Annotated in this window: 50 protein-coding genes, 1 tRNA gene and 1 riboswitch (1 of these 52 running past the window's edge); of the genes, 39 read left to right on the top strand and 12 right to left on the bottom strand. The window is 65.1% G+C overall.

Annotation, left to right across the window (positions count from 1 at the left end; genetic code table 11):
• The 20 genes from cheA to metF form a co-directional block, all read left to right on the top strand.
• A protein-coding gene (gene cheA, locus DIE08_RS30715; protein ID WP_124905358.1) for a chemotaxis protein CheA crosses the window boundary here: on the top strand, positions 1-2,099 show its 3' portion. 130 nt of this gene lie to the left of the window's left edge; the window shows 2,099 of its 2,229 coding nt (coding positions 131-2,229); its start codon lies off the left edge, out of view; it ends in the stop codon at positions 2,097-2,099.
• A gap of 48 nt (positions 2,100-2,147) precedes the next feature.
• Positions 2,148-2,663 (top strand): chemotaxis protein CheW, encoded by a 516-nt coding sequence (cheW, locus tag DIE08_RS30710; RefSeq protein ID WP_059601930.1) that lies wholly within the window; start codon positions 2,148-2,150, stop codon positions 2,661-2,663.
• Between the two features lie 37 nt (positions 2,664-2,700).
• Positions 2,701-4,647, top strand: a complete 1,947-nt coding sequence (locus DIE08_RS30705) for a methyl-accepting chemotaxis protein (RefSeq protein ID WP_124905356.1) — start codon at positions 2,701-2,703, stop codon at positions 4,645-4,647.
• A 3-nt stretch (positions 4,648-4,650) separates the two neighbouring features.
• Positions 4,651-5,637 carry a CheR family methyltransferase gene (locus DIE08_RS30700; protein ID WP_059601926.1) on the top strand — a complete coding sequence of 329 codons (987 nt, stop codon included), beginning with the start codon at positions 4,651-4,653 and terminating at the stop codon, positions 5,635-5,637.
• Positions 5,634-6,380 (top strand): chemoreceptor glutamine deamidase CheD, encoded by a 747-nt coding sequence (gene cheD / locus DIE08_RS30695; protein WP_059601924.1) that lies wholly within the window; start codon positions 5,634-5,636, stop codon positions 6,378-6,380. Before DIE08_RS30700 ends, cheD begins: the two co-directional genes overlap by 4 nt.
• Entirely contained in the window at positions 6,377-7,468 is a 1,092-nt protein-coding gene (locus DIE08_RS30690) for a chemotaxis response regulator protein-glutamate methylesterase (protein ID WP_124905354.1), read from the top strand. The genes cheD and DIE08_RS30690 overlap by 4 nt, the downstream gene beginning before the upstream one ends.
• Before the next feature lie 67 nt (positions 7,469-7,535).
• Positions 7,536-7,931, top strand: a complete 396-nt coding sequence (gene cheY, locus DIE08_RS30685; protein WP_006754880.1) for a chemotaxis response regulator CheY — start codon at positions 7,536-7,538, stop codon at positions 7,929-7,931.
• Position 7,932: 1 nt separating this feature from the next.
• The gene (gene cheZ, locus DIE08_RS30680) at positions 7,933-8,664 is read left to right on the top strand and encodes a protein phosphatase CheZ (RefSeq protein WP_059601920.1); all 732 of its coding nucleotides are present in this window, start codon (positions 7,933-7,935) and stop codon (positions 8,662-8,664) included.
• 275 nt (positions 8,665-8,939) lie between these two features.
• On the top strand, positions 8,940-9,443 hold the full coding sequence (locus DIE08_RS30675) for a DUF2844 domain-containing protein (RefSeq protein ID WP_124905352.1): 504 nt from the start codon (positions 8,940-8,942) through the stop codon (positions 9,441-9,443).
• A 16-nt stretch (positions 9,444-9,459) separates the two neighbouring features.
• Positions 9,460-10,713 carry a DUF3443 domain-containing protein gene (locus DIE08_RS30670; protein ID WP_124905350.1) on the top strand — a complete coding sequence of 418 codons (1,254 nt, stop codon included), beginning with the start codon at positions 9,460-9,462 and terminating at the stop codon, positions 10,711-10,713.
• 164 nt (positions 10,714-10,877) lie between these two features.
• Positions 10,878-11,375 carry a VOC family protein gene (locus DIE08_RS30665; protein WP_124628638.1) on the top strand — a complete coding sequence of 166 codons (498 nt, stop codon included), beginning with the start codon at positions 10,878-10,880 and terminating at the stop codon, positions 11,373-11,375.
• 44 nt (positions 11,376-11,419) lie between these two features.
• A complete protein-coding gene (locus DIE08_RS36405; RefSeq protein ID WP_260436593.1) occupies positions 11,420-12,118 on the top strand; it encodes a DUF805 domain-containing protein in 699 nt (232 codons plus the stop codon).
• 251 nt (positions 12,119-12,369) lie between these two features.
• Entirely contained in the window at positions 12,370-13,569 is a 1,200-nt protein-coding gene (gene flhB / locus DIE08_RS30655; protein ID WP_124905348.1) for a flagellar biosynthesis protein FlhB, read from the top strand.
• A complete protein-coding gene (flhA, locus tag DIE08_RS30650) occupies positions 13,566-15,668 on the top strand; it encodes a flagellar biosynthesis protein FlhA (protein ID WP_124905346.1) in 2,103 nt (700 codons plus the stop codon). Before flhB ends, flhA begins: the two co-directional genes overlap by 4 nt.
• Positions 15,665-17,407, top strand: coding sequence for a flagellar biosynthesis protein FlhF (gene flhF / locus DIE08_RS30645; RefSeq protein ID WP_124905344.1), 1,743 nt, complete (start codon positions 15,665-15,667; stop codon positions 17,405-17,407). The genes flhA and flhF overlap by 4 nt, the downstream gene beginning before the upstream one ends.
• On the top strand, positions 17,400-18,209 hold the full coding sequence (locus DIE08_RS30640; RefSeq protein WP_124905342.1) for an AAA family ATPase: 810 nt from the start codon (positions 17,400-17,402) through the stop codon (positions 18,207-18,209). The genes flhF and DIE08_RS30640 overlap by 8 nt, the downstream gene beginning before the upstream one ends.
• Before the next feature lie 24 nt (positions 18,210-18,233).
• Positions 18,234-18,968, top strand: coding sequence for an RNA polymerase sigma factor FliA (locus DIE08_RS30635; RefSeq protein ID WP_059452641.1), 735 nt, complete (start codon positions 18,234-18,236; stop codon positions 18,966-18,968).
• 84 nt (positions 18,969-19,052) lie between these two features.
• Positions 19,053-19,169, top strand: a riboswitch (S-adenosyl-L-homocysteine riboswitch).
• A gap of 34 nt (positions 19,170-19,203) precedes the next feature.
• Positions 19,204-20,622, top strand: coding sequence for an adenosylhomocysteinase (gene ahcY, locus DIE08_RS30630; RefSeq protein WP_059533465.1), 1,419 nt, complete (start codon positions 19,204-19,206; stop codon positions 20,620-20,622).
• Positions 20,623-20,728: 106 nt separating this feature from the next.
• The gene (locus DIE08_RS30625; protein ID WP_006477367.1) at positions 20,729-21,082 is read left to right on the top strand and encodes a phage holin family protein; all 354 of its coding nucleotides are present in this window, start codon (positions 20,729-20,731) and stop codon (positions 21,080-21,082) included.
• A 24-nt stretch (positions 21,083-21,106) separates the two neighbouring features.
• On the top strand, positions 21,107-21,937 hold the full coding sequence (metF, locus tag DIE08_RS30620) for a methylenetetrahydrofolate reductase [NAD(P)H] (RefSeq protein ID WP_059601901.1): 831 nt from the start codon (positions 21,107-21,109) through the stop codon (positions 21,935-21,937).
• 87 nt (positions 21,938-22,024) lie between these two features.
• Here metF and DIE08_RS30615 read toward each other — a convergent pair whose 3' ends face one another.
• Both DIE08_RS30615 and DIE08_RS30610 read right to left on the bottom strand, forming a co-directional pair.
• A complete protein-coding gene (locus DIE08_RS30615) occupies positions 22,025-23,503 on the bottom strand; it encodes an amidase (protein ID WP_124905340.1) in 1,479 nt (492 codons plus the stop codon).
• Positions 23,504-23,584: 81 nt separating this feature from the next.
• A complete protein-coding gene (locus DIE08_RS30610; RefSeq protein ID WP_124905338.1) occupies positions 23,585-24,277 on the bottom strand; it encodes a dienelactone hydrolase family protein in 693 nt (230 codons plus the stop codon).
• A 270-nt stretch (positions 24,278-24,547) separates the two neighbouring features.
• Here DIE08_RS30610 and DIE08_RS30605 point away from each other — a divergent pair, with 270 nt between their 5' ends.
• Complete coding sequence (locus tag DIE08_RS30605; protein WP_124905336.1) at positions 24,548-25,627, top strand: nitronate monooxygenase family protein; 1,080 nt, start codon at positions 24,548-24,550, stop codon at positions 25,625-25,627.
• A 419-nt stretch (positions 25,628-26,046) separates the two neighbouring features.
• A complete protein-coding gene (locus DIE08_RS30600) occupies positions 26,047-27,189 on the top strand; it encodes a branched-chain amino acid ABC transporter substrate-binding protein (protein WP_124628621.1) in 1,143 nt (380 codons plus the stop codon).
• A 101-nt stretch (positions 27,190-27,290) separates the two neighbouring features.
• Here the strand turns inward: DIE08_RS30600 and DIE08_RS30595 are convergent, their stop codons facing one another.
• Positions 27,291-28,505, bottom strand: a complete 1,215-nt coding sequence (locus DIE08_RS30595; RefSeq protein WP_124905334.1) for an MFS transporter — start codon at positions 28,503-28,505, stop codon at positions 27,291-27,293.
• A 276-nt stretch (positions 28,506-28,781) separates the two neighbouring features.
• Between DIE08_RS30595 and DIE08_RS30590 the strand changes: the two genes are divergently transcribed.
• From DIE08_RS30590 to DIE08_RS30580, 3 genes are all read left to right on the top strand, one after another.
• On the top strand, positions 28,782-29,441 hold the full coding sequence (locus tag DIE08_RS30590; RefSeq protein WP_124905332.1) for a HugZ family protein: 660 nt from the start codon (positions 28,782-28,784) through the stop codon (positions 29,439-29,441).
• A 354-nt stretch (positions 29,442-29,795) separates the two neighbouring features.
• Positions 29,796-30,089, top strand: a complete 294-nt coding sequence (locus DIE08_RS30585) for an H-NS family nucleoid-associated regulatory protein (RefSeq protein WP_006491875.1) — start codon at positions 29,796-29,798, stop codon at positions 30,087-30,089.
• 236 nt (positions 30,090-30,325) lie between these two features.
• On the top strand, positions 30,326-31,483 hold the full coding sequence (locus DIE08_RS30580; RefSeq protein WP_059601887.1) for a cation diffusion facilitator family transporter: 1,158 nt from the start codon (positions 30,326-30,328) through the stop codon (positions 31,481-31,483).
• 28 nt (positions 31,484-31,511) lie between these two features.
• On the opposite strand, the gene DIE08_RS30575 is transcribed toward DIE08_RS30580, so the two are convergent.
• The 3 genes from DIE08_RS30575 to DIE08_RS30565 form a co-directional block, all read right to left on the bottom strand.
• Entirely contained in the window at positions 31,512-31,982 is a 471-nt protein-coding gene (locus tag DIE08_RS30575) for an Lrp/AsnC family transcriptional regulator (protein ID WP_006477376.1), read from the bottom strand.
• A gap of 79 nt (positions 31,983-32,061) precedes the next feature.
• Positions 32,062-32,721 (bottom strand): hypothetical protein, encoded by a 660-nt coding sequence (locus tag DIE08_RS30570; protein ID WP_059601885.1) that lies wholly within the window; start codon positions 32,719-32,721, stop codon positions 32,062-32,064.
• On the bottom strand, positions 32,718-33,362 hold the full coding sequence (locus DIE08_RS30565) for an MBL fold metallo-hydrolase (protein ID WP_124905330.1): 645 nt from the start codon (positions 33,360-33,362) through the stop codon (positions 32,718-32,720). The genes DIE08_RS30570 and DIE08_RS30565 overlap by 4 nt, the downstream gene beginning before the upstream one ends.
• Positions 33,363-34,024: 662 nt before the next feature.
• On the opposite strand from DIE08_RS30565, the gene DIE08_RS30560 reads away from it, so the two are divergent.
• Positions 34,025-34,636, top strand: a complete 612-nt coding sequence (locus tag DIE08_RS30560) for a septal ring lytic transglycosylase RlpA family protein (RefSeq protein ID WP_124628615.1) — start codon at positions 34,025-34,027, stop codon at positions 34,634-34,636.
• Between the two features lie 95 nt (positions 34,637-34,731).
• On the opposite strand, the gene rsmI is transcribed toward DIE08_RS30560, so the two are convergent.
• Positions 34,732-35,610 (bottom strand): 16S rRNA (cytidine(1402)-2'-O)-methyltransferase, encoded by an 879-nt coding sequence (gene rsmI / locus DIE08_RS30555; protein WP_124905328.1) that lies wholly within the window; start codon positions 35,608-35,610, stop codon positions 34,732-34,734.
• A 46-nt stretch (positions 35,611-35,656) separates the two neighbouring features.
• On the opposite strand from rsmI, the gene DIE08_RS30550 reads away from it, so the two are divergent.
• The 9 genes from DIE08_RS30550 (at position 35,657) to DIE08_RS30510 (ending at position 42,981) form a co-directional block, all read left to right on the top strand.
• Positions 35,657-36,085 (top strand): YraN family protein, encoded by a 429-nt coding sequence (locus tag DIE08_RS30550; RefSeq protein ID WP_174910515.1) that lies wholly within the window; start codon positions 35,657-35,659, stop codon positions 36,083-36,085.
• A gap of 128 nt (positions 36,086-36,213) precedes the next feature.
• The gene (locus DIE08_RS30545; RefSeq protein ID WP_124905324.1) at positions 36,214-36,798 is read left to right on the top strand and encodes an SIS domain-containing protein; all 585 of its coding nucleotides are present in this window, start codon (positions 36,214-36,216) and stop codon (positions 36,796-36,798) included.
• Positions 36,799-36,815: 17 nt separating this feature from the next.
• A complete protein-coding gene (locus tag DIE08_RS30540) occupies positions 36,816-37,613 on the top strand; it encodes a BON domain-containing protein (protein WP_124905322.1) in 798 nt (265 codons plus the stop codon).
• Positions 37,610-37,969 carry a c-type cytochrome gene (locus DIE08_RS30535; RefSeq protein ID WP_124905320.1) on the top strand — a complete coding sequence of 120 codons (360 nt, stop codon included), beginning with the start codon at positions 37,610-37,612 and terminating at the stop codon, positions 37,967-37,969. Before DIE08_RS30540 ends, DIE08_RS30535 begins: the two co-directional genes overlap by 4 nt.
• Before the next feature lie 65 nt (positions 37,970-38,034).
• Positions 38,035-38,110 (top strand) — tRNA-Ala (locus DIE08_RS30530).
• Positions 38,111-38,274: 164 nt separating this feature from the next.
• Positions 38,275-39,516 carry a phage integrase central domain-containing protein gene (locus tag DIE08_RS30525; RefSeq protein WP_124905318.1) on the top strand — a complete coding sequence of 414 codons (1,242 nt, stop codon included), beginning with the start codon at positions 38,275-38,277 and terminating at the stop codon, positions 39,514-39,516.
• Between the two features lie 140 nt (positions 39,517-39,656).
• Complete coding sequence (locus tag DIE08_RS30520; protein WP_124905316.1) at positions 39,657-40,991, top strand: phage integrase central domain-containing protein; 1,335 nt, start codon at positions 39,657-39,659, stop codon at positions 40,989-40,991.
• Positions 40,992-41,130: 139 nt separating this feature from the next.
• The gene (locus DIE08_RS30515; RefSeq protein ID WP_124905314.1) at positions 41,131-41,373 is read left to right on the top strand and encodes an AlpA family transcriptional regulator; all 243 of its coding nucleotides are present in this window, start codon (positions 41,131-41,133) and stop codon (positions 41,371-41,373) included.
• Positions 41,374-42,267: 894 nt separating this feature from the next.
• The gene (locus tag DIE08_RS30510) at positions 42,268-42,981 is read left to right on the top strand and encodes a hypothetical protein (RefSeq protein WP_124905312.1); all 714 of its coding nucleotides are present in this window, start codon (positions 42,268-42,270) and stop codon (positions 42,979-42,981) included.
• A 246-nt stretch (positions 42,982-43,227) separates the two neighbouring features.
• On the opposite strand, the gene DIE08_RS30505 is transcribed toward DIE08_RS30510, so the two are convergent.
• The 4 genes from DIE08_RS30505 to DIE08_RS30490 are packed head-to-tail and all read right to left on the bottom strand — an operon-like array spanning position 43,228 to position 50,537.
• Positions 43,228-46,341, bottom strand: a complete 3,114-nt coding sequence (locus DIE08_RS30505; protein WP_124905310.1) for a type I restriction endonuclease subunit R — start codon at positions 46,339-46,341, stop codon at positions 43,228-43,230.
• A gap of 55 nt (positions 46,342-46,396) precedes the next feature.
• On the bottom strand, positions 46,397-47,329 hold the full coding sequence (locus tag DIE08_RS30500) for a DUF5655 domain-containing protein (RefSeq protein WP_124905308.1): 933 nt from the start codon (positions 47,327-47,329) through the stop codon (positions 46,397-46,399).
• On the bottom strand, positions 47,326-48,699 hold the full coding sequence (locus tag DIE08_RS30495; protein ID WP_124905306.1) for a restriction endonuclease subunit S: 1,374 nt from the start codon (positions 48,697-48,699) through the stop codon (positions 47,326-47,328). The genes DIE08_RS30500 and DIE08_RS30495 overlap by 4 nt, the downstream gene beginning before the upstream one ends.
• Positions 48,696-50,537, bottom strand: coding sequence for a class I SAM-dependent DNA methyltransferase (locus DIE08_RS30490; RefSeq protein WP_124905304.1), 1,842 nt, complete (start codon positions 50,535-50,537; stop codon positions 48,696-48,698). The genes DIE08_RS30495 and DIE08_RS30490 overlap by 4 nt, the downstream gene beginning before the upstream one ends.
• 1,508 nt (positions 50,538-52,045) lie before the next feature.
• Between DIE08_RS30490 and DIE08_RS30485 the strand changes: the two genes are divergently transcribed.
• From DIE08_RS30485 to DIE08_RS30475, 3 genes are all read left to right on the top strand, one after another.
• Positions 52,046-52,675: a hypothetical protein gene (locus tag DIE08_RS30485; RefSeq protein WP_124905302.1), complete on the top strand. Its 630-nt coding sequence runs from the start codon at positions 52,046-52,048 to the stop codon at positions 52,673-52,675.
• A 444-nt stretch (positions 52,676-53,119) separates the two neighbouring features.
• Entirely contained in the window at positions 53,120-54,280 is a 1,161-nt protein-coding gene (locus DIE08_RS30480) for a hypothetical protein (RefSeq protein WP_124905300.1), read from the top strand.
• A 390-nt stretch (positions 54,281-54,670) separates the two neighbouring features.
• On the top strand, positions 54,671-55,339 hold the full coding sequence (locus DIE08_RS30475) for an MT-A70 family methyltransferase (protein ID WP_409360419.1): 669 nt from the start codon (positions 54,671-54,673) through the stop codon (positions 55,337-55,339).
• Between the two features lie 213 nt (positions 55,340-55,552).
• Here DIE08_RS30475 and DIE08_RS30470 read toward each other — a convergent pair whose 3' ends face one another.
• Positions 55,553-56,122: a recombinase family protein gene (locus DIE08_RS30470; RefSeq protein ID WP_124905298.1), complete on the bottom strand. Its 570-nt coding sequence runs from the start codon at positions 56,120-56,122 to the stop codon at positions 55,553-55,555.
• A gap of 1,358 nt (positions 56,123-57,480) precedes the next feature.
• Here DIE08_RS30470 and DIE08_RS30465 point away from each other — a divergent pair.
• On the top strand, positions 57,481-57,671 hold a 191-nt coding region (locus DIE08_RS30465; protein WP_148096083.1), incomplete at its 3' end, for a transposase.

Raw genomic sequence — 57,671 nt, 5'->3', positions numbered from 1 at the left:
TCCGCGCCGCGCATTCGATCAAGGGCGGCGCGGCGACCTTCGGCTTTTCCGCGCTGACCGAGACGACCCACATCCTCGAGTCGCTGCTCGACCGCGCGCGCAACCATGAGCTGACGCTGACCAAGGAAATGGTCGACGCGTTCCTCGAGACCAAGGACGTGCTGTCCGACCAGCTGGTCGACTATCGCGCGAGCGCGGAACCGGACGCGGCGGCTGCCGCGACGATCTGCGCGAAGCTCGAACGCCTGAAGGCCGAGAGCGGCGCGGATGCGGCCGCGGCCGTCGTGCCGGCCGCAGCGGCCGAAGCGCCCGCACCGGCGCCGGCGCCTTCCACCGACGACCGTGTGCCCGATCACGTGGTCGAACAGGCCGTCGCGGCCGCGCATCCGGCGGACGACGCCGTCGCGGGCGGCCCGCACCTGAAGATCACGCTCGTCGGCGTCGACGCGAAGGACCAGGCGCTGCTCACCGAGGAGCTCGGCAATCTCGGCCGGATCGTCGGCCGCGAGGAAGCGGGCGCGGACCTGACGCTGTGGCTCGAATCGGACGTGCCGTCCGACGACATCGTCGCCGTGTGCTGTTTCGTGATCGACGACAGCCAGATCCGCATCGCGCGCGGCACCGCGCCGGCCGCACCGGCGCCTGCCGTCGCGCCGGCCGCGCCCGAACCGGCCGCGGCGCCGGAGCCGGCCGCACGCGTCGAGGTATTCGCGCAAGCCGCCGGTGCCGCACCGGCCGCCGCCGCACCGCAAGCGCCGGCGCAGCCGAGCGCCGCCGCGCAACCGGCGCCGCAACCCGCGCCGCAACCGCAGGCCGAACCCGCCGCGCCGGCTGCCCACGCTGCCGCGCACCACGACGACAAGCGTGCGCGCCCGGCCGCCGCCGCATCGGGCGCCGAAGGCAGCTCGATCCGCGTCGGCGTCGAGAAGGTCGATCAGCTGATCAACCTGGTCGGCGAACTCGTGATCACGCAGGCGATGCTCGCGGAAACGGCGAGCGCGTTCGATCCGGCGCTGCACGACCGTCTCTTCAACGGGATGGCGCAACTGGAACGCAACGCGCGCGACCTGCAGGAAGCGGTGATGTCGATCCGCATGATGCCGATGGACTACGTGTTCAGCCGCTTCCCGCGCCTCGTGCGCGACCTGGCCGGCAAGCTCGGCAAGCAGGTCGAGCTCGTCACGTTCGGCCAGGCGACCGAGCTCGACAAGAGCCTGATCGAGCGGATCATCGACCCGCTCACGCACCTCGTGCGCAACAGCCTCGACCACGGGATCGAGACCGTCGACAAACGCGTCGCCGCGGGCAAGGACGCGGTCGGCCAGCTCGTGCTGTCGGCCGCGCATCACGGCGGCAACATCGTGATCGAGGTCAGCGACGACGGCGGCGGCCTGAACCGCGAGCGGATTCTCGCGAAGGCCGCGAAGCAGGGGATGCAGGTATCCGACAACATCAGCGACGACGAAGTCTGGCAACTGATCTTCGCGCCGGGCTTCTCGACCGCCGAGACGGTGACCGACGTGTCGGGCCGCGGCGTCGGGATGGACGTCGTGAAGCGCAACATCCAGTCGATGGGCGGCCACGTCGAGATCTCGTCGCAGGCCGGCCGCGGCACGACCACGCGGATCGTGCTGCCGCTCACGCTTGCGATCCTCGACGGGATGTCGGTGAAGGTCGGCACGGAGATCTTCATCCTGCCGCTGAACTTCGTGATGGAGTCGCTGCAGCCGTCGAACGACGACATCTACACGGTCGGCAACGGCGAGCGCGTGGTGCGCGTGCGCGGCGAATACCTGCCGCTCGTCGCGCTTCACGAGGTGTTCTCGGTCGAGGACGCGCGTACCGATCCGACCCAGGGGATCGTCACGATCATGGAAACCGAGGGGCGCCGCTTCGCGATGCTGATCGACGAGCTGGTCGGCCAGCAGCAGGTGGTCGTGAAGAACCTCGAAACGAACTACCGCAAGGTGCACGGCATCTCGGCGGCGACCATCCTCGGCGACGGCAGCGTCGCGTTGATCGTCGACGTCGCGGCGCTGAACCGTGAAACCCGTGCGACGCACGGCGCCCGAGCCGGCGCCGAGCTCGCAATCTTCTGACTCTCGCCATTCAACTGATTGGGGGCAAACGTGTCTGCTGAAGTCCAAATGATCAATACGGCCGCGGCGAACGCGGCGACCAGCCGCCGCGACGCGGAGCAGGGCGATGCGACGGGCCAGGAGTTCCTCGTCTTCACGCTCGGCGACGAGGAATACGGGATCGACATCCTGAAGGTGCAGGAAATCCGCGGCTACGACAGCGTCACGCGCATCGCGAACGCGCCCGAGTTCATCAAGGGCGTGATCAACCTGCGCGGGATCATCGTGCCGATCGTCGACATGCGGATCAAGTTCCATCTCGGCCGCGTGGAGTACGACCACCAGACCGTCGTGATCATCCTGAACGTGTCGAACCGCGTGGTCGGGATGGTGGTCGACGGCGTGTCGGACGTGCTGACGCTGCAGACCGACCAGATCATGCCGGCGCCGGAATTCGGCGCGACGCTGACGACCGAGTACCTGACGGGCCTCGGCACGGTCGACGGCCGGATGCTGATCCTGATGGACATCGAGAAGCTGATGTCGAGCCGTGAAATGGCGCTGATCGAGACGCTCGGCGGGTAAGCGCGCCGCGCGCGCAGGAATTTCGGGAGAATCTGCAATGTTGCATAACTGGTCGATCCGCACGACGCTGACGGCGGTCGGACTCATCCTCGTGTGCCTGGCCGCCGCGGTTGGCGGGCTCGGCCTTTACGCGCTCGATCACGCGAGCCGTTCGCTCGACGAGATCGCGCACGTCGACCTGCCGGCGATCCACACGCTGGACGACACGGCCGCGCACCTGCTGCGCTCGCGCATTGCGCTCGATCGCTTCCGTACGCTGACCGAAGCCGGCAATGCGGCCGAGGCGGCGAAGGTGCTCGACCGCGCGCAGGAGCTGTACGCGAAGTCGAACCAGAACTGGCAGGCGTTCCAGTCGACGCCGAAGCTCGGTGTCGAGCAGGCGCTCGTCGACGAGCTCACCGCCCGCTACACGACGATCGTGAAGGAAGGCGTCGAGCCCGAATTTGCCGCGGCGCGCGCGGGCGACATGGCGGCGTATCACGCGATTGCCGACGCGAAGATCAGCCCGATGTTCGTCGCGTTCGACCAGACGGCGGCGGCCGTGATCGCATCGCTGCAGAAGCGCGCGGAAGAACGCCAGGCCGCGACGCAGTCGCAGATCTCGCTGATGGTCGGCCTGATCGCGGCCGGCATCGCGATCGCGTTCGTCGTCGTGATCGCGATCCGCTTCGCGCTGCGCGGGCTGATCGTGAAGCCGCTCGAGGACGCGATCGCGCACTTCGAGCGCATCGCAGGCGGCGACCTCACGCAGCCGGTGAACGTGTTCAGCACGAACGAGATCGGCCGCCTGTTCGGCGGCATCAAGCGGATGCAGGACGCCGTGACGACGATGGTGCAGGCCGTGCATCGCGGCACCGAGTCGATCGACGTCGGCGCGCGCGAAATCTCGACCGGCAACACCGATCTGTCGCAGCGCACCGAGGAGCAGGCCGCGTCGCTGCAGGAAACCGCATCGAGCATGGAGCAGCTGACCGGCACCGTGCGGCAGAACGCGGAGAACGCACGGCAGGCGAGCCAGCTCGCGGTGAACGCGTCCGACATCGCGACGCAGGGCGGCGAGGTGGTCGGCCAGGTCGTGTCGACGATGCAGGACATCGCGGCGAGCTCGGGCAAGGTCGTCGACATCATCGGCACGATCGAAGGCATCGCGTTCCAGACCAACATCCTCGCGCTGAACGCGGCGGTCGAAGCCGCGCGCGCGGGCGAGCAGGGCCGCGGCTTCGCGGTGGTCGCGGGCGAAGTGCGCTCGCTGGCGCAGCGCAGCGCGAGCGCCGCGAAGGAAATCAAGCAGCTGATCGGCGACTCGGCCGAGAAGGTCGACAGCGGGTCGGCGCTCGTCGCGCGGGCCGGCTCGACGATGGACGAGATCGTGCAGGCCGTGCGCCGCGTGACCGACATCATGGGCGAGATCAGCGCCGCGTCGGAAGAGCAGTCGACCGGCATCGAGCAGGTCAACCGCGCGGTCGGCCAGATGGATTCGGTCACCCAGCAGAACGCGGCGCTCGTCGAGCAGGCAGCTGCCGCGGCCGCATCGCTCGAGGAGCAGACGCGCCAGATGAAGGCGATCGTGTCGGCGTGGCGCGTCGCGGGCGGCATCGCGCTCGCGCCGGCCCGCAATACGGCACGCCCGGCCGCGCACGCACCAGCGCCGGCGTTGCCGTCGGCGCACCGTCACGAAGCGTCGCCGGCCGCACTGCCGGCACCGCAGGCTGCCGTGCAGCCGGCCCGTCGCGCCGCACCGGCGCCGCATGCCGCGGCACCGGCCGCGAGCCACGAAACGAAGCGCACGCCGGACGCCGCTGCCGCACGCGCATCGAAGGAAGCGCCGGCCGCGGGCGGCTATGGCCCGCGTCTCGCGAAGGCGGCCGCCGCACCGGCGCAGAAGCCTGCCGAGAAGCCCGCGCTGGTGCGCCCCGCGCTGAACGGCGAGAAGCCGGCGATGGCGGCAGCCGGCACGTCCGACGACGACTGGGAGACTTTCTAAGCCATGCCGTCCGCGCGCGCACCGTTTCGACCCGATGCACCGGATGCCTCGCCCCGCGCGGGCGAGCCGGGGCGCGACTTCGCGTTCACTGGCGCGGATTTCGCACGCATCCGCGCGCTGATCCATCAACGCGCGGGCATTTCGCTGTCCGAGCACAAGCGCGACATGGCGTACAGCCGGCTCGCACGCCGGCTGCGCGCACGCGGCCTCGACACGTTCCGCGACTACCTCGACCTGCTGGAGCAGGAGGACGATCCGCTCGAGTGGGAAGCGTTCACCAACGCGCTGACGACGAACCTGACCGCGTTCTTCCGCGAGTCGCACCATTTCCCGATCCTGGCCGACTTCGTGAAGGGTCGCGCGGCGCCCGTGTCGGTGTGGTGCTCGGCGGCGTCGACCGGCGAGGAGCCTTACTCGATCGCGATCACGCTGATCGAGGCGCTCGGCGAATCGGCCGCGCGCGGCGCATCGATCCTCGCGACCGATCTCGACACGCAGGTGCTCGCGAAGGCCGAGGCCGGCATCTATACGTACGACCAGGTCAAGCACCTGAGCCCGGAGCGGCTCAAGCGCTTCTTCCTGAAAGGCACGGGCGCGCAGGCCGGCCGCGTGAAGGTGCGCCCGGAACTGCGCGCGATGATCCGCTTCGAGCAGCTGAACCTGACCGATGCCGACTACGGGATCGCGAAGCCGTTCGACGCGATCTTCTGCCGCAACGTGATGATCTATTTCGACAAGCCGACGCAGGGGCAGGTGCTGTCGCGCTTCGAGCCGCTCGTGAAGCCGGGCGGCCTGCTGTTCGCCGGGCATTCGGAGAATTTCACGTACGTCTCGCAGGCCTTCCGGTTGCGCGGGCAGACCGTGTACGAACTGACGCGCGATGCCGCGCCGGGCCTGCGCCCGCGCGGCGCCGCGCCGGCCGCGGCGGTGCCGCCGCGCGCCCATGTGCGTGCCGCGGTCGCCGCGCCCGCTTACGGAGAACGCGGATGAGCGCCCTGCCGATCGCGACCAATCGCTACTTCGACAACCACTTCGAACGCCCGGGCGTGAAGCTGCTTCCGAACGAGTTCTACACGACGTCCGAGGACATGGTGCTGATGACCGTGCTCGGCTCGTGCGTCGCCGCGTGCCTGCACGACCCGTTGGCGGGCATCGGCGGGATGAATCACTTCATGCTGCCCGACGACGGCGCCGATGCCGGCGCGGCCGCGTCGGAGTCGATGCGCTACGGCGCGTACGCGATGGAAGTGCTGATCAACGAACTGATCAAGGCCGGCGGGCGCCGCGAGCGCTTCGAGGCGAAGGTGTTCGGCGGCGCGGCCGTGCTGGCCGGCATGACGACCATCAACATCGGCGACCGCAACGCCGATTTCGTGCGCCGCTATCTGGCGCTCGAACGCATCCGCATCACCGCGGAGGACTTGCAGGGCGTGCACCCGCGCAAGGTCGCGTTCATGCCGCGCACCGGCCGCGCGATGGTGAAGAAGCTGCGGTTGCAGGTGCCGGGCGTGACCGAGCGCGAAGCCGCGCTGGCGCGCGAGGCCGACCGCGTGCGCGCCGATCGGCAGCGCGCGCACGTCGAGCTGTTCGCGGCGAAGCGGCCGGCCGCGCCGCCGCCGGCACGCCCGCGCATCGAGCTGTTCGGCGCACGCGGCGGCACGGGCGCGCAGACGACGAACACGAAGGCCGGCAGCCCGTATGCGGCCAACCTTTCGAGAAAGCAGGAGGCATGACCGCAGTGCAGAAGATCAAAGTGTTGTGCGTCGACGACTCGGCGCTGATCCGCAGCCTGATGACGGAGATCATCAACAGCCAGCCCGACATGGAAGTGTGCGCGACCGCGCCCGATCCGCTCGTCGCGCGCGAGCTCATCAAGCAGCACAACCCGGACGTCCTGACGCTGGACGTCGAAATGCCGCGCATGGACGGGCTCGACTTCCTCGAGAAGCTGATGCGCCTGCGGCCGATGCCGGTCGTGATGGTGTCGTCGCTGACCGAGCGCGGCTCCGAGATCACGCTGCGCGCGCTCGAACTCGGCGCGGTGGATTTCGTCACGAAGCCGCGCGTCGGGATTCGCGACGGCATGCTCGACTACGCGGAAAAGCTCGCGGACAAGATCCGCGCGGCATCGCGCGCGCGCGTGCGCCAGGCGCCGCAGCCGCAGGCCGCCGCGCGCGCGGCGAGCGGCCAGCCGGCCGCGCCGATGGTCAACAACCCGCTCGTCAGTACCGAGAAGCTGATCATCATCGGCGCGTCCACGGGCGGCACCGAGGCGATCCGCGAGGTGCTGACGCCGCTGCCGCCGGATGCGCCGGCGGTGCTGATCGCGCAGCACATGCCGCCCGGCTTCACGAAGTCCTTCGCGCAGCGGCTGAACGGCCTGTGCCGGATCGCGGTGAAGGAAGCCGAACACGGCGAGCGCGTGCTGCCGGGCCATGCGTACATCGCGCCGGGCCACGCGCACCTGCTGCTCGCGCGCAGCGGCGCGAACTACATCGCGCAGTTGTCCGACGAGCAGCCGGTGAACCGGCACCGCCCGTCGGTCGACGTGCTGTTCCGCTCGGCGGCGCAGCACGCGGGCAAGAACGCGATCGGCGTGATCCTCACGGGGATGGGCCGCGACGGCGCGGCCGGCCTGCTGGACATGAAGCGCGCGGGCGCCCACACGTTCGCGCAGGACGAGGCGAGCTGCATCGTGTTCGGGATGCCGCGCGAGGCGATCGCGCTCGGCGGCGCGGACGAGGTGGCGCCGCTTTCCGAGATGAGCCGGCGCGTGATGGCGCGGCTGGCGACGATGGGCGACCGCGTACAGCGGGTCTGAATGAAATGTCACGGGGCAGCTGCGATGCGGCGGGCCCCGACGGTAACGAATCTGCAAAGGAACGACGATGGACAAGAGCATGAAAATCCTGGTGGTGGACGATTTCCCGACGATGCGCAGGATCGTCCGCAACCTGCTCAAGGAACTGGGCTACACGAACGTCGACGAAGCCGAGGACGGCGCTGCCGGCCTCGCGCGGCTGCGCGGGGGCGGCTTCGACTTCGTGATCTCCGACTGGAACATGCCGAACCTCGACGGCCTCGCGATGCTGAAGGAAATCCGCGCGGACGCGACGCTCACGCACCTGCCGGTGCTGATGGTCACGGCGGAGTCGAAGAAGGAGAACATCATCGCGGCCGCGCAGGCGGGCGCGAGCGGCTACGTCGTGAAGCCGTTCACGGCCGCGACGCTCGACGAGAAGCTGAACAAGATCATCGACAAGATGGCCAAGGCCGGGAGCTGACGTGAACGAGCCGATCCATGCGGCGCTTGCCGGCGCGGCAATCAACGCCGACGGCCACGCCGAAGGCGCCGATTACGCGAGCGACCGGATCCTCGCGCGCATCGGCCACGTCACGCGCACGCTGCGCGATTCGATGCGCGAGCTCGGGCTCGACAAGCATGTCGAGCGCGCGGCGGAAGCCGTGCCCGATGCGCGCGACCGGCTGCGCTACGTCGCGACGATGACCGAGCAGGCGGCCGAGCGCGTGCTGAACGCGATCGAGGTCGCCAAGCCGATGCAGGAGCGCATCCAGAATGAGGCCGAGGCGCTCGATGCGCGCTGGGCGCAGTGGTATGCGGCACCGATCGAGCACGCGGAAGTGCGCGAGCTGATGGACGACACGCGCACGTTCCTGCGCGCGCTGCCGGAGGCGGCGTCGGCGACCAGCGCGCAGTTGCTCGAGATCATGCTCGCGCAGGATTTCCAGGACCTGACCGGGCAGGTGATCAAGAAGATCATGGACATGGTCTACCTGATCGAGCAGCAGCTGCTCACCGTGCTCGTCGAGAACATCGCACCCGAGCGGCGCGAGCAGTTCGCGGCGACCGCGGCCGCGCTCGCGGCCGAGCAGATCAGCGCGACCGGCAGCCCCGAGTCGCTGCTGAACGGGCCGCAGATCGCGCCGGAAGGCAAGTCCGACGTCGTGCAGGATCAGGCGCAGGTCGACGACCTGCTTGCGAGCCTCGGCTTCTGAACCTGCCCATCGCATCGGCGCCGCGCCCGATCGCGGAGCGGCCCGGTGCGCGTGGCTTTCGCGATGCTGGTCACACGAGCCCACACGTGCGGGTCGTGCCGCACGTCATGTTGCGTTGCGTCATGCCACGTTGATTTGACACTACGACACGCTCCGCAGGCATACTACGCGTCAGCAGCAATGAAGCGTCATTCTTAAGACTTTCATTTGTTGACTGGCGGCGCCGGATCCGATGGCGGCGCGCCGGCAACGAAGCCAGTCCCTTGGGGGGGAACGTGAAGCTGAAATGCTTGGGCTGGGCCGCCGCGCACGCGACGGCCGCAATGGGTGTGCTGTGGGCCGTCCACGCACAGGCCGAACTGGGCGGCGCGCCGATGTCGCCTCCGGCGGACGATCACGCCGCCACGGTGCGCGCGCTGCAGCGCGCGATGCGCTCCGCCGACGGCGCGCAGGCGAACGCGGCCGCCTACACCGTCCGAGAGATCACGCTCGGATCGGGCACCGTCATCCACGAATACACGACCGCGGCCGGCACCGTGTTCGGCCTCGCCTGGCGCGGGCCGAGCATGCCGGATCTCGAGTCGCTGCTCGGCAGCTATTTCCCGCAGTACACCGCCGGCGTCCAGGTCGCGCATGCGGCGCGCGGCTGGCGCGCGCCCGTGTCCGTCGATACGAGCGGCCTCGTGATCCGCACGGGCGGCCACATGGGCGCCTTCGCAGGCCAGGCGTGGCTGCCGGCGGCGCTGCCGGCCGGCCTGTCCGGCACCGACATCCAGTGACAGCGGGAGAGCGATCTTGCGAATTCCTCGTACCTTCAAGCGCTGGCTCGGCCTGCTGAGCGTCGCGGCCGTGACGGCCATGCTCGTGACCGCCTGCGGCGGCGGCGGTGACAACAACGGCGGGAGCGGCGGCAACAGCGGCGGCTCCAGCGTATCCGACGGCAATACGGCGAACACGGCCGTGATCACCGTCGGCACCGGCGTCGCGCATGTGATCAACATTCCGACCGTCAACGTGAAGATCTGCGTGCCGGGCACGACGAACTGCCAGGTGGTCAACAACGTGCTCGTCGATACGGCATCGTACGGGCTGCGGCTGGTCAGCAGCGCGCTGTCGTCGGGTGTGTTGAACAACCTGCCGCAGACGACGAGCGGCGGCGCACCTGTGGCCGAGTGCGGCAAGTTCGTGTCGAGCTTCACATGGGGCTCGGTGCGCACCGTCGACCTGTCGATCGGCACCGAGCAGGCAGGCTCCCTGCCGGTGCAGATCATCGGCGATCTCGGCACCAGCAACGTGCCGAGTTCATGCTCGAACAACGGTGCCCGAACGTCGGCCAACACGGCCAGCGATCTCGGTGCAAACGGCATCCTCGGCATCGGGCCGGCGCCGGTCGACTGCGGCACGAGCTGCGCGACGTCGACGTCGGCGACGTCCAACAACTACTACGCGTGCCCGAACGGCAATTCGAGCTGCACGGTGGCGCTGGTGCCGGTTGCGCAGCAGGTGGCCAACCCGGTCCATCGCTTCGCGACCGACAACAACGGCGTGATCGTGCAGATGCCGACCATCTCGAGCAGCGGGCAGGGCAGCGCGACGGGCCTGCTGACGTTCGGGATCAATACGCAGAGCAACAACGGGCTCGGGGCGTCGACGGTGCTGACGTCGACGACGACGGGCGACGTCGATGCGACGTTCCTCGGCGGCAGCGTGACCGCGTTCTTCGATACGGGTTCGAACGCGTACTTCTTCAACGATTCGTCGCAGAAGGCCTGCTCGACCAATACGCAGTTCTATTGCCCGTCGTCGACGACCACCTACACGGCGACGCTGACCGGCAAGAACGGGACATCGGGCGGCGTGTCGATGCCCGTCGCGAACGCCGATGCGCTGTTCGCGAATTCGTCGACGTTCGCGTTCAACGACATCGCCGGCCCGTTCGGCCCAGCCGGGTGGCTCGATCTCGGCATGCCGCACTTCTACGGCAAGACGATCTACTTCGGGATGGATCGGACCGGCACCGGCGGCGCGCAGCCTTACGTCGCATTCTGACCGCGCACGAACGGCGGCAGCAAAAGGGGGCGAGCGATCGCCCCCTTTTTTTTTGCCTTCGCCGGCGGCGACGCACTACGCTTCGGGCCGCCGCGCCGTGCCCGCACAGCGCCTACGATATAAGACCGGCACCGGTGCCGGCACGACATCGAGGAGACAGCGCCATGAGCCAGCGTATTCAACGCATCACGCCGTTTCTGTGGTTCGACCACGACGCCGAGGCGGCAGCGAATTTCTACGTGTCGGTATTCGACGACGCGCGCATCCTGCACGTCGCCCGCTACGGCAAGTCGGGTGCGCAGGCGTCGGGCCAGGCGGAGGGCGCGGTGATGACGGTGTCGTTCGAACTGGACGGGCAGGCGTTTCTCGCGCTGAACGGCGGCCCGGCGTTTCCGCTCACGCCGGCCGTGTCGTTCGTCGTCAACTGCCGCGACCAGCAGGAGATCGACCGGTACTGGACGGCGCTGGCCGAAGGCGGCGACGAGCGCGCGCAGCAGTGCGGCTGGCTGCGCGACCGCTTCGGCGTGTCGTGGCAAGTGGTGCCCGTGCAGATGCCCGAACTGATGGCGGGCGATCCGGCACGTGCCGAGCGCGTGATGGCGCAGGTGATGAAGATGAAGAAGCTCGATCTCCACGTGCTGGAGCAGGCGGCGGCAGGCTAGCGCGAACGCCGGCCAGCACGCGCCGTTTTCGACGTGCGCACGCGATGCCCGGCGATATTCCCGGCCGGCCGGTAAATGCGCGACGAACGACCGATTCGATTATCGATCGCGGTGCGTTTCATGCTGGTGTAATCAAGCCGTGGATTATCTGGTCGTTGTTTCCATCCGGACGTCGCGATTATAAAAATGACGTGACATGCCCGCGGGCGATACGGCATGCCGCCGCTGAAGCCGCGCCAGTTCTGCCGGAGCCCGCGTGCGAGCCGGTCGGCACGCGAAAAGAGATGCAAGGCTCGGAAATTCAAACTTATAATGCCCGCGATGTTTCCGGGGTCGCCGATATAAAACATGAGGGCAATAAAATGAATTTCACCGAGGCTGTTCGTTCCGCATTCAATCAATATGCGAAATTCGAGGGCCGCGCGCGCCGTGCCGAATACTGGTATTTCGCGTTGCTGACCAGCGTCGTGTCGATCATCTGCCAGGTGATCACCATGTCGGGGCGCGACGCGAGCGCGCTCTCGCTGCTGCTGATGATCGTCGCGGCCGTCGTGTCGCTCGCGCTGGTGCTGCCGAGCCTCGCGGTCACCGTCCGCCGCCTGCACGATACGGGTCGCTCCGGCTGGTTCCTGCTGATCGCGCTCATTCCGATCGTCGGCGGGATCCTGCTGCTCGTGTGGATGTGTTCGCGTGGCACCAACGGCCCGAACCGTTTCGGCTCGGATCCGATTCCGGTGATCTGAGCGCCGCCCGCCTCGACGCGCGACGCCGTCGCGTCGGGGCGGGCCGACGATCGCTCCACGGCCGCCTCGATCTCCCGATTCCCCGCTTTACCCCGTCATCCGCGTCACGCGACCGCCCGCCGCACCGGCTCGCCCGATTCTCCGAAATACCCCCCTTTCCCGGCTTTGCTCGACCGATCGGCGTTTGACGTGCGCATGAATAATCGGTGTCACTGGAAAGCGGCATTTCGCCGTACCCGACTGGAGGCACCGTGGCAGACGAGAGCGATCTCGACAGAACCGAAGCCGCCACTCCGAGACGCCGCGAGAAGGCGCGCGAGGAGGGGCAGGTCGCGCGTTCGCGCGAACTGGCTTCGTTCGCGCTGCTCGCGGCCGGGTTCTACGGCGCGTGGCTGCTCGCGGGTCCGTCGGGCGCTCATCTCCAGACGATGCTGCGCGGTGCGTTCGCGTTCGATCGCGCGACCGCGTTCGATACGCACCGGATGCTGTCGGCGGCCGGCAGCGCAAGCGTCGAAGGTCTCGCCGCGCTGCTGCCGATCCTCGCGCTCACCGGCCTCGCCGCGCTGCTCGCGCCGATGGCGCTCGGCGGCTGGCTGATTTCGCAGAAGACCTTCGAACTCAAGTTCGACCGCCTGAACCCGATCGCCGGCCTCGGCCGGATGTTCTCGATCCAGGGGCCGATCCAGCTCGGGATGTCGCTCGCGAAGACGCTCGTCGTCGGCGGGATCGGCGGGATCGCGATCTGGCGCAGCAAGGACGAACTGCTCGGCCTCGCGACCCAGCCGCTCGGCTCGGCGCTCGCGGACGCGCTGCATCTGGTCGCCGTGTGTTGCGGCACGACGGTCGCCGGGATGCTGGTGGTCGCCGCGCTCGATGTGCCTTACCAACTCTGGCAGTACAACAAGAAGTTGCGCATGACGAAGGAAGAAGTGAAGCGCGAGCATCGCGAGAACGAAGGCGATCCGCACGTGAAGGGCCGCATCCGCCAGCAGCAGCGCGCGATCGCGCGGCGCCGGATGATGGCCGCCGTGCCGAAGGCCGACGTGGTCGTCACGAACCCGACGCACTTCGCCGTCGCGCTGCAGTACACGGACGGCGAGATGCGCGCGCCGAAGGTCGTCGCGAAGGGCGTGAACCTCGTCGCCGCGCGCATCCGCGAACTCGCGGCCGAGCACAACGTGCCGCTGCTCGAAGCGCCGCCGCTCGCGCGTGCGCTGTATCACAACGTCGAACTCGAACGCGAGATTCCCGGCTCGCTGTACTCGGCCGTCGCCGAAGTGCTCGCGTGGGTCTACCAGCTGCGGCGCTTCCGTTCGGAAGGCGGCGCCTCCCCGGCCGCGCCGGTCGATCTCGACGTGCCGGCCGACCTCGACAAGGGGTCGTCGGTAGCGGCCGACGACGAGCGTGAGGAAGCCGAAGACACGCTCGGCAAGCAAGGAAACGCAGCATGAGCACCCCGACCACCGGCTTCTTCGCCAAACGCCAGAATCCGTTCGCGGGCACCAACCTGCGCGCGCTCGCGGGCCCGATCCTCATCTGCATGATCCTGGGGATGATGATCCTGCCGCTGCCGCCGCTGCTGCTGGATCTGCTGTTCACGTTCAACATCGCGCTGTCGGTGATGGTGCTGCTCGTCAGCATGTACACGATGAAGCCGCTCGACTTCGCGGCGTTCCCGAGCGTGCTGCTGTTTTCGACCCTGCTGCGCCTGTCGCTGAACGTCGCGTCGACGCGCGTCGTGCTGCTCGAGGGCCACACCGGCCCGGACGCGGCCGGCCAGGTGATCGAGGCGTTCGGCCACTTCCTCGTCGGCGGCAACTTCGCGGTCGGCATCATCGTGTTCGTGATCCTGATGATCATCAACTTCATGGTGATCACCAAGGGCGCGGGGCGGATCGCCGAAGTGTCCGCGCGCTTCACGCTCGACGCGATGCCGGGCAAGCAGATGGCGATCGACGCCGACCTGAACGCGGGCCTCATCAACGAAGAGCAGGCGCGCAAGCGGCGCCTCGCCGTGTCGCAGGAAGCCGAGTTCTACGGGTCGATGGACGGCGCGTCGAAGTTCGTGCGCGGCGACGCGATCGCGGGCCTGATCATCATGGCGATCAACGTGATCGGCGGGCTGATCGTCGGGATGGTCCAGCACGACATGTCGTTCGCCGCGGCCGGCACCAACTACACGCTGCTGACGATCGGCGACGGCCTCGTCGCGCAGATCCCGTCGCTCGTGATTTCGACGGCCGCCGGCGTGATCGTGTCGCGCGTCGCGACCGACGAGGACATCGGCACGCAGATCACCGGCCAGCTGTTCACCAACCCGCGCGTGCTGACCATCACCGGCGCGATCATCGGGCTGATGGGGCTGATCCCGGGCATGCCGCACTTCGCGTTCCTCGCGCTCGGCGGCGGCGCGATCTGGCTGGCCCGCACGCAGGTCCGCCGCGCGGCGGCCCGCGTGGCGGCCGGCGACGTGACCGAGATCGCACCGCCCGCCGCGCTGCCGGGCGACAGCCACGAGGCGACCTGGGACGACGTGCAGCTGATCGATCCGCTCGGCCTCGAGGTCGGCTACCGGCTGATTCCGCTCGTCGACAAGAACAGCGACGGCGAACTGCTCAAGCGCATCAAGAGCATCCGCAAGAAATTCGCGCAGGAGATCGGCTTCCTGCCGCCGGTGATCCACATCCGCGACAACCTCGAACTGCGGCCGAACGCATACCGGATCGCGCTGAAGGGCGTCGAGATCGGCGCGGGCGAAGTGTTCCCGGGCCAGTGGCTCGCCATCAACCCGGGCCAGGTGACGGCCGCGCTGCCGGGCGCCATGACGCAGGACCCGGCATTCGGGCTGCCGGCCGTGTGGATCGACGTCGCGATGCGCGAGCAGGCGCAGGTGTACGGCTACACGGTCGTCGATGCGAGCACGGTCGTCGCGACGCACCTGAACCATCTGGTCGTCCAGCACGCGGCCGAACTGCTCGGCCGCCAGGAAGTGCAGGCGCTGGTCGAGCGCACCGGCAAGGACGCGCCGTCGCTCGTCGAGGACCTCGTGCCGAAGACGATCTCGCTGACGACGCTGCAGAAAGTGCTGCAGAACCTGCTCGAGGAAGGCGTGCCGATCCGCGACATGCGCACGATTCTCGAGGCCGTGTCCGAACACGCGGGCCGTGGCGACGCGTTCGAGATCACCGCCGCGGTGCGGCTGTCGCTCGGCCGCGCGATCACGCAGCAGTGGTATCCGGGCTCGGGCGAGATGCAGGTGATGGGCCTCGATTCGAATCTCGAGCGCGTGCTGTCGCAGGCGCTCGCCACCGGCGCGAACCCGGGCCTCGAGCCCGGCCTCGCGCACAACCTTCTGACCGGCACGCAACAGGCGATGCTGCGTCAACAGAATCTCGGGCTGCCGCCGGTGCTGCTGGTGCAGCACGCGCTGCGCGCGATGCTCGCGCGTTTCCTGCGCCGCAGCCTGCCGCAACTGAAAGTGCTGTCGTATGCCGAAGTGCCGGACACACGCACGATCAAAGTCGTTAACGTCATCGGGGGTTCCGCTTGAACATTCGCAAATTCACCGGCGCGACCAGCCGCGACGCGCTTCGCCTCGTGCGCGAGGCACTCGGCGCCGACGCCGTCGTGCTGTCGAACCGCACGCTCGATGACGGCAGCGTCGAAATCGTCGCACTCGCCGACTCGGATCTCGCCGCGGTCACGCCGCCGGCCGCCGTCCGGGCACGCACCCTCGCGCCGCGCGCGGCGGAATCGGTGCCGGCAGCGGCCGTTCCGGGCATCGTGTCGCGCCCGGGTGCCGCGCTCGCGCGCCCGGCCGTCAATCCGTATGCGGCAAGCGAAGGCGGCCTCCCGGACGTGTTCTCGTCGGTGTTCGGCGCGAGCGCCGAAGCGACGGAACCGGCCGCGCAACCGACTGCCTTCGACGCCGCCACGGACGCGGCATCGCCGGTGCCCGCTGCCGGCACGCCGGCGGCAGCGTCCGAACCCGCGCCGTGGCTCGTCGAGCACGCGAAGCGCCTGACCCAGCAGCGCGAAGCGCTGATCGCCCGCGCGCAGGCCGCACCGGCCGCGCCGCAGGCACCGGCCCGCGCGCAGCAGGACGCCGCGCCCGCGACGCCGGCCGGCTGGGCGCGCGACATCGTGCGCGACGCCGAACGCCGGATGCCGTCGGCCGCTGCTGCTGCCGCCATGGCCCGCCCGAGCGAAACCAGCGCCGCGAAGCCGGCCGAACGCACGCGCCTGTCCGCGGAAGCCGCGGCCGCGGTGGCGGATGCGGTGAAGACGCGCATCGAGAGCATCGTCAACGACACCGTGATGCACGAGCTCGGCGCGATGCGCGGGATGATGGAAGAGCAGTTCGACAGCCTGATGTGGCACGACCGCCAGCGCCGCAGCCCGGTGCACTGCGCGCTGACCAAGCACTTGTTCTCGGCCGGCTTCTCCGCGCAGTTGGTGCGCATGCTCGTCGACAACCTGCCGTCCGGCGACGACGCGCAAACCTTCGAGCAGGCCGCCGAATGGGCGCAGTCGGTGCTCGCGGCGAACCTGCCGGTGCTCGAGAGCGAAGACGCGCTGATGGAGCGCGGCGGCGTGTTCGCGCTGATGGGGCCGACCGGCGTCGGCAAGACGACCACCACCGCGAAGCTCGCCGCGCGTTGCGTGATGCGCTTCGGTGCGAGCAAGGTTGCGCTCCTGACCACCGACAGCTACCGGATCGGCGGCCACGAGCAGCTGCGCATCTTCGGCAAGATCCTCGGCGTGCCCGTGCACGCGGTGAAGGACGCGGGCGATCTCGAGCTCGCGCTGTCCGAGCTGCGCAACAAGCACATCGTGCTGATCGACACGATCGGCATGAGCCAGCGCGACCGCGCGCTGTCCGACCAGATCGCGATGCTGCACGGCGCGAACGCGCCGGTGCAGCGCCTGCTGCTGCTCAACGCGACGAGCCACGGCGACACGCTCAACGAGGTTGTCCAGGCCTACCGCAGCGCGGCCGAGTATCCCGATCTCGCCGGCTGCATCCTGACCAAGCTCGACGAGGCGACCCACCTCGGCGGCGTGCTCGACACGGTGATCCGGTACAAGCTGCCCGTCCACTACGTGTCGACCGGCCAGAAAGTGCCGGAAAACCTGTACGTCGCATCGACCCGGTTCCTGCTGAAGAGCGCGTTCTGCGTGCCGCGCGACGGCTCGCCCTTCGTGCCGCAAGACGAGGACATGCCGACGCTGCTTTCCGCCCTGACCGCACGTTCCACCGCCGAACTGCACGAGGTGCGATTTGGATAAACGGATCATCGATCAGGCCGAAGGGCTGCGGCGCCTGCTGGCCGGGCGCGCGTCGCGCATCGTCGCGGTGACGGGCGGGCCGGCGGGCGTCGGCTGCACGACGACCGTCGTGAACGTCGCGGCCGCGCTGGCCGCGCTCGGCAAGGACGTGCTCGTCGTCGACGAGCGCGCCGACGTGCATTCGGCCGCGGCGACGCTCGCGGGCGCCTGGCTGCGCGACGGCGAACGCACCCGCGTCTCAGCCGGATTCGGCCTGTGCGCGGCCGCGCGGGACGGCTACAGCGATTCGCAACTGAGCGACTTCATCGACGGCCAGGCCGACATCGTGCTGGTCGACGCGCAGCTCGGTGCCGACGGCACGTTCTCCCCGCTCGCGCGCGAGGCGCACGACGTGCTGATCGTCACGCGGGTCGCCGCGCAGGCGATCACCGAGGCATACGCGTGCATGAAGCGCCTGCATTTCGCGCACGCGGTCGCGCAGTTCCGCGTGCTGACCAATCACGTCGGCAGCCACGCCGACGCCAGGACCGCATTCGACAACCTCGCGGGCGTCGCGAGCCGCTACCTGACGGTGTCGATCGCCGACGCCGGCTGCGTGAGCGCCGATCCGCTCGTCGAGCATGCGCGCGACCTGATGCATACCGCGGTCGACGCGTTCCCGTCGTCGGCCGCCGCGCGCGATTACCGGCAGCTTGCCGCCGACCTGCTGTACTGGCCGATGCGCCCGCGTTCGGGCGCCGGCCGGGCCGTGCATGCGGGCGGCAAGCCGTCGTACGAGGCGGGTGCGGCACACGCCGCGTGAGCGCCACAGGAAGGAGAGAGAGCCATGATGTACAACGCTCAAGGAAAGATGACCCAGGCCGACGTGCTCGCGCAATATGCGCCGCTCGTGCGGCGCCTGGGGCTGCAGCTCGTCGCGAAGATGCCGGCGAGCGTCGATCTCGACGACCTGATCCAGGCCGGCATGATCGGCCTGATGGACGCGGCCGGCCGCTACAAGGAAGACCAGGGCGCGCAGTTCGAGACCTACGCGACCCAGCGCATCCGTGGCGCGATGCTCGACGAGCTGCGCAGCAACGACTGGCTGCCGCGCAGCCTGCGCAAGACGTCGCGCGAGGTCGAGTACGCGGTGCACCAGGTCGAGCAGCAGCTCGGCCGCTCGGCGAGCGAGACCGAGATCGCGCAGCACCTGAAGATGCCGCTCGACGAATACCAGGGGATGCTGCAGGACCTGCACGGCAGCCAGCTCATCTATTACGAGGATTTCGATCGCGCGGCCGACGACGAGCCGTTCCTCGACCGCTATCGCGTCGATCACGCCGATCCGTTGTCGTCGCTGCTCGACGAACACCTGCGCGAGGCGCTCGTCGAAGCGATCGAGCGGCTGCCCGAGCGCGAGAAGCTGCTGATGTCGCTGTACTACGAGCGCGGCCTGAACCTGCGCGAGATCGGCGCGGTGCTCGAGGTCAGCGAATCGCGCGTGTGTCAGCTGCACAGCCAGGCCGTCGCGCGCCTGCGCGCGCGGTTGCGCGAACAGGCATGGGTCGGCGCCGAGAACTGACCCTTTCATGACGCCCGCGCGCGCCGACGCCGCGCGCGGTGCATGGCGCGCATTTCCCGCGCCGATTTGCTACAATCCCTCCCGTTTTCCGAGGAGCGTTGCGACGGACCATCCTGCGTCCGCCAGGCTCGGAAAGCTTCACCAAGCAGCCGTGCGGCATCATTCGCGCCGGCCCCGCTTCCTGAACGGCGCTCACGTCACCAATTTCTAGAACTTTTTTAGAAAGGAGGGCGTGATGAACGCCATTATCGATTCCCAGGCTTCCAAGGATTACATCGTCGCCGACATGGCGCTTGCCGGCTGGGGCCGCAAGGAACTGAACATCGCCGAGACCGAAATGCCGGGCCTCGTGCAGATCCGCGACGAATACAAGGCGCAGCAGCCGCTGAAGGGCGCGCGCATCGCAGGTTCGCTGCACATGACGATCCAGACCGGCGTGCTGATCGAGACGCTGAAGGCGCTCGGCGCCGATGTCCGCTGGGCGTCGTGCAACATCTTCTCGACGCAGGACCACGCCGCTGCCGCGATCGTCGAAGCCGGCACGCCGGTGTTCGCGTTCAAGGGCGAGTCGCTCGACGAATACTGGGAGTTCTCGCACCGCATCTTCGAATGGCCGAACGGCGAATTCGCGAACATGATCCTGGACGACGGCGGCGACGCAACGCTGCTGCTGATCCTCGGCTCGAAGGCCGAGAAGGACCGTTCGGTGATCGCGAAGCCGACCAACGAGGAAGAAGTCGCGCTCTTCAAGTCGATCGCGAAGCACCTCGACGCCGATCCGACCTGGTACTCGACGCGCCTCGCGCACATCAAGGGCGTGACCGAAGAAACCACGACCGGCGTGCATCGCCTGTACCAGATGGAAAAGGACGGCCGCCTGCCGTTCCCGGCGTTCAACGTGAACGACTCGGTCACGAAGTCGAAGTTCGACAACCTGTACGGCTGCCGCGAGTCGCTCGTCGACGGCATCAAGCGCGCGACCGACGTGATGATCGCGGGCAAGGTCGCGGTCGTCGCGGGCTACGGCGACGTGGGCAAGGGCTGCGCGCAATCGCTGCGCGGCCTGGGCGCGACCGTGTGGGTCACGGAAATCGATCCGATCTGCGCGCTGCAGGCGGCGATGGAAGGCTACCGCGTCGTGACGATGGAATACGCGGCCGACAAGGCCGACATCTTCGTGACGGCGACCGGCAACTACCACGTGATCAACCACGATCACATGAAGGCGATGCGCCACAACGCGATCGTCTGCAACATCGGCCACTTCGACTCGGAAATCGACGTCGCGTCGACCCGCCAGTATCAGTGGGAAAACATCAAGCCGCAGGTCGACCACATCATCTTCCCGGACGGCAAGCGCGTGATCCTGCTGGCCGAAGGCCGCCTCGTGAACCTCGGCTGCGCGACCGGCCACCCGTCGTTCGTGATGTCGAACTCGTTCGCGAACCAGACGCTCGCGCAGATCGAACTCTTCACGCGCGGCGAACAGTACGAGAACAAGGTGTACGTGCTGCCGAAGCATCTCGATGAAAAGGTCGCGCGCCTGCACCTCGCGCGCATCGGCGCGAACCTGTCCGTGCTGTCGGACGAGCAGGCTTCGTACATCGGCGTGCAGAAGGACGGCCCGTTCAAGCCGAACCACTACCGCTACTGATGCACCGCCGCCGCCGCGCCGCACGCGCCCCGCAGCGGGCGTGCGCGGTGCGGCGGCCGGCCGCGGTCACCGACCGACCAGATCGACAACCGAACCGGAGCCCTCCATGAGCGTCATCCTCACCTGGGTCATCAACGCCCTCGCGCTGCTGATCATCACGTACCTCGTGCCGTCGATCCACATCAAGAGCTTCGGCACCGCGCTGATCATCGCGGTCGTGCTCGGCCTCATCAACACGGTGATCCGTCCGGTGCTGATCCTGCTGACGCTGCCGGTCACGATCGTCACGCTCGGGGTGTTCATCCTCGTCGTGAACGCGTTGTGCTTCTGGTTCGCGTCGTCGCTGCTGAAGGGTTTCGAGGTGTCGGGTTTCTGGTCGGCGTTCTTCGGTTCGATCCTGTACAGCATCGTGTCGTGGCTGCTGTCCGCGCTGATCTTCGGGCAGCGCGACATCGGCTGACGGCCGCGCCCATTCTTGCGAATCATGAAATCGATCGAACTCTCGTTTGAATTCTTCCCGCCGAAGACGGCGGACGGCGTCGAGAAGTTGCGCGCGACGCGTGCGCAGCTGCTGCCGCTGAAGCCGAAATTCGTCTCCGTGACGTTCGGCGCCGGCGGCTCGACCCAACAGGGCACGCTCGATACCGTGCTCGACATGCAGAAGGACGGCCTCGAGGCCGCGCCGCACCTGTCGTGCATCGGCTCGTCGCGCGACAGCCTGCGCGCGATCCTCGACCAGTACCGCTCGCACGGCATCCGCCATATCGTCGCGCTGCGCGGCGACTTGCCGTCGGGGATGGGCGAGGTCGGCGAGCTGCGCTATGCGTCCGAGCTCGTCAGCTTCATCCGCGCCGAGCACGGCGACTGGTTCCACATCGAAGTCGCCGGCTATCCGGAATACCACCCGCAATCGCGCTCGCCGAAGGCCGATCTCGAGAACTTCGCGCGCAAGGTGAAAGCCGGCGCGAATTCCGCGATCACGCAGTACTTCTTCAACGCCGACGCGTATTTCCGCTTCGTCGACGATGCGCGCAAGCTGGGTGTGGACGTGCCGATCGTGCCCGGCATCATGCCGATCACGAACTTCTCGCAGCTGATGCGCTTCTCGGAAATGTGCGGCGCGGAAGTGCCGCGCTGGGTCGCACGCCGGCTCGAAAGCTTCGGCGACGATCGCGACGCGATCCGTGCGTTCGGCGCGGATGTCGTCACGAGCCTGTGCCAGCGCCTGATCGACGCGGGCGTGCCGGGGCTGCACTTCTATACGCTGAACGCGGCGACCGCCACGCGGACGATCTGCGAACGGCTCGCGATGTAAGCGCCATCACGCGGTTGCACGTGCAAAAGCCCCGCCGGTCCTGCCGGCGGGGCTTTTTTTCGATGTTTGCGGAAGCGGCCGCGCGCGTCAGCGCTGCGCCTGCATCAGCGGCGGACGCCGGTCGAACCACGGCCGCGCCTGTTCGAGCTGCCGCGCGAGTTTCAGCAGCAATGCCTCGTCGGCGTGGCGCGCGACGAACTGCACGCCGATCGGCAGGCCGCGCGCGTTCCAGTAGAGCGGCACCGACATCGCCGGCTGGCCCGTCAGGTTGAACAGCTCGGTGCAGCCGGCCCATGCGAACGCCTTCTCCGAAGCCTTCGCGAGCATTTCCCGCAGCAGCGGTTTGACCGGCAGCGCGCCGAGCAGCTTCATCTGCGCGGCTTCGAGCGGTGTCGGCTGCAGTTCGCCGATCTTGACCGGCGGCCCCGCGAGCGTCGCGCACAGGATCGCGTCGTAGCGCGACACGAGGCCCGCGACCTGCACGGTGAGCTGGCGCTGCCATTCGAGCACGTCCGGCAGGCGCGCGCGCGCGATGCGCCTGCCGACGACGGCCATCGCCCACGTCGCCGGTTCGAACTCCGCGCGCTTCGGCGTGCGCCCGGTCACCGCGCGCGCGCCCAGCACCATCTCCTCGGCGATCGTCGCCCACAGCGTGAGAAAGGTTTCGGCCGCGCGTGCGTAGTCGATGTTCAGCGTCGCCGGCTCGACGTGATGACCGAGCGATTCGACGAGCGCGGCCGCGTCGTCGAGCGCCGCGCGCGTGTCGTCGGAGAGCGCCGGCGCGAGCATCGGGTCGACGACGAGGCCGATCCGCAGCGGCCCGGGCGGTGTGTCGAGCTCGCCCAGAAAGGTGCCGGGCGCGCCGGGCGGCAGCGTCTGGCCGGTCGTCACGTCGAGCAGCAGCGCGCTGTCGCGCACGCTGCGCGAAACCGCATGCTGGACGACCAGCTCGCCGTTCGAAGGCAAGTCGACCAGCACCGGATTGCGGCTCGGTTTCAGGCCGAACAGCCCGCAGCACGACGCCGGAATCCGGATCGAGCCGCCGCCGTCGGACGCATGCGCGAGCGGCACGATGCCTGCCGCGACGGCCGCGGCCGCGCCGCCGCTCGAGCCGCCGGGCGTGTGATCGAGGTTCCACGGATTGCGGCACGCGCCGAACAGTTCGGGTTCGGTGTACGGCATCTGGCCGATTTCCGACGTGTTGGTCTTGCCGAACACGTTGAGTCCCGCCGCGCGGCTGCGCGCGATCACCGGTGAGTCGTCGGTGGGGACGAAGTAGCGATAGTGGCGGCTGCCCATCGACAACGGCAGCCCCGCGACCGCCGCGCCGAGATCCTTGACGAGATACGGGACACCCGCGAACGGCGCATCGGTGCTGGTAGCGACGGCCGATTCCGCCCGCTTGCGCGCATCGTCGTAGTCCTGCAGCACGATCGCGTTGATCGCGCCGTTCACCGCTTCGGCCTGCCCGATCGCGGCGTCCAGCAGTTCGCGCGGGCTCGCCTTGCGCTCGCGCACGAGTGCGGCAAGCCCGATCGCGTCATGCGCGAGATAGTCCGAGTGCATCGCAGTCACCCCCGTTGTGACCCGTGGCGATGAAAGGAGGATAACGCGGGCCCGACGCGCCGGGCCCGCTGCCGGCCGCCGTTACACGTGCTCGGCGAGGAACGTCAGCGTGCGGCCGTGCGCGAGCGCCGACGCGCGCTGGTTGTACGACGCGCGATCGGTGCAGTTGAAGCCGTGTTCGGCGCCCGGATACAGGTGGAACGATGCGTTGTGGCGGCCCGCGAACGCGGCCTTCACCTGCTCGACCGCGTCGAGGGGGATTCCGTGGTCGTTCTCCGCGTAGTGGAACAGGATCGACTGCGTGACCTTGCCGGCAAGGTCGAGCGCATTCTGGATACCGCCGCCGTAATAGGCGACCGCCGCATCGACCTTGCCGGCCGCGGCCGCGCGGTACGCGAGCTGGCCGCCGAAGCAGTAGCCGATCGCGGCGACCTTGCCGGCGACTTCGGGGCGCGCGCGCAACGCGTCGGCGGCCGCGCCGATATCCGCGACCGCGAGACCGACATCGGTCTTCTTCATCAGTTCGATGCCCTTGTCGCGATCGGCGCCTTCGTAGGTCAGTTCGACGCGCGGCTGCGTGCGCCAGAAGACGTCCGGCGCGAGCGCGACGAAGCCGTCGGCCGCGTACTGGTCGGCGACCGCGCGGATGTGTGAGTTAACGCCGAAGATCTCCTGGATGATGATGACGGCGGGGCCCTTGCCGCGCTTGGGCAGCGCGAGATAGCCACCGAAGCTGTCGTTACCGGTCGGGATGTCGATCCATTGGGCAGTCACGTTGGAACTCCTGGCGAACGGGTGCGCGATATGCGCACCGTGGATGGAAAAAAGGGCGGCCTAGTGTGCCACCAATCCGGTGGCGCTGCAGCGCGCAAGCGGCGCGCCTGGCGGGTGTGCGCGCGTGTCGAATCCGCGTCTCGGACCCGCTTCTCGCGCAGCGATCGTTTCGATCTCGATTATTCATTTTTCGGCGATGCGCCGCTTCGATAGAGTCGATGTGTAGGCCTTTACAAAGCGCTTTCGTACATCGTCATCGAAGGATTCGCCATGTCCACCCGTGCATTTTCCACGCCGTTTTCCGAGCGCTTCGGCCTGCGCCTGCCGCTCGTGCAGGCGCCGATGGTCGGCGCGACCACGGCCGCGATGGTCGCGGCCGCATCCAGTGCCGGCGCGCTCGGCAGTCTCGGCGCCGGCGCGTTCGAGCCGGATCGTCTCGCGACCGAAGTCGCCGCCATTCGCGCGGCGACCGCGCGCCCGTTTGCCGTGAACCTGTTCGTGTTGCCCGAGGCCGCGCCCGACGCGGCCACCGTCGCACGCGCGCTTGCCGCGATCGATCCGTTGAACGCGACGCTCGGGCTGCCGCCGGGCACCGCGCCCGCGCGCTATGCCCCCGACTTCCGCGCGCAATTCGACGCGCTCGTCGCGCTGCGCGTGCCGGTCGCGAGCTTCACGTTCGGCGTGCTCGACGCGGCCGACGTCGCGCGCCTGAAGGCCGCCGGTACCTACGTGATCGGCACCGCGACGCACGTCGCCGAAGGGCTCGCGTGGCAGGCGGCCGGGGCCGATGCGCTGTCCGCGCAGGGCGCCGAAGCCGGCGGCCATCGCGGTACCTTCATCGGCTCGGCCGACGATGCGCTGATCGGCACGCTCGCGCTGGTGCCGCAGCTCGTCGATGCGACCGGCCTGCCCGTGCTCGCCGCGGGCGGCATCATGGACGGCCGCGGGATCGCCGCCGCGCTCGCGCTCGGCGCGCAGGGCGCGCAGCTCGGCACCGCGTTCCTGACCTGTGCGGAAAGCGCGATCGCGGCGGACTGGAAAGCGCGGCTGCTCGCGAGCGCCGATACGTCGACGCAGGTCACGCGCGCGATCACGGGCCGCCATGCGCGCGGATTGCGCAATACGCTGATGATGCGGCTCGGCGAACGCGTGGCCGACGCCGCGCCGTATCCGGTGCAGAACGCGCTGACCCAGCCGCTGCGCCAGGCCGCCGCGCGCGCGAACGACGGCGACTACCTGTCGCTGTGGGCCGGGCAGGGCGCACCACTCGCGCGACGGCGCGCCGCCGCGCTGACGACGTCGCAACTCGTCGACGCGCTCGACGCCGAATGGCGCGCAACGGCCGCCTGACCGGCCCGTATCGAAGCGAGAAAAGCGCGTGTTGTCACGCGCTTTTCATTCAATGATCCCGCGCACAAAATACCGAATCGAAATGACGCGGGAATGCTTTGAATCAACCTTTCATCCGGTCGTCCGAAATTAGCGGAAACCCTTATCTGGTGGGGCTTGCAGCGAATTCGAGGATTCATTCCAAAGCGCCCGTATCGGTAGTGTTACCACTACCCCAAAAAAGTCCCACAAATTAATTTGATCACCTACACTTGCGCGCAAGTACGGGCGGGCGGCCGCTACAAGCGGCTGTTTCCCTACGTGCTTGAGGCCAAGTGCATGAACGATGCAACCGGCGAATCGTCCAGTGAATGCAAACACAGGGATGGCAGCGGGGCACCGGGCGATGGCGTTTTTTGGGACCGAAACTGGAGACTTACATGAATATCAAGATGCAAAAGCTGTTGCCGATCACCGCAGCTGCGATGCTGTGTGCTGCAGCTGCAGGCAACGCAGCCGCCGATCAAGTCGTCAAGATCGGCCACGTCGCGCCGTTGACGGGCGGCATTGCACACCTGGGCAAGGACAACGAAAACGGCGCGCGTCTCGCAGTCGAGGAGATCAACGCCAAGGGTCTCACGGTCGGCGGCCAGAAAATCACGCTGCAACTCGACCCGCAGGATGACGCGGCCGACCCGCGCCAGGCCACGCAGGTTGCGCAGAAGCTCGTCGACGACAAGGTCGTCGCGGTGGTTGGCCACCTGAACTCGGGCACGTCGATCCCGGCCTCGAAGATCTACAGCGATGCAGGCATCGTGCAGATCTCGCCGTCGGCGACCAACCCGGCTTACACGCAGCAAGGCTTCAAGACCACGTATCGCGTGGTGGCGACCGATGCGCAGCAGGGCCCGGCACTCGCGAACTACGCGCACTCGAAGGGCATCAAGAGCGTCGCGGTGGTCGACGATTCGACCGCATACGGCCAGGGTCTCGCGAACGAGTTCGAGAAGAAGGCGAAGGCGCTCGGCCTGAAGGTGATGTCGCACGACGCGACCAACGACAAGGCGGTCGACTTCCGCGCGATTCTGACCAAGATCAAGGGTGAGAATCCGGACGCGATCATGTACGGCGGCATGGACGCCACCGGCGGCCCGTTCGCGAAACAGGCGAAGCAGCTCGGCCTGCGCGCGAAGATCCTGGCGGGCGACGGCGTGTGCACGGAAAAGCTGGCCGACCTGGCCGGCGACGCGACCGACAACGTCGTGTGCTCGGAAGCCGGTGCTTCGCTCGAGAAGATGGCGGGCGGCGCGGCGTTCAAGGCGAAGTACGAGAAGCGCTTCGGCCAGCCGATCCAGATCTACGCACCGTTCACGTACGACGCCGTGTACATCATCGTCGATGCGATGAAGCGTTCGAACTCGACGGACCCGGCGAAGATCCTCGCGGCGATGCCGGCGACGAACTACTCGGGCGTGATCGGCACGACGACCTTCGACTCGAAGGGCGACCTGCAACACGGCGTGATCTCGCTGTACAACTACAAGAACGGCAAGAAGTCGCTGCTCGACGAAGTGAAGATGTAAGCTGAAAAGCGGTCGACAGAAGGGGTGAAGGCGCGCCTGCGGCAACGCAGGCGCGCTTTCTTTTTGGTGATCTCGCAGCGGGTGGCCGGCTCGCCGCGCGGTCAGATCTTCAGATGCGCGAGCACCTTCGGCGCGACGGCCGCGACGAGCGCCGCGCACAGCGCGACGACCGACAGGCCGATGGTCAGGTTCACGGCCTGCGCGACCGCACCGATCACGACCGGACCGAACAGCAACCCGAAATACGCGAGTCCGGCCACGTGCGCGAGCCCCTCGGCCGCGTGGATGCCTTTCACGCGCGCGGCGGCGGCGAACAGCACGGGCATCATGTTCGCGAGGCCGAGGCCCATCAGCGTGAAGCCCGTCAGCACGGCGATCGGGTTCGGCAGCAGCAGCGCGCCGATCATCCCGGCGCACGCGAGCGACGCGCTCGCGAACACGAGCTGCGGCGCGCCGAAACGCGCGCGCACCGCATCGCCCGCGAATCGCGCGATCGCCATCCCGCCGGAGAATGCTGCATAGGCCGCGCTCGCGAGTGCGGGGCTCGCCGCGACGACGTCGCGCATGTAGACCGTCGCCCAGTCGTACATCGCACCTTCGGCGATCAGCGCGATCAGCGCGATGCCGCCGAGCATCCACAGCGCGGGCGAGCGCCAGCGGTTGCCGCCGCCGTGCGCGTGTTCGTGATGCGGCACGTGCGGCAGCACGGCCGGGCTCGCGACGAGCAGCACCGCCGCGCTGACGGCCGCCGCGAGCGCGAGATGCACGGCGGGCGCCATACCGGCCGACAGCAGCGCGCCGCCGGCCGCCGCCCCCGACATCCCGCCGATGCTGAACATCCCGTGCAGCGACGACATGATCGGCTTGCCGAGCGCGATCTCGACCGCGCTCGCCTCCGCGTTCATCGCGACGTCGAGCGTCGCCATCGAGAAGCCGAACAGCGCGAGCACGACGAGCAGCATCCAGTAATCGGGCACGGCGAGGATCAGCGCCGCGCACGCGGCCATCACGAGCCCGCCCGCGAGGCACGCGGTGCGCGAGCCGACGCGCGCGATCCAGCGCGCGATCGTGAGCATCGCGGCGATCGAGCCGCCCGCGACCGCGAACAGCGCGATCGACAGCAGCCCCGGGCTCAATGCGAACTTGTCGCGCACGGTCGGCACGTGCACGCCCCACGACGCGTACATCATGCCGGCGATGAAGAACAGTGCCATCGTGGCCGTGCGTGCGCGCTGGCGGACCGGCAAGGCCAGCAGGCGATGCGCGTCGGGCGGCGCGGCGAAGTCGGACGAGGATCGGGAGGAGGTTTCGGACACGGAGCGCTCTTGAATGGACGATGCGCGGGCGCGTCGCGCCCGTCGGATGGGTCCGATTCTATCGAACCGCTTACGGTCTTGCCGGCGTGCTGGCCGTTGGGCCGATCAGGCTTCGGCGCGCACGCCGCTTGCGCGGTCCGCGTCCGCCATCCGGCCGATGCCCGGCGGGACGCAGCCGCGAGTAACATCGGTGCGCAGGCGGCGTGCCCGAAGCGTTCCAGTGCGGCGCGTCATCGCCCCCGTTGCCGCTCAGGCTTTCCGACCGCAGGAGTCACCGTGAACATCGATCCCACCCTTGCCCTGCACCTGCTGCACCGTTGCGCGCTCGGCACGCTCGCGACCCACGCGCGCGACCCGCAAGGCTTTCCCTATCCGACGGTCGTGCCGTTCGCACCCGATGCGAATCATCGACCCGTGATTCTCGTGAGCGGCCTTGCCGAGCATACGCGCAACCTTGCCGCCGATCCGCGCGCGGGATTCCTCGTCGTCGACGCGCCGGACGGCGACGTGCTGAACGCCGAGCGCGCGACACTGCTCGGCCGCTTCATGCCGCTCGGCGACGATCCGCATGTCGCCGCGCGCTACACGCGCTACGAACCCGATGCCGCACGCTACCTCGCGCTCGGCGATTTCACGTTCTGGACACTCGACATCGAGCGGCTGCGCTATATCGGCGGATTCGGCCGGATGGGCTGGGTGGACGGCACCGGCCTCGATGCGCTGCCGCCGCTTGGGTTCGACGAAGAACGGGCGTTGTGGGAGGCGTACGACTCGAGCGATGCGCGCCGCGACGGGCTCGACCTGCTCGGCGTCGATCGCCACGGAGCCGACTGGCGCTGCGACAACCGCCGCGTGCGCACGCCCTTCGATTCAGTGCCGGGCGACGCCGGCGCGTTGCGCGAACGGTTGATTGCCTGCGCTCGGGAGGTGACGTGATGCAGGGATACGGATATGTCTGAATAACGCCTCGCGCCGTACGATATTTCCGAACTTGTCGCCGGATGAAAGCTTTGATTTTCCCACATGCAGGGTAATTGCGTATGCTGATAGGCCGATTACCGGATCGATAATGTCCTAATCTCTATGCAAGTGCGTAAAAACTTGAGAAAAGGCCGCGGCCGGTCAAAATGACATGCGTGAATTGCAATTGGTCTCGGGATTTTCATGAATCTCGCTTCTATCAAATCTTTTTTGTGCTAATCTCTGCCTTCGAAAATCCGAGGCACATATATTTCATGAATGGTGAGCTGGCAACAGACCGGCCCCATTGGTCAGATAGAAAGGGAAACTATGTCTTCTTACAAGGACCTGCTGGCCCAGCGGGAGAAGCTGGAGAAGCAAATCGAAGAAGCGAAGTCGCGTGAATACGCTGAAGTGCTGAATGACGTGAAGCAGAAAATTGCCGACTATGGCTTTTCGCTCGCCGAACTCGGTCTCAGCCGCGCGAAGGCAGGTAAGGTCGGCCGTCCGCGCGCAGGCGTGGCCGCGAAATACCGTGATCCGGAAACGGGCGCGACGTGGTCGGGCCGCGGCAAGCCGCCGCGCTGGATCGCTGGCAAGAACCGCGAACAGTTTGCGATTTAAACGATCGTTTAAGTCGACGTCTCGAAAAGAGCCGCGCATCCGTCGAGGAGCGCGGCTTTTTGCATTCCGGCACCGGATTGTATGCGTTTTGTCATGAAAATGTCAGGCGCGGGTGTGAATGAAAATGCAACCCGTTCGCATAAGCGATTGATTTGAATGGAAAATTTTGGGTTATCGGAATGCCGGGCGGAGTTCGTTTGATAGAATTCCGTATCACAACCGATATCTAGCATTTCATGTCCACGTTTTCCGACGACGCGCAAAGCGCAGATAAGCACGCGGTCGCGCGCAAGAGCACCCTCGTTAGTATTGTGCTGAATGTGGTGCTTGCGACGTTTCAGATCGTCGTCGGGGTGGTTGCGCATTCGCAGGCATTGATTGCCGATGGCATCCATTCGATTTCCGATCTGATCTCGGATTTTGTCGTACTGGTGGCCAATCGCCATAGTGGTGCATCGCCGGATGCCGATCACAATTACGGACACAGCCGCTATGAAACCGTCGCGTCGCTGTTTCTCGGCGCGATCCTGATCGCCGTCGGCATCGGCATGCTCTGGCGCGCCGGCGACCGGCTCGTGAATCTCGAAAACATCCCGGCCGTCCATTTTTCCGCGTTGATCGTCGCGCTGACCGTGCTCGTGTCGAAAGAGGCGCTGTTCCGCTACATGCTGCGCGAGGCTCGGCGCGTGCGTTCGGCGATGCTCGTCGCGAACGCGTGGCATGCGCGCTCGGACGCCGCATCGTCGCTCGTCGTCGCGATCGGCATCGTCGGCAGTCTCGCCGGCGTGCGGCTGCTCGACCCGATCGCCGCGGCGATCGTCGGCTTCATGGTCGCGCGCATGGGCTGGACGTTCGGCTACGACGCGCTTCAGGACCTGTCGGATCGTGCACTCGACACCGCCGACACGGCCGAGATCCGCGCGCTGCTCGAGGCGACGCCGGGCGTGCGCGACGTGCACGACCTGCGCACCCGCAAGATGGGCGATGCGGCGCTCGTCGACGCGCACATCCTTGTCGATCCGATGATTTCCGTCTCCGAAGGCCACTACATCGCGGAAACCGCACGTGCGCGCGTGCTGCGCGACCCGCGCGTGCTCGACGCGCTGATCCACGTCGATCCGGAGAACGACACGGCGCGCCGTCCGGCGCTCGCGCTCCCGCCGCGCGCCGAGATCGCGGCGCGGCTCGAGGCCGCGCTCGCGCAACGCGGCCTGCATCCGGCCGCGATCAACCTGCACTACCTGAGCACGGGGCTCGAGATCGACGTGACGCTCGACGCGGGCGCAGGCGATACCGACGCGTCGCTGGCCGGCCGGCTCGACGTCGACGCGTTGAAGCGGCAGTTCGGCGCGCGTCGGATCGGCTTCACGCGCGGATTGCCCGCGCAGGCCTGAGCGGCGCCGGCGACCGCGGGCCCGCGCGTTACAGCGGCAGTTGCGTGTCGAACTTGATTTCGCGCAGCACGACGCTCGTGCGCACCTGCGACACGGCCGGGATCTTGAAGATCCGTTCGTGCAGGAAGACGTCGTAGGCCTTGATGTCGGGCGCGACGATCTTGAGGATGTAATCGGCCTCGCCGGTCGTGCTGTAGCACTCGGTGACTTCCGGGCAGGTCGCGATCTCGCGCTCGAACTGTTCGACGCCGCCTTCGTTGTGGCGGGTCAGATGCACGTGCGCGAGCGCGCATACGTGCAGGCCGAGCTTCTCGCGATCGAGCAGCGCCGTGTAGCGCTGGATCACGCCCGACTGTTCCATGTCCTTGATGCGGCGCCAGCACGGCGTGCTCGACAGGCCGACCTGGTCGGAGATTTCCTGCACGGAACGGCGCGCGTCGAGTTGCAACAGGCGAAGGATTTTTTGCGAAAAGGAATCGAGCGTCACCTGCGCCTCCATGCGGCAGCTACAACACGCTGAATGTTAGAGGGCCGGGAAAGGAAAGGCAATCTGACGCGGCGCTGTTGAGCGAGATTCGCTAATTTGCTCGCGGATCCGTGGGGTTTTGTCCCGCCCCCGCGTTTTCCGACCGATCGGTGTCCGACACGGCGAGGCCCGCGAGCGCGGCCTGCTGACGGCGCAGGTCGGCGAGCATGTTGCAGAACAGCGCGCCTTGCTCGATCGCGTCGTCGAGCGCGACGTGCGTGTGCGGGTGATCGTCGAACCAGTGCTTCGGAAAGCGCGGCTTGATCGCCTTGCGGTACGGCAGGCCCGTCATCGCGAACGCGAGCGTCTTGATGTCGAGCGCCGACCACGAGAACGGGCAGCGCCCCGCGAAGCGCATCATGTACCAGAACATGAACGTGAAGTCGAAACCGGCCGGCATCGCGACGAATACCGGCTTGCCGGGCAGCGCCTCGACCCACTCGACGTACGCGACCAGCGCCGCCTCGGGCGCCTGCAGGTCGCGCCGGCACGCGGCCCACGCTTCCGGTTCCGTCTTCCACCACGCTTCCTGCACCGGGTGGGCCTGCGCGCCGGGCAGCGTCTCGAGGTTCGCCGAGAACGTCGCGATCAGCTGCTTGTCCTCGGTATAGGCAGCCGACGCGAAGCTCAGCATCGAGTGCGGGCCGGGAATCGGGCCGTCGGCCTCGACGTCGGTGCTGACGTAGATTTCGGGGATGGCGGTCTGGTTCATCCGAACACCTTGTCGGACACGAACGGATTCGTGCGGCGCTCGTCGCCGAACGTCGACACCGGGCCGTGGCCCGGCACGAACGTGACATCGTCGCCGAGCGGCCACAGCTTCTCCTTGATCGAACGCACGAGGTCCGCGTGGTTGCCGCGCGGGAAATCGGTGCGCCCGATCGAGCCGGCGAACAGCACGTCGCCGACGATCGCGACGCGATGCGCGCGGCTGAAGAACACGACGTGGCCGGGCGTGTGGCCCGGGCAGTGATAGACCTCGAGCGTCTCGTCGCCGAACCGCACGGTGTCGCCGTCCTTCAGCCAGTGGTCCGGCTCGAACGCCTCGGCGGCCGGGAAGCCGAAGCGCTGGCTCTGCATCGGCAGTTGCTCGATCCAGAAGCGCTCGTCTTCCTGCGGTCCCACGATCGGCACGCCGTAGTGCGTCGCGAGCGCCTTCGCGCCCGCGCAGTGATCGACGTGGCCGTGCGTGAGCAGCACCTTCTCGACCTGCACGTTCTGCCGCGCGATCTCCTGTTCGATCCGTTCGATGTCGCCGCCGGGATCGACGACGGCGGCGCGGCCCGTCTTCTCGCAGACGAGCAGCGAGCAGTTCTGCTGGAACGGCGTGACCGGAATGAGCGTGACTTTCATGGAGACACCGGCGGCTAAAAGGAGCGATTGTACCGGTCGCGCGCGCTGCCTGCCCGCCCTGCGGCGCGGCGTCGGGTGCGCTGTTCCGGGCAATCCCGGAGCATGCCGATTGTTACACTCATAGTGAGAATCAATGGTCCGGAAGGGGCGCTTTTCTAGCCGGGCTTTTGGTTTATGTATAATGCGGCCCATTGCGCGTGAATTTCACGCAATTCGCTGGTGTTTCGGCCCCGTTAAAAAAGGGGTGTCGGATTCACCGTCAAGCATCGACCGCCGGGGAGTCCGGCGGTGTATCCAGCACCGAGCATTCGGTGCTCACGTCTTGTCCGGCCGGGTGCTGCGCGCCCGTTCTGCGGCCCTGCTGCCGCTCCGCCGGATGAGGCCTGTGCCGCCGTTCCTGTGCGTTGGCCGTACGCCACGCGCGCGGACGTGATTGCCATGTTCGATGGCGGCATGTGGGGTCTGGTCAGGCTGCCGGGGACAGGTTGCGCCAGACGTGAAAACTAATCAGGACGGTTGCGGCAGAGACGAAAGCCGCGCCCATGCTAGCCGCCTGCTCGCTTAGCCGAGCGGGGCGTGCACGCATTTGCCGTCCGGGCCGCGTATCCGCGTTGTTGAGCAGCGTTGTATCGGTGCGGCCCGAACCAGAAGGCGACACGTCGATGAACTTTCGTTTTCCGACTCGATTCGGGACCATTGCATTATTTTTCGCGCTGACGGGCTGTGCGGTGCCATCCAGCCAGACCACCGGCAGCGCCAACCAGAAGAACGCGGTCAACAAGACGGCTGCTGCCGCGAAAGCGGACGACGACAAGCAGCAACTGAACTTCGATTCCGCGCTGGCATCGATGCCGGCTGCCGACAGCAAGGACGCGAAGAAGTCGTCGCTGGCGGACGCCGAGCCGATCGACGGCAAGGACGTGTCCGACTTCCGCCAGACGGGCCGGGCATCGTGGTATGGCCGGGATTTCCACGGCCGCCGCACCGCGAACGGCGAGCGTTTCAACATGAACGCGCTGACCGCCGCGCACCGCACGCTGCCGCTGTCGTCGTACATCAAGGTGACGAACGCGTCGAGCGGCAAGTGGGTCGTCGTGAAGGTCAACGATCGCGGGCCGTACAAGCGCGGCCGCGTGCTCGACCTGTCTTACGCGGCCGCCAAGATGATCGGCCTCGTGCATGCCGGCACCGGCCGCGTGAAGATCGAAGGGCTGTCGCCGCAGGAAGCGCGCGAGGCGCGCGACGAAATGCTCGCGTCGCTGTCGTCGAAGTAACGCGGCGGTTCGTCCGCACATGCGAAAGGGCTGCCTTCGGGCAGCCCTTTTTCGTTTCCGCGTGCCGGGCGGCGGGTGCCGCCCGCGCTCGCGCGTCAGCCTTCCTTCAGCGCCAGCGCGCGCGCATACAGCGCGTTGCGCGATGCGCCCGTCAGCGCGGCCGCGAGCTTCGCCGCGCTCTTCACCGGCACTTCTTCCAGCAGCAGCTTGAGCAGCGCGTCGTGCGCGGTCTCGTCGGCTTCGCCGACGTCGGCCGGCGCGCCTTCGACGACCAGGACGAACTCGCCGCGCTGCCGGTTCGCATCGCCGGCGAGCCAGCTCTGTCCTTCGGCCAGGGTGCCCTGGAACAGCTGCTCGTGTAGCTTGGTGAGCTCGCGTGCGATCAGCAGCCGGCGCGCCGGGCCGAACGCGTCAGCGAGGGCGGCGACGGTGTCCGTGATCCGGTGCGGCGCTTCGTAGAACACCAGCGCGTACGGGTGTCGCACGAGCGCCTGCAGCGCGCTCGCACGCTGCTTTGGCTTCGGCGGCAGGAAGCCTGCGAACGTGAACGCGCCGGCCCAGTCGCCCGCCACGCTCAGCGCGGTCACGGCCGCGCTCGCGCCCGGCAGCGGAATCACCGGGAAGCCCGCCGCGCGCACGGCGTCGACGAGCCGCGCGCCGGGGTCCGAAATGCCGGGCGTGCCGGCGTCCGACACGTACGCGACGCGTTCGCCCGCGCGCAGCAGCTCGATCACGCGCAGCGCGGCTTCGCGCTCGTTGTGCTCGTGCACGGCGACGAGCGGTTTCGAGATGCCGTAGCGGGCCAGCAGCTGGCCCGTGTTGCGGGTGTCTTCGGCCGCGATGCGGTCGGCCAGGCCGAGCACGTGCAGCGCGCGCAGCGTGATGTCGGCGGTGTTGCCGATCGGCGTCGCGACCACATAGAGCGCGGCGTCCGGGTAGTGCTGCGTTTGCGCGAGTTCGAGGAGGGCAGTCATGGCAGGCAATGCGCGCAATCGCGGCGCAGGCGGAACAAGGACGGCATTGTGCCACGCGGCGCCCGCCGCGCCGGGCAACAAGCGCGATTTGCCGACCGGCGGCGGCAACTTTTCCGGCACGGCGCGATCAAGATCGATTGGCGCGACGTTCGAGCAGCGCGCGCGGCAGTTCCTGGAACGTCGCGGTCTCGCGTTCGTCGCGGCGAACGTGACGATGCGCGGCGGCGAACTCGACCTGGTGATGCGCACGCCCGACGGCACGCTCGTGTTCGTCGAGGTGCGCGCGCGGCGCAGCGCCCGGCATGGCGGCGCGGCCGCGAGCGTCGGCTTGCGCAAGCGGCGGCGTCTGGTCGCGGCCGCGCTCCATTTCTGGGCGCGGCACGGCGCGGGTGCCGCATGCCGTTTCGACGTCGTCGCGTTCGAGGCGGGTCGGCTCGAGTGGCTGCGCGATGCATTTCGTGCCGACGATGCGTAGCCGCGAGCTGTGACGAGATGTAAAGAGTTCTTGCCATACCCCCGGAGAGGGTGCCGGAGTGCGGTAAACTCGCCGCACCCATGACGTTGCGCGCTGCGTGCCATGCGCGCCCAGTTCACCAGGAATCGATGTCAGTCGAACGTATTCAGCAACATTTCCGCGACAGCGCCGCACTTCACGCCGAAGCGGCCGATGCGCTGTCGTTGCCGATCGCGGCCGCGGTCGACGCAATGTTCGCCGCGCTGGCGAACGGCAACAAGATCGTCGCATGCGGGGATGGCCCGTCGGCCGCCGCAGCGCACTACCTCGCCGTGTCGCTCGTCGGCGGTTTCGAGCGCGAGCGTCCGGGCCTTCCCGCGATTGCGCTGGCCACCGATGCGTCGCAGGGCGGTCTCACGGGGGCAGTCGCCGCCGATCAGCTGTTCGCGCAGCAGGTGCGTGTGCTCGGGCAGACCGGCGACATCCTGCTGGTGCTCGACGCGAGCGGCGCGTCGCCGCGCGTGCTGGCCGCGATCGACGAGGCGCACGAGCGCGAGATGACCGTCGTCGCGCTGACGGGCGGCGACGGCCATGCCGTCGCGGCCGCGCTGTCCGACACCGATATTCCGATCAGCGTGCCCGCCTCGCGTGCGGCACGCGTCCACGAAGTCCATCTGCTGACCATCCACTGCCTGTGCGACGGCATCGACGCGATGCTGCTGGGTGAGGATTGAACGAAGGAGAGCCGTCGATGAATCAAAGCCGCGTCAAACAGACGCTCGTCAGAACCACGTTGCTCGCCGCGCTGACGGCGGGCCTCGCGATGTCCCTGCAGGGCTGCGTGCTCGGCGTGCTTGGGGCGGCGGCCGGCGGCGGCGCGCTGATCGCGACCGATCGCCGTACGCTCGGCGCGCAGACGGAGGATCGCGAGATCCAGGTCAAGTCGCTCTCGCAAATCAACAACGGGCTACCGGATCAGTCGCACGTGAACGTGACGGTGTTCAACCGCCGCGTGCTGCTGACGGGCGAAGTGCCGAACAACGCGTCGAAGCAGCGCGCCGAGGAAATCGTGCGCGGCATCAACAACGTGAACGGCATCGTCAACGAGTTGTCGGTCGAGCCGTCGTCGTCGCTGTCGTCGCGCGCGAACGACTCGTACCTCGAAGGGCGCGTGAAGTCCGAGCTGATCGCGACGAAGGGGCTGTCGGCGAACTACTACAAGGTCGTCAGCGAGCGCGGCAACGTCTACCTGATGGGGCTCGTGACGGTCGACGAAGGCAATCGCGGCGCCGATGCAGCCAGCCAGGTGCCGGGCGTCGAGAAGGTCGTGAAGGTGTTCCAGTACATCCAGCCGCAGGACGCGCAGGCATTGCAGGCCGCGTCGCCGAGCGGGGCGTCTGGTGCGCAGGCCGCCGCCGCGCCTGCGGATGCCGCGACGGTCGGCGCGGTGCCCGATGCGTCGGTCCAGTCCACGCCGCTGCAACCGCCGGCACCGATCTCGAATTCATCGAGTGTGCACCCGGGCAACCCGAAGACAACGCCGCAATGAAGTCGACGCAAATGAAGATCAGGCAATGGATGGTGCAGGGCGCCGCAGCCGCGGCGCTCGCAGCCGGTGCGCTCGGCACGGCGCAGGCGGACGTCGGCGACGGCCTCAAGGTCGCGCGAGGCAACGCGTGCATGGGTTGCCACGCAGTGGACCGCAAGCTCGTCGGTCCGTCGTTCAAGGACATCGCCGCCCGCTACAAGTCCGATCCGCAGGCCGTCGCGAAGCTGTCGAAGAAGGTGAAGGACGGTGGCTCCGGCGTCTGGGGCGCGATTCCGATGCCGGCGCATCCGCGCATGAGCGACGCGGAGCTGCGTTCCGTGGTCGAATGGGTGCTGGCCGGCGCGCCGTCAAAGTGACGCACCGGGGTGACGGAACCCCTATTGCCAAGCGCGGAAATGCGTGTGTATGATTGAAGACTGTTGGGGCGGTAGCTCAGCTGGGAGAGCGTCGCGTTCGCAATGCGAAGGTCGGGAGTTCGATCCTCCTCCGCTCCACCACATTCAAGTCTGGTAATGTCCAGCGAAGGCCGGAAAGTCCTTGTCCCACAAGGCTTCCGGCCTTTTTTGCGTCTAGAGTCGTCCAATGACGTCGATTGAAATCTTGGCGCTTTCCGGGGCAGCATAAGGGGCATCGGTTCATATCCCCACTCGAGGATGCCCCCATGCCCCTTACCGACCTCGCCGTCAAGAACGCCAAGCCGACCGGGAAGACCTACCGCCTGTGGGACGGGGCCGGCCTTTATCTTGAGATTACCCCGACCGGGTCGAAGCTCTGGCGCCTGAAGTACCGGTTCGACGGCAAGGAAAAGCGGCTATCGTTCGGCAAGTACCCGTACGTCGCCCTGAAGGATGCGCGCGCCAAGCGCGACGATGCTCGCAAGCTGCTGGCGGACGACATCGACCCGAGCGCGCACAAGAAAGCGGTCAAGGCCGCGCGGCTGGAGCGGGCGGCAAACAACTTCGAGGCGGTCGCCCGCGAGTGGTTCGAGCGGATGATGGCGGACAAGGCGAAGTCGCACAAAGACAAGGTCATCGCCCGGCTCGAGAACGACATCTTTCCGTGGCTCGGCCAGCGGCCGATAGCGGAAATCACCGCCCCCGAGGTGTTTGCCTGCCTGCGGCGCATCGAGGAGCGCGGCGCGCGAGACACCGCGCATCGGGCGATGCAGAACTGCGCCGCAGTGTTTCGCTATGCCGTGGTTATCGGCAAGGCCAAAACCAACCCCGCCGACCACCTAAAGGGGGCCCTGCCGCCCGCCAAGCCGGGCCACTTTGCCGCCGTCACGGAACCGGAAAAGGTCGGCCCGCTGCTGCGCAAGATGCACCAGGTCAACGCCACGTTCCCCGTCAAGTGTGCGCTCAAGCTCGCGCCCTATCTGTTTTGCCGGCCGGTGGAGCTGCGCACGATGCGCTGGGACGAGGTCCACCTCGACGCCGCGGAATGGCGCTACATCGTCGGCAAAACCGAGACGCCCCATCTGGTCCCGCTGGCGTCGCAGGCCGTCACCATCCTGCGTGAACTGCAGCCTGTGACGGGGCGCTGGGAATACGTCTTTCCTGGTCGGCACGACAAGAAGCAGCCTATGTCGAGCAACACGGTGAATGTCGCGCTCAAGCGGGCGGGTATCAGCACCCGCGACGAGCAGACCGGCCACGGCTTCCGGGCGATGGCTCGCACCATCTTGCATGAAGGACTGGGCATCAAGCCGGAGGTCATCGAGCACCAGCTGGCGCACCGCGTGCCCGACCCATTGGGCACCGCCTATAACCGAACACGATTTTTGGATGACCGGAAGAAAATGATGCAGCTCTGGGCGGACTATTTGGACCGCCTGCGCGACGGTGACGAAAATGATGCGAAAATTGCGCCGAAATCGCTTGACGGCGAGCGCAAAGACGGTTAATACTTCGCCGGTCGTCATTGGACGACGGCTGCCGGCAAGCCCGACTCCGGCAGACCCCAGGAAAAATTTCAGGCAGTAGCTCCACGACGGATTCGTGGACCGAGGACATATCTCCAGGGCGTTTATTTGGAGATTGTCTCATGCATTCCCAGCATGACTCTCTTGCGCGCCTTCCCGAAGGACTGGCGCCCCTCGCTGTTGCCCCTGCACTCCGGTATGGCCGCCGCGCCTCTGCGGCGCTCACGGACGTCGTCATCAAGAATGCGAAGCCGGCTGGCAAGTCCTATCGCCTCCACGACACTGGCGGCTTGTATCTCGAGATTTATCCAAACGGCTCCAAGCTCTGGCGTTGGAAGTATTACTTCGACGGCAAGGAGAAGAGGCTGTCGTTCGGCAAGTATCCGGACGTCGGCCTGAAGGACGCACGGGCCAAGCGAGACGACGCACGCAAGCTGAAAGGGCAAGACGTTGACCCCGGCGCGCGCAAAAAGGCCGACAAGGCCGCGCGGCTGGCGCAGACGACCAACACCTTCGAGGCCGTCGCGCGCGACTGGTTCGAGCGGATGATGTCGGACAAGGCGGAGTCGCACAAAGGCAAGGTCATCGCCCGGCTCGAGAAGGACGTGTTTCCGTGGCTCGGCAAGAAGCCGATAGCGGAAATCACCGCCCCCGAGGTGCTGGACTGCCTCCGGCGCATCGAGGACCGCGGGGCCCGCGATACGGCGCATCGAGCATTGCAAAACTGCTCCGCGGTGTTCCACTATGCAGTGGCCACCGGCAGGGCCCGTGGAAACCCAGTCTCCCATCTGAAAGGTGTCTTGCGGCCCGCCAAGCCGGGCCACTTTGCCGCCGTCACGGAGCCTGGGAAGGTGGGCCCGTTACTCCGCAAGATGGCTCAGGCATGCACGACCTTTCCGGTCAAATGTGCGCTCCGGCTCGCGCCATACCTGTTTTGCCGGCCAGTGGAACTGCGCACCATGCGATGGGATGAGGTCCACCTCGACGCGGCCGAATGGCGCTATGTCACCAGCAAGACCGCGACCCCGCATCTCGTTCCGCTCGCGTCGCAGGCCGTTGCCATTCTCCGTGAGCTATATCTTTTGACGGGGCGAGGCGAGTATGTCTTCCCAGGCCGGAATGACAGAAAGACGCCGATGTCGGAGGCCACGCTGAACCGGGCCATGCAGCGGGTGGGGATTAACACCCATGACGAGCACACTGGTCACGGCTTCCGGGCGATGGCCCGCACCATCCTGCACGAAAGGCTGCGCATCAAGCCAGAAGTCATCGAACATCAGTTGGCGCACCGCGTACCCGACGCGTTGGGCATCGCCTATAACCGCACACGGTTTCTCGATGACCGGCGGGAAATGATGCAGCAGTGGGCGGACTATTTGGACCACCTGCGCGACGGGGGCGAGGATGAAGTGCCAGTGACGTTTGAGCCGCCCTTCGGTATGCGTGAAGGCAGGTAACACGCCGTCGATTGCAATTGGGCGATGGCTGCCGGCAAGCCCGGCCCCGGCAGCTTCCTGGAAAAATTTCGGCAGCATCTCCACGGCACTTCGTGGATTGAGGACATATCTCGACGGGTATTTTTGTGGAGATAGTCACATGCACACTCAGCATGACTCTCTTTTGCGCCTGCCTGAAGTGTTGGCGCTCGTTCCCGTTTCCCGTGCCACCTGGTATGCAGGCGTGAAAAGCGGCCGTTATCCGCAGGCTGTTTCTCTTGGCCCACGTTGCGTCGCATGGAAGGCCAGCGATATTCAAAGGCTTGTCAGCCGGGGGGTGCCGCTTGATGGAAGGGACTACGCCGGCAGCGTTGATTCAGCAGAGCGGCGCGCGGGCACTTGAAGTACCTCGCGGGCTTCGCGTTATCTCAAGGCCCGCGCGAACCCCGACGCTATGAAATGGCAGAGTGCTGCACCACGAAGCTCGACAGTGCGTTGCGCAAAACCGGTCTGCAGCACGCCTCCATCTCATGACTTCTCAGCCAGTTTGAATTCACAAACTGGCTGACGGTGCGGCTCGCCCCTTCAGCTCAAAGCGCCCCAAGTCTTGGCCTCGTGTTCGCCTCGTTCAATGGTCGCATCAATTTCTGCACGTAGCTGGTGATGTTGCTCGGACACCGAACGGTTAAGCCGCTGGGCAGGGTCCGAAGGGTGCTCCACCTCCATGTAGTAGCTCGTTCGGTCATCGGCCCAATCGATACGTTGGCACTTTCGACTGCGCACGATGACGTAATACGTGATGTTAGCGGACCGCATGTTTTCTCCCCGATTGGAAGGCGCGCTCAGCTCCGGTGGGTCGGTTCACCCGACAGGCAGACGGTACACCCGAAATCAAGCCACGCGGCCTTTTTCGCCGGCCCGCCGGCAACTACAAACTGGGCGACCTCCCAGTCATAGAAATCAAGGTAGATGGGCCTCCCGAGCCTAGCGTAGGACAATACACGCAAGCACGTGGACCTGAACGAGGTGCGCGTGGCGAACGGTTGTCTGGCTTGCCGTGTCGGCGGCACCCGGCATCAAGATGCGGCACGTTCCCGCGGCCGGCCGGTCATGTTGGTCGCGACTGCCGTTCGACGTTGGGCAGCATGGCCGTAGCGCCGCAGCGGTCAGGCTACATATAGTTTTTCGGACCCCTTAAATTCTGGCGGGAATAGGCTTCAGGCGGGCGGCGAGCCTGCCGATAAGCGGACAGGTGAGATGTGTTTTCTGTACCCTCCCAACCGCAGGAACCGCCGTCATGCCCAAACTGACTCGAGAACACCGCCGTGCCATCTGCTTCCAAGAGGCCGGTCGCGCCGTCATCCATGCCCTGGGGGGCGCACATGTCTATCGCGTGGCCGTCGCCCCGGCCGGCAGCAGCACGTGGCGCTATCAACCCCGAAAAGGTGGTGAGGCCGTCGGCCTGCTGAGTGTCTGCGAAGCGTCGGACGTGCCGACGATGACGATGAATATCCATTGGGATGAGCAGACACGCCGGTACGTGGGTAACCGTGATGGCTTCCAGTGGTATGTGGACCTGACACGCAATATTGCGGTGAAGGGACGGCCGCCGGCCTCCCCGCGCGACCACCAGGAAGAATGGCACCGCGTGGTGCGGGCGCAACTGTGCAGCCGGTTGGCCGGCCCGGTGTCCGCTCACATCTATGCGCAGCGCGCGTTCGAGATGGACGCGGCCAAGGCCGACGCGGCGTTCGAGCACGACCTGGCGGTCGCCGACGGGATGGCGCAACTGTTGCTGCCTAGCGCGCTCGAGCATCTGGTTCGGGTCACCGACGAGACCTTGCGCTCGCCGGCCGTCTGGGCGCGGGTGACGGCGCTCGCCGAGCTGTTGGAGCGCGTCGGCGATGTGGCCGACCAACTCGACGAGTATTTGCCTGAGCCGTTGAAGGGTTGGCCGGAGGGTCCGGCCACGGTGCAGGGGGACGTACCGGTGCGGGGTCAGAGCAGTTGAGGCGTCTCAACACGGCACCCGCAGGCCGGGCTGCGCCGCGTAAGCGTCTTCCGGCACCACCGGAAAGATTCGGGAAGGCGCCGCTGGCAAGCGTCGGCGGCGGTGCTGGCGCGCGACGCCCAGCGCAACACCCGGTGGGGCGGGGTGCCGCGGCAGGCGTTTGTCTCACGCTTTCTCACGGGTTTTGAGAATTCTCAAAACCGTGAGAAATGTCGAGGGGCGACGGCAGCCAGCCGAGTCTGACGCCTACGAGTGCGGTCGTGGCGCGGCGCCCGAGCGGGCTCGCAGCGCCTCGTAGAGTTGAGCCGGCCCCAGCAGGATGTCCTTCAGGCCGTCGCGCACCCGCTCCGAATCGAGCGCCTGCTTGCTCATGGTGGTGTGCGCATCGAATGCGTCGATGATAGCGTGCATCAGCGCAGCCGTCAGGTCGGGGGAGTTGGCGAACTGCTCCTTACTATTGCTCGCGGCCTGCTGCACGAGCAATTCATTTTCGAGCAGCTTGCCCTTGAGAACTCCGTTCACGTATACGAGCTGGTCGTCGTCGGTCAGCTCGCCGTCGAACAGGCCGTTGACTTTCTGGATGATTTCATCGAGGAACGCTTTTTCCTTGTCTTGGACCGCGCCGCTGCCGACGGCATCCATTGGCGGCAGCTTAGGTGTCTCGCCGTGACCGAGAGTCAGCGGCTGGCGGCCGGTGTTTCTCAGGTTGTGGTGCGTGAGCGTGACCTTCGATAGGTCGACGGTGTCCCGTTCACGGCCGAATTCCAGCAGCGGGATGAGTCGCTTGTAGAACAGGAAGCGCTTCTCGATGTCGGTATTGCCGTAGTCGAAAATCTGCGACAGGAATGCGTAGAGGCGCACGAACGCGCCCATGTCGTTCTTGAATAGCACCAATGCGTCGAGCGTGTCCTTGGCAGCCTGGGCTGCTTTCTCGTCGCGCTGCGATTCGGCGGCGGCCCGGTCCTGCTGCGCAGCCTTGTAGCGTCTGAGCAGCCGGTCGGCCACCGGTGCGATGGCGGCCTGCAACTGCGCCTGGGTGCCTTTCGGGTCCAGTTCGACTTTGGTCACGCAGTCGACCTCGAAGTCGTCGTAGTAGCCGGCGGCATCGAGCTTCGCGCGCAGGTCGTAGACGTGGTGCGGGTCAGTGGTGGCTTCCAGTTCGGCGGTCTCGTAATACGTCTTGAACGCCTTCAGGATTTCGCCGGCATCGTTGACGAAGTCGAGGATATAGGTGGTGTCCTTGCCCGGATGGGCGCGGTTCAGGCGTGACAGCGTCTGCACCGCCTGGATGCCACCTAGCATCTTGTCGACGTACATTCCGCACAGCAATGGCTGGTCGAAGCCGGTCTGGAACTTGTTGGCGACCAGCAGCAGGTGATAATCGGGCTCGGCGAACGCGTCGCGGATGTCACGCCCCTTGAGCCCGGGATTCAGCTCCCGGCTGGTCTCGGTGACCGGCGACGGATAGCTGTCGGGGTCGTCGATTTCGCCGGAGAACGCGACGACCACGCCCAGCGGATAGTTGCGCTGCTCGATGTACGCGCGAATCGCCTTCTGCCAGCGCACGGCCTCCTTGCGGCTCGCGACGACCACCATCGCCTTTGCCTTGCCGTCGAGCAGCGGCTGCACATTCTCGCGGTAGTGGTCGACGACGATTTGCACCTTCTGCGCGATGTTGTACGGATGCAGCCGCACCCACTGCATGATGCCTTTCATCGCGGCACTGCGTTCGACCGCCTTCTCGTCGTATTCCTGGCCATCGTGCGCCAGCTTGAACGCGAGCTTGTAGGTCGTGTAGTTCTTCAGCACATCGAGAATGAAGCCTTCCTCGATGGCCTGGCGCATCGAGTACACGTGGAACGGCTGCGGCAGTCCATCCGGTCCCGGCCGGCCGAATAGCTCTAGGGTCTTCTGCTTAGGCGTGGCCGTGAAGGCGACATAGGTCAGCCCCTTGGCACCAGTCCGGGCTTCCATCTGGGCCGCCAGCAAGGCTTCGGTGTCGATTTCACCGCCATCCTGCACGTCGGCCCATTCCGCGGCCGACAGCAATTGCTTGAGCTTGGCCGCCGCTTCACCGGTCTGCGAGCTGTGGGCTTCGTCGGCGATGACCGCGAAGCGCTTGCCTTCGGTTGCCGCCAGTTCCTGGACCGCCTGCAGGGCGAACGGGAACGTCTGGATGGTGCAGACGATGATTTTCTTGCCTGTTTGAAGGGCTTCGCTTAGCTGACCACTCTTGCTGCCATGCTCGTCGGTGATGGTGGCGACCACGCCGGTGGTGCGCTCGAAGTCGAAGATGGCTTCCTGCAACTGCGCATCGAGCACGGTGCGGTCGGACACTACCAGCACGCTATCGAACAGCTTGCGGTGGTTGACGTCATGCAGGTCAGCGAGGAAGTGCGCTGTCCACGCAATGGAGTTGGTCTTGCCGGAGCCTGCCGAATGCTGAATCAGATACCGTTGGCCAGGACCCTGCGCCAGGACGTGAGCCACGAGCCTGCGGGTCGCGTCGAGCTGGTGGTAGCGCGGAAAGATGACTGCTTTCAGTTGTTTCTTGTCGTCGCGCTTGCCAATCAGGTAGCGATGCAGGATGTCGAGCCAGCTGTCGTGTGCCCAGACCTCTTCCCACAGATAGGCGGTGGCGAAACCATCCGGATTCGGCGCATTGCCCGCCGCACCCTGGTTGCCGCGGTTGAACGGTAGGAAGTGGGTGGCCGAACCCTCGAGTCGGGTGGTCATCATGACTTCGGTCTGGCTTACCGCGAAGTGCACGAGGGCACCGCCGGGGAAGCTGAGGAGCGGTTCGGCTTGCCCGCCCTTGGGCTGCGGGTGCCGGTCGAAGCGGTACTGGTCGACCGCGTCCTGCGCGCTCTGGGTGAAATCGGACTTCAGCTCGGCGGTCGCGACTGCGATGCCGTTGACGAACAGGACGAGGTCCAGCGCGTCCTGTGGTTGGTTTGGCGAATGACGTACCTGACGCACCACGCGCAGTCGGTTGGCGGCGTAGTGTTGCTGGATGATGGGGTTGATGGCGAGCGCGGGCTTGAACTGCACCAGCGAGAGCGGCTCCTTGAGCCCGAGCATTTCGACACCACGCCGCAGCACGTCGAGGGTGCCGCGCTCGTTCAGGCTCTTGCGGACCCGTTCAGCGAGCTGCTCGTGGAGCGCCGGGCCATGGGTCTTGGTCAGGCGCTGCCAGGTATCGGGCTGGGTTGCATCTATCCACGCCAGCAGGTCAGGCAGGTAAAGTGCGTTGACGCGGTCGTAGTGCGCGGCATCGTCCTCGGCATAGAGCCAGCCATTGGCCGCCAGGGACTGGCAGATTTCGGTTTCGAAGTGATGTTCCTGGTGCAGGTTGCTCATGGATGGCCCCGGTACGTTCGCTATTGCTCTTGGGTAATGCGTGTGGAGTGCCCGTTCAGCCTTCGATGTAACTGCGCTCCAGCAGCGGTTTCGCGCGCTCTAGGTCGGCCTGTGTCCGTAGTGTCAGTTCGACGTCGCCGGTGCCCCAGTGACCAATTTCACTGACGTCGCGGCTGAATCCGTCCTCCAGCGTGACCGACACTGGGTCGAGCTTTACCGTAACCAGCAGCCGATTCGGATAAGCAATGACACAGGCGAAGTTCTTCAGGCGCCGGAAGGCCGTGTAGAGCTTCAGGCGTTTTTCGTGTACGTCGTCGCCCAAGGCGGTCAGATAGCTAGTCGTCTGCGCGTACAGGTCACGAATCTCGGTGGGTGCGAGGGCAAGCTGCTCATCCAGCGACCTGTCCTTGCCGCCCGGCTTCGGGTTCTCCGGTTCGGCGGTCATATCGGCTGGCGCTGACTTGACCGCTGTGGCATCCGGGACGCTCTGGGCGTTCACCAGTTCGAGCAGCAGCAGGTCGTCACCGAAGAGCTTGTAACGAATCAGCTCGATATTGCGTGGAATCTGCTGGACCGCGTGCTGGTCGTAGCGCGTGAAATCGGCGGCAATGCACAACAGGCGCGTGCCGGGCCACTCAATTTGCTCGGCCACATCCTTGCCGAGCTTCTCCATCACCAGCCAACGGAACTCCGCTTGGTGGTCGAGCAGCCAGTCCAGATAGAACAGTCCCTGGTTGATGACGTTCTCGTTGCTGTGACGCTTGTACTCGATGATGACGGGGCAACCGTTCTCATCCAGGCCCAGGGAATCAATGCGGCCCTTGTGGGTCTTGCCGGTCGCGTATTCGCTCGCCAGGAAGCGGATGCCGAGGAAGGTCGGCATGTTCGCTTCGATGAGGCCCTGCAGCTGCTTTTCCAGCTTCGCGGCCTGGTTCGGTAGCTCGCTCGCGGTGCCGTTCGAGAATCGAAAGAGCTGGATGTCGCTCATGCGGCCAGCTCCTGCTGAACCACGTTACGCACGTCGATTTTGCCAGTGACGGCGGCCGCAATCAGCGCGCTGCGGCGCACTTCAAGCAGCTCAATCGCATGTTGGGCCTCAGTCTTTAAGGAATCCAGCTTTGCAAGTTCACAGTCCAGGAACTTGGCGATAACCTTTTGCTCTTCTAGGCTTGGAAGGGGGACATATATTTTGCAAATGTCGAGGGCCGATATATTGGGTTGCTGTCCAGTAAAGTCAATCCAATTCTCGAACGCAGCCTTGAAGCTGGAGCTGAAAAATATATGGTAAACAAACTCCTTCACGCAAATGGCTGATGGTCTAAATAATGCGTTCCGCTGATTGAGGAGGACTTTCTCTGTACCTATTCGAGCTGTCGCGGCTTTTATGCCACTTGATATGATGGGGCGGGTAAGTGCAAAAACAAAATCCCCGTCTTGAATCAAAAATTCGCTATGCGATTCACAATAGTCATCCGGCAAGAATGATTCGTCCGACCAGTCGAGTGTGCCAGTCTGTATATTTGCTATTTTTAGTACACGGGTGCCACTTTCTTGAAATGAAGCGCTTGGAAAAGCGAAGCCTGAGATAACCTGGCCGATATACTTAATTTTTTTCACATCCCAATGCGCCGGCATCTCTCCCAGCCACGCCACGCCGGAATTCTTCATCGGGACATCGGGGTTGAGGCCTCGCGTGACGACGTGCGAAATCGTAGCTTGACGCTTTTCTGCCAGCAGCACGAGGAGCTTTTCCTGTTCGGCAATCAGGGTGTCTATCTTGTTGGTTTCGTTGTCGAGGAACTTGGCGATGGCTGCTTGTTCGCCAGAAGGCGGGAATGGCGCACGCTCATTGAAATAGCGGTCCTGGTCGAGATTTTGAATTCCCGAAGTCTGGTTAATCGCACCGATATTCACACCGACGGAATACGCGGCACTGTGGACGTAGTTCCAGTACGCTGGAACTTGGTTGCGAGCCAGGGACATTTTTGCAACGAAGTTCGAGCAGACGGCAGGCATTTCCAAGTTGTACATCACTACTTGTCCGACGGGCTGCAATTCACCGCCGCCCGACTTTTCGAGAAGCAAATCGCCTTTTGTCAGTAACCTGCCAGCTCTTTCCTTATCCGAGACATTGCGCAATGTCGGGATGTGGTCGTTGACGACAAGTCTCGGGCGGTCAAAATCAGCAACTCGAACACATGCGATGTCGCTTTCATCACCGCACGGTTCGTTGCCCCATATACCGTTTTTGCAAGATGCGATGGACGCTTTGAAACGGTCCACGTGCCAATGAGCTGGCACTTGACCCAACCAAGCGACACCACTGTCTTTGTACTCTGGATAGCTCGATAGACTCATTCTGCCAACTCCTCGAGCATCTTCATGATGTTGGCCGACACAGCTTTCAGCTCTTCATCAATCGTGTGCAGGTCGCGCGGGGGCTCGAACACATAGAAGTGACGGTTGAAAGGGATTTCATAGCCGACCTTGCTCTTCTCTTCGTCAACCCAGGCGTCCGGCGCGTGGGGTAGCACCTCCCGCTCGAAATACGCGCCGATATCCTCGATGAGCGGCACATTCTCGGTGTCGCGGAGTGCGCTATCCGCCTGCAACTTGCCTTTTTGCTTGCCCTTGATGCCCAGCACGACCTTGCCCTGCTCGTCGCGCAGCGGACGCTCCACCGTAATTGTCGTATAGCCGAAGTCCTCGTTCCGGAAAATCCGCGAAATCGGCACGGACTTCACCTTGCCGTCTGCCGGCGCGTCCGGCGCATGGCTGCCTGCAGGCACGACCCAGCGACCAGCTTCTGCGCCCTCGGCATCAAAAACCGTCGTGAGTTCAGCTTCGACAAAGTTCCCAAACAGCCGCGTGACGGTCTCAATTTGCTCGTCCGACATCTCTTTGCGCTTGCTGCCGAGGCTCTTGCGCATCTTCTGCCAGAAGCTTGACGCGTCGATGAGCTGGACGAACCCTTTGCGGGCCTCGGGCTTCCTGTTCGACAGAATCCACACGTAGGTCGCGATGCCGGTGTTGTAGAACATGTCGGTCGGCAGACCGACGATGGCCTCCACCAGGTCGTTCTCCAGCACGTAGCGGCGGATTTCGCTCTCGCCGCTGCCGGCGCCGCCGGTGAAAAGTGGCGAGCCGTTCAGCACGATGCCGAAGCGGCTGCCACCCTCCTGTGCCGGACGCATCTTGCTGATAAGGTGCAGCAGGAACAGCATCGAGCCATCCGAGACACGCGGCAGGCCGGGGCCGAAGCGGCCGTCGAAGCCCTTTTGCTCGTGCTCTGTCCGGACGGCCTTCTCCACCTTCTTCCACTCAACACCGAATGGTGGATTGGATAGCATGTAGTCGAACTTACGTCCCGCGTGACCGTCGTCGGACAGCGTGTTGCCCGCGACGATGTTCGCGACGTTCTGACCCTTTATGAGCATGTCGGCCTTGCAGATAGCGTACGATTCATCGTTCAATTCCTGCCCGAACATGGTCAGGCGTGCGGCCGGGTTGTGCTCCAGCAGGTGTTCGCCAGCCACCGACAACATGCCGCCCGTGCCGGCAGTCGGGTCGTAGATGGTCCGCACCACGGCGTTGCCGGGCATCAGCACATCATCGTCCTCGATGAACAGCAGGTTGACCATCAGCCGGATGACCTCGCGTGGGGTGAAGTGCTCCCCGGCGGTCTCGTTGGAGATTTCAGCAAACTTGCGAATCAGTTCTTCGAAGACAAGCCCCATCTGGGCGTTGCCCACCACGTCCGGGTGCAGGTCGATGTTCGCGAACTTCTCGGTCACTAGGTAGAGCAGGTTGGCCTTGGCGAGACGTTCGACCTGCGTGTAGAAGTCGAAGCGTTCGAAGATGTCGCGCGCAGCGGGCGAGAACGCCTGGATGTACGCATACAGGTTCTGCCGGATATGGTCCTGGTCGCCCAGCAACTTGACGAGGTCGAGCGGCGACGTGTTGTAGAACTTGGCGTCACCAGCCACGCGCAGCAGAAAGGGCTCGGGATTGAGGCCCATCTTCGATTTGGCCTCGAATTCGGCGAGCACGGCCGGCTTCGTGGATTCGAGTGCGCAATCGAGGCGCCGTAGCACCGTGAAAGGCAGAATCACGCGACCGTACTCGGATTGCTTGTAATCACCGCGCAACAGGTCCGCGACGGACCAGATGAAGGACGATAGTGCTTGATGGTTCATTATTGAGTGGCCTATTGCTGCTTGCTCGTTTTTTCGGCAGCCGAGTGCCAGATGTCTGCCACTGATTTGCGTCGCTCTGGCGTCGACGGCGAAGTGGCGTCAATTTTACATTGGAGGCCCGCGTCGGGGATTCACGACAACGCCAGGCTCCCATAGGTGGCAACCGAAAAACTCGACGCATCGGGTTTGGGCCTGAAGGGGAGTCGGGCTCGCCGTCGTTACGCAGGCGCCATCTGACTGATGGCATGTCACTGTATTTAATGGGCTATCGAAATGGCGGCCAAGGAAGGGTGGCACAAATTCGACGCGCCCGTAAATGTGGGCAATGATGAGTCGGCTCGTGGGCCGAATCAGCCCCGCCGCTGGGCGGGGCCGAGAGAGTTGTTGAGAACACCGTTGAAATTCCAATGCCGCTGCTCCACCCGCCAAGGTAGAGGGTCGGGCGCGGTGCCGCCAAGCATCGCATCCGGCATCGACTGCAAACGGGCCGCCAAGCCCTTCCCGAATCGGGTACATACACCCTTCAACCGCTGGCAGTTTTCAAGCGCCCCTGAGGGGCTCGCCTGATGCTCGACTGATTAGGCCTTGCATTCGGCTCGGGCTCTACTATCCGCCGCTCCCTCTCTTGTGCCGTCCCAGGTGCCACCCTGGTCAAATGGCCGTCAGAGATTCCCACGTTAGCTCAACGCGTCAAACCCGCGATTTGAGATATGGAGCCTCAGGTTTCGGAAGTCGCATACGCTTCATGGCCGACGGCCACTTTCGCCCTACGATGTTCCATAGCATCGGGTTACCGTCCCGAAACCTTCCCCGACTCATCACCCCGAAGGGGCATATCCAAGGGTCTTGACTCAGATGGGGGACTCGCACCCCCAAGTACAGGCTTAAGCTATCCAGAGACCCACGCATTGCCGCGTGGTGCCGAGCAGTCCAGGTTTCCCCTCGTGCCCCTGCGCCATTTCTGACGCCTCATCAGCCCACCTGCCGAGACCGGGTAACGCCGTTCGCTTCCGAACGCCCCCCGGTGCGGATTTTCACCGCTTCACGTTGAACAGGGTTCGGTCTGGTTGCCCAGACTCCCGTGTCCGTGTCGCCCAACTTCTTCGGATTGGGTCGAAGGATGGCTGTCGCCATCCAGCGCCCGTTGCAGCCCTACCAGCCAGCGTTACCCGGCATAGAGCTACGGCGGTTTGCGACGACTTGGCGAATCGTCGCGTGGAGTTTCCTCCGGTGTATGTATGTGTGCAGTTGGCGGTCTGCCTGCTGGCCCCTGTTGCGGGCAGGAGCTACCAGGCAGACTGCCGTGCGTGCGGTCATGTGCCAGCTTTCGCCGGCATGCGTCCCTTCGCGCTGCATCTTGCCTGTACGCGTATAGCTTCATCGCGTCGGCCGACGGGTGGCATTTCTCGGAACATCATTACGTGCGCCTGCGCTTCGCCACATCACATCGCAAACACACGCTCTTACCGCGCTATACGAGGCATGACACTTCCGCGGAGCATCGCCTCATGCCTGCCTCTACCCCCATTGCCCGCAGCAAGACGGCTGCACTCGCTCGTGTGCTCGACAGCATTCCGAAGGGCTACGACCGATATGCGCAGGGCAGCGTGAGCGCGAGCAAGGCCGAAGCGCTGGCCCGAAAATTTCATCTGCGCTACGGCGTTGGCTCCACCCCGGCGCAACGCGTCACGAAGCGAAAGCATGGCCTAGCCAACGCGCTCCTGGTGCTCTATTGGCCGGAGGACTGTCAGCAGGTCGAGTGGTTGATGCTCGCAACTGACGGGCAGGGCATGGACGGCGAGAAGCTGCACGACATCACCGATATACCGCGTCTGTTGTGGTTGGGTTACGAGCTGGTGCGGCGACCGGAGCGCGGCCGGACGGCGTGGACCTGGCGTCGTCCGGCGAGCGAGATGGCGGAGCACTACGCGCTCATTGCCGAATTCAGCAACAAGCGCCAGTCCAATTCCCTCCGTGCGCTCCTGCAGCGGCTTGCCAACCAGCCCGGGTTTCACGGCGTGCGCGAACAATCGAAGCGACTTTTCGAGGAGGCTCGTCGGCGTGGTGACATTGAGGACCTTCCTCACTTGTTCTATGTGCAAAAGGTATCGCATGGGGAACGGCTGCGCCTGGGGTAGTTGGACGTTCTACTTGCTACTCGACCCTCTTGGGGGTAGCGCTGCCAGCATCCCTCGATGCGCGGCACTGGTGCACCCCACACATGGTGATGTGTCCCGTCCGCGGCTCCCCCCAAAGAGCGCAGTCCGGCGTGGTCGCCGGCCCGTGACTGCGGCCGATTCGCGTGCAGACCGCCCGGGCGGACGGTCGGCGGGCGCCTGGACGACGCCTTTATTAGTCTCGCGCACGGCGTGTTGTGAAGCGTGGTTCGTTTTCGGCAAAGCGCCGCGCAGTGCAACTGATGCGTGAGAGTGCTGGGGAATGTACTCGCCGAACGAGGGCATCGAATGCGTCACGCATCTTGCCGCTGTGAACAACATGATTGATTGGCATAGCACTTTACAATGCGAGGCGAATCCACTCGAAACCAGACCGGGCGGTCCCCCCCGGCCTCTCGAAGGCCTTTGAAAGCCACTTGGTCAAAAACAATCAAGGACGTAGTGATGATAAATCTGAGCCGTTTAAGTACATCTCTAACCAAGCATGGCGCGCATAAAATCGCTTGGTTAATTCGAGACTACGACCCTGACACAATTCTTGCTCGGCTCAGTGGCAGTGTCGCCGGCATCAACATCGAAGAGATTCAGGCGAGGAAGAATCTCTCCATTGGTGCGGACAACAAGGTCCCTCAGGTGTGGAAAGATGCCAAGAGCAAGGGTACAGAAGTCATAAATGGCCTTGTGCTTATTGCAATTATCTTTAGTCACCACGACCTAATTGCTGCCATGAAAAAGGGCGCAATTACAAAGTTCACCGGACGGATTACGAGAGGCGACATCCTTGACGGAAAGGCTTACACCAATTTTGCGCACACCATTGAAGAACTGGGATACAGCACGAGGCACACGTCCGAGTACGTCGATTTTGACCTGTCTCGACTTTTTAAAATTCCGGGGCTCAATACGGAGGTTCTAAAAATGCTCGCATTGAAAATGAGGGCGGCTGGATGGGACGGCAAAGGTGATTTAAAGGGCGTGCTATTTCAAAACGACTTTCATAAGGTGTTTGCGGCGGATAAATCTCAATTTGATAGCTGGTTATCGACCGGTGATATTGACGAAGAGTTGGAGTCTCTCGAAGATTCAGATTTTTTTCTCGGTTCGGATGCTCCGTCAGTGCGGGGTAAGTACAAATTCAAGGCTGGCCATAAGAATAAAAAAACTGGCTCTGTCAATGTTAAAACGCCTATTACCAGTAAAACGGCAAAGTTAATACATAACTATATCCAAAATAATATGCACAAGCAGTTGGTCGAAAAGTACGGAGACGAGCAAGTCGGGTGCGAGGTGCCGACTGGTCTTGGTACTTCAATCGACGTAGTGGTGGAAACGAAGGAATTCCGATGGTTCTACGAAATCAAAGTTGCCAAGACAATAAAGGCGTGCATACGCCAAGCCATCCCGCAACTTTTGGAGTATGCCTACTGGTCGGAAAACGACCTTAATGTTGAGAAGCTATTTATCGTTTCACAGTACCCGCTCGACGATGACGCAAGGGGTTACCTTGAGAAACTTAGGAATAAATTTGGTTTGCCGTTGCACTACGAGCAGTTCGTTGACTCGTGAGTTGCAGTCGCAAGGTCCTTGCCAAGTCGCGCGATATCTGGTATATTGCTACCAAGCTAGCAGGGTAGCTTGGTAGCAATATACCGTGCTACAGTGGTAGCAATCTACCGAGTTAGCGTGGTAGCAGTCTGCCGTTCCACCAACACACAAAGCCACAAGACCGTATGTCATCACCAGACATAGCTGCTGGCAGGCGTCGGGGAGCCGTCGGTCCAAAGGACGGCTCGACAGCTCCCGAAGAGGTCATCCAGACGAGCTTTCGCTTGCCGCGGAGCCGATGGACCAAGCTGCAGCAACTCAGCATCGAGGAACGGATAACCGTTCAATCAATAATTGTGGCGGCGCTCGAAAAAGAATTCGAGAGTCGAGGAAAGAAATTCTGAGGACACCATGAAGAAAGACGTAAATATGGCGGATTGTCAGGCGCTCTCGGATTTCGAGGCTTTTGTGGCCGGACGCAAATTCAAGACGATACTCGCCGACCCGCCTTGGCAGTTTCAAAATCGGACGGGAAAGGTGGCGCCAGAGCACAAGCGGCTAAACCGTTATGGCACTATGACGCTCGACGATATTAAAGCCTTGCCTGTTGCCGCCGCGGCTGAGGATACCGCTCACCTCTATTTGTGGGTGCCGAACGCGCTGCTTCCGGACGGTTTAGATGTTATGAAAGCTTGGGGGTTTAACTACAAGAGCAATATTATTTGGCAGAAGGTGCGCAAGGATGGCGGACCTGACGGGAGGGGCGTGGGTTTCTACTTTCGAAACGTCACGGAGATTCTCCTTTTTGGAGTGCGTGGCAAAAATGCTCGGACACTTCCACCAGGCCGTAGTCAGGTCAACATCATGTGTACTCAGAAGCGCGAGCACTCGCGTAAGCCGGACGAGCAATATCCCCTAATTACTTCGTGTAGCCCCGGGCCTTATCTGGAAATGTTCGCGCGGGGCGAGCGGCCGGGCTGGGCAATCTGGGGGAACCAGGCCGACGAGTCCTATCAACCGACATGGGATACCTACGCGAACCATTCGCGCCGCCATTTGACGGAGGTAGCGGAGACGTAGGCCCCTTACTTCAGTTCGCCGACGCGCACCCTGATGAATGGGGGCATAGAAATCGTCCAGCTCCTGTTCACTTAGTCCCCTAGACTCCGCAAAGCGGTCTTCCGATATAGGTAATGACATTCAGGCAAGTCAGCGAAAATCTGGTGACCCCGGACCCGGCAACGCAACAGGCTTTGAGCCCCCGCAAATGCTGGGGTCTTTTTGTGAGCGATATTATTCCGAGAGGCGGCTAGCCTCCGATTGAATGTTGTAAAGCATTGAACGCGATACCCTGAACTGGCGACTGATTTCGGCAACTGACATGTCCCGGTTCTTCATCATCGCCAAGGCGGCCTTGCGCTGTTTCGAGTCCAAGACGTGAGGACGTCCTCCTGAGCGGCCGCGAGCCTTGGCAGCTTCGAGGCCGGCCATCGTGCGCTCTCTGACCAACTCGCGCTCGAATTCGGCCAGCGCCCCGAACATATGAAAGACGAGCTTCCCGGCGGGGACGTCTGTATCGACGGATTCCTTCAGCGATTTCAGTGCGACACCGCGTCCCTCGAGGTCGTTGACGATGCGGATGAGGTCTTGCAGATTGCGGCCCAACCTATCGAGCCTCCATACAATCAGCGCGTCGCCGTCTCGGAGAGCCTTGAGGCAGTGCGCGAGTTCTGGCCGGTCAGCCGTTTTGCCACTCGCCTTGTCTTCGTAGATGCTGCATGCTCCCGCAGCCTGCAGCGCATCCCGCTGCAGGTCGAGGGTCTGCTCGAACGTGCTTACGCGCGCATATCCAAGAATTGCCATTGCACTCCCTTTTCCAGACGTTGATTGATGGAGAATTTGTTGGACATCTGGAGGGGTATAGCGTCGGGTAGTTGGGATGACGGCGGCAGGTGTCGAGAAATCCATCCTTTTCTGAACGGTGCGAAACGACGTAGACGCGGGGCGCGACCGGAGTCCGGGAGTCCGGACATTTAGGCGATAGCGCTGCCGACGTTGAAACGTCTCAACGCCGACGCGATGCGCGTCGCGCCCGTCGGCGTCGTGTTCAGGCCGCGCAATGCGAGCCGAGTTGAGATGTTTCAACGCTTCACGGTTGTGCCGGGCTCGGATGGGGCGTCGCCAGAAAAGTCCCTGAATACGAAACAGGGAGGTGGGTATGGACTACGTTTGTGGTCGAGTCGTGCGCGCGTCGTCGTCGCCTTCTGCGAGCCGATAAGGCTTCGCGGGGTATGGACTACATTCCTGGTGAAGAGGTGCGCCGGATTGCTACTCCAGGCGGTTGCTTGCAGTGACCTTGCCTATTGCGGTTCCACCTTATGCGAAAGTGCCACCATCGCGGAACGCACCGGTACGTAAGGCTCTCACGAACCGCGCACGACTACACGCCCGTTGCTATGGACTACGTTTGTGGTCGAGTCGTGCGCGCGGCGTCGTTGCCTTCTGCGAGCCTGCGGGATAAGGCTTCGCGGGGTATGGACTACATTCCTGGTGAAGAGGTGCGCCGGATATTGCTACTCCAGGCGGTTGCTTGCAGTGACCTTGTCTATTGCGGTTCCACCTTATGCGAAAGTGCCACCATCGCGGAACGCACCGGTACGTAAGGCTCTCACGAACCGCGCACGACTACACGCCCGTCGCTATGGACTACGTTTGTGGTCGAGTCGTGCGCGCGTCGTCGTCGCCTTCTGCGAGCCTGCGGGATAAGGCTTCGCGGGGTATGGACTACATTCCTGGTGAAGAGGTGCGCCGGATTGCTACTCCAGGCGATTGCTTGCAGTGACCTTGTCTATTGCGGCTCCACCTTATGCGAAAGTGCCACCATCGCGGAACGCACCGGTACGTAAGACTCTCACGAACCGCGCACCACTACACGCCCGTCGCTATGATGGCGGTTTCGCATATGACATAGCTTGTCGGTGCGACGATATCGCGGAGCCTAAAGTCCAAGTGGGTCGTTGTCTTCTGTCTGTGAGCGCAACCATTCCTCAGCTGCTCGCTTCTTTTGCGCCTTATAGATTTTGACCGAATTGCCATCAACGATAACCAGACCGGTATCGCTGACCGTGCTGCGCAACACGCCGGCGTCCAGGAGTCGCCGTGACCTGCTCCCCGCGTTTAGTACGGTGACGGTGTAGAGTCCGTTCCAGAGAGGAACGGCAATGAAAAAGCGATTCACCGAAGAGCAAATCATCGGCATCTTGAAGGAAGCCGAGGCTGGCCTGAAGCCGGCGGAGCTGTGCCGCAAGCACGGCATCTCGGAAGCGACCTACTACAACTGGAAAGCGAAGTTCGGCGGGATGACGGTCTCCGAAGCGCAGCGCCTGAAGGAACTGGAGCAGGAGAACAACAA

Origin of the sequence: Burkholderia sp. Bp9004 (genome assembly GCF_003858025.1) — a bacterium.
In the GTDB taxonomy this organism is placed as follows: domain Bacteria; phylum Pseudomonadota; class Gammaproteobacteria; order Burkholderiales; family Burkholderiaceae; genus Burkholderia; species Burkholderia diffusa.
Note: the sequence above shows the minus strand (reverse complement) of the source record. Positions and strands in the feature narration are given on the sequence as shown.

Coding starts and splice junctions, on each gene's coding strand:
- DIE08_RS30690 (WP_124905354.1), top strand. CDS start 6,377: ATGACCGCAGTGCAGAAGATCAAAGTGTTGTGCGTCGACGACTCGGCG.
- DIE08_RS30665 (WP_124628638.1), top strand. CDS start 10,878: ATGAGCCAGCGTATTCAACGCATCACGCCGTTTCTGTGGTTCGACCAC.
- DIE08_RS30705 (WP_124905356.1), top strand. CDS start 2,701: ATGTTGCATAACTGGTCGATCCGCACGACGCTGACGGCGGTCGGACTC.
- DIE08_RS30545 (WP_124905324.1), top strand. CDS start 36,214: ATGTCAGTCGAACGTATTCAGCAACATTTCCGCGACAGCGCCGCACTT.
- DIE08_RS30490 (WP_124905304.1), bottom strand. CDS start 50,537: ATGAACCATCAAGCACTATCGTCCTTCATCTGGTCCGTCGCGGACCTG.
- DIE08_RS30510 (WP_124905312.1), top strand. CDS start 42,268: ATGCCCAAACTGACTCGAGAACACCGCCGTGCCATCTGCTTCCAAGAG.
- flhA (WP_124905346.1), top strand. CDS start 13,566: ATGAGCACCCCGACCACCGGCTTCTTCGCCAAACGCCAGAATCCGTTC.
- DIE08_RS30525 (WP_124905318.1), top strand. CDS start 38,275: ATGCCCCTTACCGACCTCGCCGTCAAGAACGCCAAGCCGACCGGGAAG.
- cheD (WP_059601924.1), top strand. CDS start 5,634: ATGAGCGCCCTGCCGATCGCGACCAATCGCTACTTCGACAACCACTTC.
- cheW (WP_059601930.1), top strand. CDS start 2,148: ATGATCAATACGGCCGCGGCGAACGCGGCGACCAGCCGCCGCGACGCG.
- DIE08_RS30500 (WP_124905308.1), bottom strand. CDS start 47,329: ATGAGCGACATCCAGCTCTTTCGATTCTCGAACGGCACCGCGAGCGAG.
- DIE08_RS30505 (WP_124905310.1), bottom strand. CDS start 46,341: ATGAGCAACCTGCACCAGGAACATCACTTCGAAACCGAAATCTGCCAG.
- DIE08_RS30575 (WP_006477376.1), bottom strand. CDS start 31,982: ATGGAGGCGCAGGTGACGCTCGATTCCTTTTCGCAAAAAATCCTTCGC.
- DIE08_RS30615 (WP_124905340.1), bottom strand. CDS start 23,503: ATGCACTCGGACTATCTCGCGCATGACGCGATCGGGCTTGCCGCACTC.
- DIE08_RS30700 (WP_059601926.1), top strand. CDS start 4,651: ATGCCGTCCGCGCGCGCACCGTTTCGACCCGATGCACCGGATGCCTCG.
- rsmI (WP_124905328.1), bottom strand. CDS start 35,610: ATGACTGCCCTCCTCGAACTCGCGCAAACGCAGCACTACCCGGACGCC.
- DIE08_RS30470 (WP_124905298.1), bottom strand. CDS start 56,122: ATGGCAATTCTTGGATATGCGCGCGTAAGCACGTTCGAGCAGACCCTC.
- DIE08_RS30485 (WP_124905302.1), top strand. CDS start 52,046: ATGCCTGCCTCTACCCCCATTGCCCGCAGCAAGACGGCTGCACTCGCT.
- DIE08_RS30605 (WP_124905336.1), top strand. CDS start 24,548: ATGTCCACCCGTGCATTTTCCACGCCGTTTTCCGAGCGCTTCGGCCTG.
- cheY (WP_006754880.1), top strand. CDS start 7,536: ATGGACAAGAGCATGAAAATCCTGGTGGTGGACGATTTCCCGACGATG.
- DIE08_RS30565 (WP_124905330.1), bottom strand. CDS start 33,362: ATGAAAGTCACGCTCATTCCGGTCACGCCGTTCCAGCAGAACTGCTCG.
- DIE08_RS30475 (WP_409360419.1), top strand. CDS start 54,671: ATGAAGAAAGACGTAAATATGGCGGATTGTCAGGCGCTCTCGGATTTC.
- DIE08_RS30570 (WP_059601885.1), bottom strand. CDS start 32,721: ATGAACCAGACCGCCATCCCCGAAATCTACGTCAGCACCGACGTCGAG.
- DIE08_RS30495 (WP_124905306.1), bottom strand. CDS start 48,699: ATGAGTCTATCGAGCTATCCAGAGTACAAAGACAGTGGTGTCGCTTGG.
- ahcY (WP_059533465.1), top strand. CDS start 19,204: ATGAACGCCATTATCGATTCCCAGGCTTCCAAGGATTACATCGTCGCC.
- DIE08_RS36405 (WP_260436593.1), top strand. CDS start 11,420: ATGCCCGGCGATATTCCCGGCCGGCCGGTAAATGCGCGACGAACGACC.
- DIE08_RS30520 (WP_124905316.1), top strand. CDS start 39,657: ATGCATTCCCAGCATGACTCTCTTGCGCGCCTTCCCGAAGGACTGGCG.
- DIE08_RS30580 (WP_059601887.1), top strand. CDS start 30,326: ATGTCCACGTTTTCCGACGACGCGCAAAGCGCAGATAAGCACGCGGTC.
- DIE08_RS30635 (WP_059452641.1), top strand. CDS start 18,234: ATGATGTACAACGCTCAAGGAAAGATGACCCAGGCCGACGTGCTCGCG.
- DIE08_RS30515 (WP_124905314.1), top strand. CDS start 41,131: ATGCACACTCAGCATGACTCTCTTTTGCGCCTGCCTGAAGTGTTGGCG.
- DIE08_RS30560 (WP_124628615.1), top strand. CDS start 34,025: ATGAACTTTCGTTTTCCGACTCGATTCGGGACCATTGCATTATTTTTC.
- DIE08_RS30600 (WP_124628621.1), top strand. CDS start 26,047: ATGAATATCAAGATGCAAAAGCTGTTGCCGATCACCGCAGCTGCGATG.
- metF (WP_059601901.1), top strand. CDS start 21,107: ATGAAATCGATCGAACTCTCGTTTGAATTCTTCCCGCCGAAGACGGCG.
- DIE08_RS30625 (WP_006477367.1), top strand. CDS start 20,729: ATGAGCGTCATCCTCACCTGGGTCATCAACGCCCTCGCGCTGCTGATC.
- DIE08_RS30535 (WP_124905320.1), top strand. CDS start 37,610: ATGAAGTCGACGCAAATGAAGATCAGGCAATGGATGGTGCAGGGCGCC.
- DIE08_RS30585 (WP_006491875.1), top strand. CDS start 29,796: ATGTCTTCTTACAAGGACCTGCTGGCCCAGCGGGAGAAGCTGGAGAAG.
- DIE08_RS30540 (WP_124905322.1), top strand. CDS start 36,816: ATGAATCAAAGCCGCGTCAAACAGACGCTCGTCAGAACCACGTTGCTC.